This is a genomic window from Photobacterium sp. WH77 (assembly GCF_022014395.1).
In the GTDB taxonomy this organism is placed as follows: domain Bacteria; phylum Pseudomonadota; class Gammaproteobacteria; order Enterobacterales; family Vibrionaceae; genus Photobacterium; species Photobacterium arenosum.
Map to the genome: position 1 here is coordinate 115344 of NZ_JAKLTE010000009.1, position 55743 is coordinate 171086.

A 55743-nucleotide genomic window follows, 5' to 3' on the forward strand; every position below is an offset into this window, starting at 1 on the left:
AAATCAGCTCTTGCCCCGTCATTGATGACAATAACTCGTAAGGAGAAATCTCAATGACCTTGTGCGAAAGCTTCAAATTTTCTTTCGCTTCAACCTGCTTGTCATGATGACTGCTGCTAACCCAAATCACATATTCACCTTAAACTGCTAGTGTCATATTCCCATGCCCTTATGATCAAGTGCATGGATGGCGGTTGACACTCCTTGTCGATGAATAAAAATGTACTGATAAGAATTCGTATGAATATCAGGGCAAAAATGTATTTACTTATAATAATTAACGATCAATAAACTAAATAAATCCAGCCATCCATATTTGTTTCAAATATAAGCAACAATGAATAAAAACTCTGCTACCTATAAGACTTCAATAAGTTGAACAAGTTCCAATGGCGATTTTGTGTGGTTTATTATTACTTAGGATTATATAGGTGCATTTTTTATCACAAAGAAATCTAACTTTTTGACATTCCATCTTTGTCGCAAAAAAAGTCTCTATGACAAAAATGTCTGACATAAAGGTGTATAAACATGGCCTTTTGACATCTAAAATACTGTTATTTCAGCCGTAAGTTCTTCACTTTTATAGTATGAGCGACATCAATTACTTCACGGTACCCGATAACTGTTTATAGAGCTCAAAGCTACTATCTTCCAGCCAGCACTCAACGATCAAGCCATCTTCTAGCCGGAACTGGATCATACCTGTCATTTGAATCGTCTGTTTTTTACCCGGTAAATTGAACCACCCGCCATGATATTGAGCCTGGCAGCGATATCTGACAACTGTCAGAGGCGGCTGGCTAATGACATCTGAGATCGAGAAAGCGACAGACTTAAATTTTTGCCGCCATAACAACAGATATGAAAGGTAGCTTTCATGAGACAGTGGGTGCCGTCGACCGCCCGGCAAGTGAAAAACAAAAGGATCAGAGACATACTCAGCGAGTCTGGAGCTACTCGCTCTGGAGCTACTCGCATTGGCCCAGATATCCAGAAACCAGGCATCAATCCAATCCTCCCTTGCCATGACAGATCTCACCTCACTACTTAAGACACATACAACCCCTGATACAAGAAAACATGCCCATCTTCATTGCAAAGATGCAGCAACATTAACTTAACGCCAATTTATCCCAGGCCCTCATCAAATCCTATACCGGAATGTGAAACAAACAAATAACTTCGCTCAATGTCAAATTTATCAATTGCCTTGTATCTTATGAGCAATCATGGATATCTGTTCTGCCATTTCTTGCGTTCTACATGGTATTAATCAGGCTAGTGTTTGTTGTCGTGGTATCGGCCGCATCGGATACAAATGGTTCGGCCTGCTTGAGATAGAAGCGAGCTTGCTCGTTGTTCCCAACCAGATAATAGTTATGCGCGATTGCGCCCAGTAACTCAATCAGGGCTGTTTTATCATGATATTTACTGGCCTGCCGCAACATAGACTGGAAAATCACTATGCTTGTTTCTGGCGTATTCGACGCCATGATGAGGGATAAATCAGGCCTTATCGTTTGTAGGGGCGTTGCGCAGAACGTATTGCTGCTGGCTGCAAGCACAGTGCCGGAACCACATACCATAGACACAGTAAACACAAACTGACGGATGAAAGACATCATAACCACTTGGCTCCCTATGCTGAGTCAAAGCCATCATTACCATGTGTTATCACGCCATACGAAGACTTACCTCCCGGCATGGTAATAAACTCTCATCATTGCGTAATATCTTCACCTCGTTACCTGACATTTTGTCTGCCTGGTAACATTCTTCAGTCATCAATTGATGTCGAACTTGGGAAGCACTGCCTGATAAAACGATAAACTGGGAATATAAGTATGGTGACTTAATTTTTTGCCAACAGCGACAAATTCATAACCCAGTTCCTGAGAAGCTCTTTGATTCCACTCACCTTCCGCAAACACTATCCGTCGTTTAAATGTCATTCCCGTATCCTGCTTCGCTCTGAATGCAGCAAGCGCCATAATTTCCGTTCTGCTGGCAGCGTCTGACGACGAGGCAAAGGTCATTCTACTTGCATCTATTCCCGCCGCTTTCAATTTCAGACGGCTTACCGCCGCCCATCCGCCACTGGTGATCGCAACATGCGTATCGTCCCGGACAGCCATTTGCTCAAGAAACTCTCTGGCGCCTTTACTGAGCACAAACTCTTGAGGGACCGCATGCAGCCTGGCAGTAAGATTTTCCAGATACTTTTGCTCCACCTGACGGTGAACAATTGAGCGACTTGAAAGCACAGGATACTGATAAAGGATCTCATCTAACATTGCCGAATCCGTCACCACTCGCTCTTGATAGCGCGATTTATCCAAAGTGATGTGGAGAACGGCTTCGACGGCTTGCTGAAAACACATCATATCCATTTCCCTTGCATTCACCAAAGCACCATCCACATCCACTAACAACAGATTCATCCCTATACCTTCATTAATTTTTATCATCAGTGATAATGCCGTACAGAATGGGGATGTAAACAAAATGTTTCAATAAATGATTTGTTAAAAATGATCATTTTTTGCGTAATCTCAAACTCTTACCGCTCATTCCTTTGCATCAAAATCTTTTGTTGTTCAGAAATTGATAACAAAACGCAACTTACCTCAAAAACTTAACACTGTGATTTCTTAGCGAATTTGCCGATTCTTTCCCACAATTACTCAGTTCGCTGAGTAAATCCGGTGAACAGCATGTGAGCATAAATGACTATAAAAGGAAAATGTGATGAAAACCTCAACTGACCGTCGGCGCTTTCTGCGCCTGACTATGGCAGGCATCATAGGCATCACACTGGGTGATCAGATCCTGCAGCGTAAAGCGCTGGCCAGTGAAGAACTGCCACATCTGGCAGAAGATGATGCTCAGGCAACTGCCTTGCAATACACACATAAGTCGCCTCATGAAGAGAATCATTGCGGTAACTGTATGCTGATACAAGGTAATGAAGGTGATGAATGGAGACCCTGCTCAATCTTCCCCGGTAAAGCGGTGAACGTAAATGGCTGGTGCTCTGCCTGGACGGCCAAACCTGCTTAATGGATGACATAGCCCGTAGTCACTGCGGGCTTTTTACCCTCAGAAAAACACGGAAATACTGCTGCAGGTGATGAAGTTCGATAAGAATGGAGGCGCGTCCCGGAGTCGAACCGAGGTCCACGGATTTGCAATCCGCTGCATAGCCACTCTGCCAACGCGCCTTAATGAAGCTTGTCTCAGAAGACGAAGCGCATTATCCAAATCCTGATGAGAAGTACAAGCCTTTTCTGACTGAAATCACTTAACTGATTACTTTTCCGGCCAACTGTCATTTTCAGCTAGAAGTCAGCTAAAAAACAGCCCAATTCTTCCATTATGATTCACACGCTCAACCTGAGTGGCAAACGTCTGCTCAAGCCGTTCATTCGACATCACCTCTTCAGGTTTTCCCTTGGCAACACAACTTCCCCCTTTCAGCAGGATGACACTGTCTGCAAATTGCAGCGTCCGGTTCAGGTCATGGTTCGCCATAACGACAGCAATACCTTGTCCGGCCATAAAATGCAGCAGTCGGTATAAAGAGACTTCCTGCCCGATATCGAGCGCTGTTGCCGGTTCATCAAGCAATAGCAGACAACCATCCGGGTTCAGTCCCGGCCAGACCTGCAAACACGCAGCCGCTAATCTGACCCGCTGCCATTCGCCTCCGGACAGTTGCTGAATATGGCGATCCAGTTTGTCATCGATTGAAAGCCACTGACTGACAGCCTGAATAGCCTGGTTAACCTTCTCGACGTTTGCTTCCGGAATCGCGGATACCGCTAACTGCAAAAAATGATAAACACCAACGGCAAAACCCGGTTTATCCTGTTGCGACAAATAACTGCGGTAACGGGCCATGTCGCGAAGATCCATCTCCGACAGGCACTGCCCTGCCAGTGTTACCTTGCCTGCACCTTGAAACAGCCCGGACAGGCATTGAATAGCTGTACTTTTCCCGCTACCGTTAGGGCCAATCAGATGCACCACTTCACCTCGCTTTACCGAGAAACTGACCGGCAGTAATCGCCGGGCTAGCGCTATATTTTCAACCTGTAATACACAAGCCAGATCTGAACGGACCACCATCAGCTTACTCCACTTGCGAACGCAACAGCATCCAAATAAACACAGGGGCGCCCAATGTCGTGGTCACAACGCCCACAGGCAATTCTGCAGCAGGCAAGAGTACCCGCGCCAATACATCCGCAACCGCCAGCAGTAACGCCCCGAAACAGGCAGAAAGCGGTAGCAGGTATCTATTCTCCGCCCCCAACGCCAAACGCAATAAGTGGGGAATCACCAGGCCGATAAAGCCAATCACACCTGCCATAGCGACTGATGTTCCCACTAACAGGGCGATAATCAATATCAATCGCCAACGCAGTGCAGCAACATCCAGCCCCAACTGTCGTGCATGGGTTTCACCCAGCATCAGGATATCCAGTTGCCGACCACGGGAGCATAGCCAGATTAATGCGGGAAGCAGAATGATCAGCACGCTAAGCTGCGCCCAGGAAACACCGGCAACACTTCCCATCAGCCAGTACATCAGCTGTCTGAGATTCAGATCGTCACTGAAATAAAACGCCCAGGTCACAACCGCCCCGGACAAAATACCCAGTGCAACGCCTATGAGCAGCAAACGCGCGGTTGACACCCTTCGGATACGGGCAAGACCAACGAGCAGTAAAGTAAAGAGCAGTGCGCCCGCCATGGCAACCAACATCGTCAGCCAGGGACTCGGCACCGAGGGAAGAAAAAACAGTAAAAGAACAAGTGCCAGGCTAGCCCCACCCGAAATACCCAGCACACCGGGCTCCGCCAGCGGATTGCCCAATAACACCTGCAACACAGCACCAGAGGCTGCCAGCGCAGCCCCAATTGCCATGGCGGCCACTAACCTTGGCATTCTGAGCTGCCATAACAATTGCTTCTCAAGCTCGCCAAATGGCTGCCAGGGTTTCAGCCAGATTTCGCCCACCGACAATGAAAACAGACCGCAGCTGATGAGCAAAATCGCAACAAGCCAAAAGCTCACTTTCCATTTATGGCGACGCTGTTGAAGGATACGGTCTAAGTGCATGATGTCGTGTGTTTTCGTCAGTGGGAACCAAAGGGGAAACATACAGGGTCTTTGAAAAAATGAAAAGCAAGCCAGATAAATTGGCTTGCTTTCAAAAGTATTTACACTGTAGCTGCTGATTATCTGACTGTTTTCAGTCCGTCTGAGCTTTAGCGCTTAGAACTTAGCAACGACCTGATCAGTCAGATCAATGTCTGATTGCTTGACCAGCAAACAAGCCCGTTGTCCCAGCGCCACATTGGGGTTAGGGAAAACGACAGACTCTCCCCCTTTGGCAGCCACGTATTCTTCACCGTTATCGCTCCCCAGCACCGCACCTTCTTCAAAGTAGGTAAAGTTAGCCTGATTTGCCGGAAAGGTGAAAGCGAACTGATCTGTATGCTTAGTAAGAGTACGGGTTACCCGATACACACACACTTGTTTGTCGCCCTGATAGTCTGGCAGTGATTGTTGTGAAACGAGTGCGAGCATCGCCTGATTAAAGGTATCTAGCCGCTCTAAGTCGTTCTCACCCAGCCGTGCTACCTTGCCCAGCTCCATCGTCAGTGCCTGCGCGCCATAGTTCTGAGCACTGTACCAGCTGAATGTTGGTGCCGCGGAACCAGAGAGCATCATTGCCTCGATCTCACCGTGATGCAGAAAATTAAACAGCGCTAAACCACGGGTTTTATGTTCACTAAAAGGGCTGACCGCAAAGGTGTAGTGCTGTGAGTCACGGATGGCACTATGCAGATCCAAATGCCAGCGTTCGGCATTCTTTAAAGGCGAGTTCTGGAAGAATGCATCAACTGAGCACTGAAGTAAGTTGGCGCGACTACAATCAACATTCTTTTCATCATTGATACCGCCAAATAGCCGATTCATATTCTCATCAATAAAGCGGGTATGTGCATTAATGGCTTCTGGGTGACCGATGATCAGCAGTAAACGATGTTCAGGCATTAGATCGCCAAGCAGGATTTTTTTCACTAACTGCTGTAGCAGTTCAATCGGGCCGGTTTCATCACCGTGTACCCCAGATGAAATGACGATGTCTTTACTGGCAGCGGATAATCCAGGCGGAATAACGGTTAAAACACCGCGCGCCGTTAACTGACACAATACACCATTTTCTAACTGCCATTCCCCCGCCTCAAACGGCAAAGATAAATCCAGAGTCGCAGAAAGAAACTCCCCGTTTTGCACTGCCTTTAACAAAGCCATTATACCTCCTCGTCCTTGTAACAGGCATGTTCTTACAGGCGAATTCATGATTGCACAAATAACAACCAATAAAGAACACTAAAAGATGAAAGAAAATCAGTGAAATAAACTGCTTTTACTATACATCCTGGCTACATAGTTTCAACACTATATTGATGACTGCAGGCAAGAATGAGACCAGGGTATGCACTTTTTAATGCTGATAATGAAAAACCCAAGTAAACAATTCGCTTACTTGGGTTTCTTGTAGGCTCAAACCACTTATTTTTCGATTTTGATATTCTCAACGCGTGCTTTAAGCTTCTGACCAGGGCGAAAGGTCACCACTCGCCGTGCCGAGATTGGAATATCTTCACCGGTTTTAGGATTTCGTCCAGGTCGCTCGTTTTTGTCGCGCAGATCAAAATTACCAAAACCGGATAATTTAACCTGTTCACCACACTCAAGTGCCTTTCTGATCTCCTCGAAGAAGACTTCCACCGTATCCTTGGCGTCCCGTTTGCTTAGTCCGACATTCTCAAACAGGTTCTCAGCCAACTCGGCTTTTGTGAGCGCCATAGATAACTCCCTCAAGACTATGTTGAACGAATAGTAAACATATCAGTTATGCTTACTGCGAATACTTCATGCGTAGCCAGGCTGCCCACCCATGCACTAAAGTGCATTAGTGCCTTCACATCAGCGGCTGACCTTAACTAGAGACAAGTTTATGCCAACTAGCTGATTTCCGCCAACTTTTTTAGGTAAACTTACCGTAAAATGATTGATTCTTATATTCCAGACAAGCATGCACACATGCACCTGGTTGTGCTTACGCTTGTCGAGCAGCAACAATAAAAACCAAAATTAAAGTCAGTTGCAGTCAATAAAACCACAAAACTGAATTGCACAGAGAATTTTTACTATTTATCAAAATCTTAGCCCTAACTGAAAAAAAATCAAAAAAAAGCAGCCCTATCGGCTGCTTTTTCATCAATTATCAAATGATAACAGTAAGTTAATCGCGAAGCGCTGCACCAAACTGATCGCCCAGAACCGCAACAATCGACTCTACAGCACCATTAATATCCGTTTCTTCCAGTGTTCGGTCAGCAGATTGAAGGTATAAAGCAATCGCCAGACTCTTCTGGCCATCCTCAACACCTTTACCTCGGTAAACATCGAACAGGTTCACATCAGTAAGTAGCTCGCCACCATGCGCCTGGCAAACCTGCAACACATCACCAGCAGCAACCTCTTCTGAAACCACTACCGCGATGTCACGACGGTTCGCCGGAAACTTAGACACGGCTTTAGCCTGAGGAATCGCACGACTTGCGATAGCATTCCACTCAACTTCAAACACAACGGTACGTCCGTTCAGGTCGAACTTGCGTTCCAGCTCAGGATGAACCGTACCGATAAAGCCAACTTCCTTACCATCTGCGACGATAACCGCTGACTGTCCCGGATGAAGAGCCGGGTGTTTAGCTGGGGTAAATGTCAACTCAGTCTCTTTGGCCGTCAGTTCCAGAACCGCTTCCAAATCACCTTTCAGATCGAAGAAATCAACGGTGTTTGTCGCGATATCCCAATGCTCTTCACTGCGTGCACCGGCAATCACACCAGCCAGCATGGTTTCCTGACGAATACCATTTTCAGCAGCTGCATCAGGAACAAAACGCATACCTGATTCGAACAGACGCACACGAGGCTGCTGACGCTTCTGGTTGAAGGCAACTGTGTTCAGCAGACCCGGCCACAGGCTCAGGCGCATTGCCGACATTTCAGCAGAAATCGGATGCGGCAGAATGATCGCGTCCGCATCCGGCACGATCAGCTTCTGCTGTTCTGGCTCAACAAAGCTATAAGTAATCGCTTCATGATAACCACGGTCAACCAGCAGATCGCGAACACGTTTCAGTGGCAGGTTCGCTTCCTGGTGCAGGTTCATGCTCAACGCAGCAACCGGCGACTGTGCAGGAATATTGTTATAACCGTAAATACGGCCAACTTCTTCTACCAGATCTTCTTCAATGGCCAGGTCAAAACGCCAGCTTGGTGCAACTGCACGCCAGCCGGTATCGGTGGGTTCGACCATGCAGCCAAGGCGGCTCAGAATCTCAACGACGTCTTCATCAGAGACGAAGTGACCCAGCAGGTTGTCTAACTTACTGCGGCGCAGTACGATGCTGTTTTGCTGAGGCAGGTGCTGTTCAGATTCAGCTTCTACGACTGGCGCAACGTCACCACCGCAAATATCAACCAGCAAGGCAGTAGCACGTTCCATTGCTTTGGTTTGCAGGCCAGCATCCACGCCACGCTCAAAGCGATGAGACGAATCGGTATGCAGGCCGTAGCTGCGAGCACGACCACGAATGGCATCCGGCATGAAAAACGCACACTCCAGAAGCACATCTTTGGTGTTTTCGCTGACACCTGAGTGCTCACCACCGAAGATTCCCGCCATAGCCAGTGCTTTTGACTGATCGGCAATCACCAGTGTGTCACTGTTCAGTTCCGCTTCAGTGCCGTCCAGCAGGGTCAGTTTCTCACCCTGCTCTGCCATACGAACAATAATGCCGCCGTCGATCTGGCTCAGATCGAACGCATGCATTGGCTGCCCCAGTTCCAGCATCACATAGTTGGTAATATCAACGATTGGGTCGATAGAGCGAACACCGCAACGACGCAGTTTTTCCTGCAGCCACAACGGAGATTCCGCTTTCACGTTCACATTGCGGACGATACGTCCCTGATAGCGCGGACACGCTTCCGGCGCTTTCACTTCGATAGAGATTTTATCGTCAATGGCCGGAGCAACAGCCTCAAAGGATGGCGGAGTCACTTCAGCACGATTTAATACGCCAACTTCGCGCGCCAGGCCCGCAATACTCAGGCAATCAGCACGGTTTGGTGTCAGATCGACATCAATGATGACATCGTTCAGGCTCAGGAATTCGCGGAAATCTGTACCAATCACAGCACTTTCCGGCAGTTCCATAATGCCATCTGAATCCACATCAATGCCTAACTCAGTGAAAGAACACAGCATGCCATGGGAAGGCTGACCACGTAGTTTGGCTTTTTTGATTTTAAAATCGCCAGGCAAAACAGCGCCCACAGTTGCCACAGCAACTTTCAGACCCTGACGACAATTTGGCGCACCGCAGACGATGTCCAGCAGCTCTTCTTCACCCACATCAACTTTGGTCACACGCAGTTTGTCTGCATCCGGGTGCTGACCGCATTCAACAACCTGACCGACTTTAACACCGCTAAAGCTGCCTGCGACAGGTTCAATACCGTCAACTTCCAGGCCCGCCATAGTGATCTGGTGAGCTAGTTCTTCGCTGTTGTTAGCAGGATTGACCCACTCGCGTAGCCAAGATTCAGAAAATTTCATAATTTGCTAGCCCCTAATGCTTACTTGAACTGTTTCAGGAAACGAAGATCGTTTTCGAAGAATGCACGCAGGTCATTCACGCCGTAACGCAGCATGGTCAGACGCTCGACACCCATACCAAATGCGAAACCTGAATATTTCTCAGGATCGATATTAACGGCACGCAGTACATTAGGGTGAACCATTCCGCAACCCAACACTTCCAGCCATTTCCCGCCTTTACGGCGTACATCCACTTCAGCTGAAGGCTCAGTAAACGGGAAGTATGAAGGACGGAAACGAATCTCCAGATCTTCTTCAAAGAAGTTATGCAAGAATTCGTGCAGGATGCCTTTCAGCTGTGCGAAGTTGACGTTTTCATCAACCAGCATACCTTCAACCTGATGGAACATTGGGGTATGAGTCTGATCGTAGTCGTTACGGTACACACGGCCTGGCGCAATAAAACGCAGCGGCGGCTGGCTGGCTTCCATGGTACGAATCTGTACACCAGAAGTGTGCGTACGCAGCATCAGCTCAGGATTAAAGAAGAAAGTATCGTGATCGGTACGAGCCGGGTGATCTTTGGCAATGTTCAAAGCATCAAAGTTATGGAAACCGTCTTCGATCTCTGGGCCGGACTCAACGGTAAAGCCAAGTTCACCAAAGAAGCTTTCGATACGCTCAATAGTACGGGTTACCGGGTGCAGACCACCATTTTCAATACGACGGCCAGGCAAGGTCACGTCGATGGTTTCTGCGGCCAGCTTGGCTTCAAGCTCGGCACGCTGCAGTGCGTCTTTACGAGCGGCAATTGCCTGCTGAACAGCTTGCTTTGCCAGGTTGATCTGCTGACCGGCTTCGCGACGCTCTTCAGGTGGCAACTTACCCAGGCTTTGCAGTTGAAGGGTCAGTTCACCCTTCTTACCCATATAATGGACACGGACTTCGTCCAGAGCAGCGACTGAGTCAGCCTGCTCAATTGCTGCCGTTGCGTTGGCAATAATCTCTTCTAGATGTTGCATCGTTTCCTCATCCACACACTGGTGGCGTCCTTCAGGGAGATAAATTCGCGTAACGATACATAATAAAGAAAGCTGGTGCTAAATCCAAACTCAATCGCCACTTAGCTGTGTATTTACTAAAAAAATTACCGGTGTGATGCAGGTCAGGCTTGAATTGACTGCTTACTGTAAAAGCAAATACAGCTCTGTCCAGAAATCTGTTGTTGAAGTAACGCCCTGTCAGATACACGAAATGAAAAGTGGTCATTCTGAATGAAACAAACCTCAACAGATACTTGCCACATGTACACCAAACGCATCCGCCAGAACGATGCGTAGTCACGTTGCAAAAATCTGGACTGGGTATCCAAAACAGCGATAGTTAAGATCTCAGCCAAAGGTAAGGGATCAATATGGCGGTCTTTTACTCTTGTTAACGGCCTCGCCCGCAACAAACACCACAACGTCGAATCATTCACAGATAGCGATTTGTTACACTGTCATGAATCTTGATACAGAGAAACAAAATTTCATAACGGCGACAAAATCAGAACACAACGCAATAACTTTACAAGTACCACCATTTCCTGTAAGCACTGGACATAGCGACAACGATGATGAGATCCTAAAGACAATACCACCATCTAATAAGCAGTGTTAAAGATCTAAGTCCGTATTTAATATTTTTTTCAGTTTATACAATCAAACTTTCCGCACTAAACAAGACAATAAACTTCGTATGAGTAAGAGCATACAAAAATAATTGCTGCCAACTTTTATGACGACTTTAAAAACAATAAAACTTGCTACAGACAACACGCGTACCTGCAGTCTTTACATCTGTTTTAATCAAAAATTGAAATCATAATGAATCACCTTCTCCATGTTCCCCCTCAGATCCCACAACACAATCTGCTTATCGAACCCAGCCCCCCCTAAAAAACAGTAATCACCAGTCAATTCACACAAGAAAATATGCAACAAATTGAACATTTAATGGGTTTACATCTCATGATAATGAAATTAATAACTTTAACTTTCAAACAATCATGGAACAAGCCAAATAATTAATGACTAAATGATAAAGGTAACATTTTCATAACTACTTGAAGTGAGTCGCACATAAAATCAAATGAAAATTAAACGATTGCAAATTGATCAATATCAAATAGCATCAATTATTGTTAAGTCTGACTAACTGAAATTATAACGAAAAGGTGAATGTATGCTGGAAACAATTAGGGCTTTTATTTACTCAAAAAACCTCGACAACTCTGAATTTGACAATGAATATAATCTTTTCATTCAACAGCTGGAGAGTTTACTGCAGTCGGCATTTCAAGATGTTGATGAGAAGAGCATCTTAACCGTACATCAAGTACTTTATGAAATTAATATAGCACATCTTTCTGTAGCTTGGTTTAATAAAGCACATAACATACATCATCCAAAAATTGTTTTAATAAAATATAAAATTGATCAAGCTTGGAACAAAAGTATTCAATACAATTACAAGGATCAAATTCAAGATCTACCGAGTGTTGATGATTTTCCGGATTGGATAAGAACAACAGTCGCCAATCACAAATCAAATGAACTTCACCCGGTATTTACATTTTTACGTGATGAAGCCAATCTGGAGCAATCCAAAGAGTTCTTCTTCCAGGAAACACCGCTTGAAATGCTATTTGGTGACATCATCGCTTATCTCCTGCCTGGTATCTATGGTGGTATCAAAGTCGAGTTCGTGAAGAATTACTGGGACGAAGTTGGACGTGGAATTGATGAAAAAGTCCATCGTAAACTGCGGGCAAGAATGATGAAAGCCCTGAACATTGATGAAAGTTGCTATCTTGAAAATACAGAGCTTTTCATCTGTGAAGAGTTAGAGCTCATTAATATGTACCTAAGTTTGGCACTTGATCGTACAAAGCATACAGAGCTCGTGGGTGCATTGTTAGCCACAGAATTGATGATCCCAGGGCGTTTCCAGTATCTTATCGATGGATTTAGGCGTTTAGGCTTCAATGACTATGATCTCCACTATCACATTGAGCATACTTCAGTGGATGAAGTCCATGCAGATGATTTGCTCGATCATGTTGCCATGCCAATTTTGAAACACGATACAAAACAAATGCAAGCCCTTGTACTAGGCGGTTTACGCAGATTAGATACCATTCATAAAGTTCTAGATCGTCTATATGAACGAGTTTTAAGTAATGAATCTTCGTATCATTTAGTAAAAGCTGCATAACCGTCATAGAAAATACCAGGTAAGAGCATGAATATCATTAACCTTTCATCAACTAACACGTGAATGAGATTGTCATATTTGTGCTCTTACTTCAGTTCAAGGAAATTATGATGCCTATCGTAAACATACAGTATATTGATTCAATAACAGATCACCAAAAACGACAAGTTATCGAACAAGTTACAGAAGTTATGGTCAAGGTTTTAAATAAAAAACCAGAAAGTACCTATATTGTACTTCAGAAAATTGAAACAGAAAACTGGGGCGTTAATGGACAAACCGTGTCTGACAGACGAAATAACAACTAATAGACAATAAGATATCTAGAACATGAATATTATAAATTCAACTTTTGACCAAAGTGTTAGTAAAAAGATATCCTTGCGAAACGAGTTGCCATCAGATGTCAAAAGACAAATTTTAGATTTATATAAACCTAACGGCATTCGTAGTGCATTCTTGTATTTACTTATATTTTCTTTAATTGTTACTTACATCTATGTTGCAGTTCATGCTGATTCTGTCTGGATCACTTTATTCGCTATCATCCTTATTGCGTCTCAACAGCATGCACTTTACATATTGAATCATGATGCCAGCCATTTTTCATTATTTAAAGATAAGTCAAAAAACATATATACTGCGACTATTCTTTCGAATTACGTCATGTTTCATCATCCGGAAGCTTGGTCATTTACTCAATGGCGCCGTATTCATATGCTGCATCACAAGCACCTTTTCACTCAGGATGACCCCAATTATGTAGGAAGAGAAATGCGTGGAGATACAGCATCCTCCCCTAGTTTAGTTAAGATTATATTGAAAACACTGGAAGGTGTAAAAGACTGCTTCTTGGATTTATTTTTTAACAAAGTATCTTACATTAATAGTAAAGGGAAAATTTACAAGAATCATCGTAAACACTTTGGTCATTTGTTTTATTCGTTTGAAGATGATCAGGAAATGGAAAACGAAAGAAAACTAAGTCTTATGTTTTATATCCTTTCATTTTCTATAATTACATATCTCTCACTATGGGAAGTGTTTTTGGTTTACTGGATTTTACCAATGTACACTATTTATCCTCTGATCCTGAGATTCCATGACATTACAGAACATTACTGGGAAGAGAAATCTACCCAGGTTGAAATAAACACCAGAAGTCGAAAAGATGGATTATTAACTAAATTATTAATTTCCCCACTTCCACGTGGATACCATTGTGAACATCATATCTTCCCAAGCATTCCAGTAACAAAACTGCCGTTAGTGAATCGATATATGAAAGAACATACTTCGCTTCATACGGAAGAGCAAGGTATCTGGGGACTCATGAAAGAAATTAACACAAGGAAGAAAAATGATATTACCATGTAGCATTAAAACTTTCGACTATCATGCAGAAAATTTTTCAGTACACATGGTAACTTCATCTGAAAAAACTTTCTTCACGAATGCTTTCATCGTTGAAACAGAAAACTCAGTTATTCTTATTGACTCAATGATGACAATCAGCGAAGCTGAATTTGTAAAGCAGTCAATTATAAGCATAGGTAAAGAACTCTCTGCCGTTATCATCACACACCCTCATCCGGACCACTATAATGGGCTAAGTACTATCATTGGTGAAGATCATCACATTTCAATTTATGGAACAGAAAAGTCATCCGAAGTTATTATCAATTCATTTGACGACAAAGAGAAGAAATGGCGCCCCTATTTTGGTGACGAGTGGCCAAAAGTGAAAATACCACCTAACCGATTCATTCAAGGAAGTGAAGTATTATATTTCGACAATATAAGATTCTCATTTGAAGAAATTGGTAAAGGTGAATCCAACAGTGACTTATTGATTAAAGTTGGGAATCACGATTCAATTATCTTTGTTGGAGATCTTGTTTTCAACAATATGCACAGTTTTATGAATGATGGACACAGTTCATTATGGATCTCTAAGCTCCAAAAAATTAAAGAAAAAGTACACAAAAGTTGTATTATATTCACTGGCCATGGTGAACCAGACCAAGCTTACTTTTTGATTGAAAAACAAATTAGTTACATAAAATTCTATCAAAATGAAATCCAATCAATTTCGCAAGGGCGAAGTCAGTTAACTGATGATGAAAAATCTATTTTTGTTGAAATCATCTCAAGAAGATATCCGCATTATAAACTCTTAGACTTCATTTCAGCAGGTGCAAACTCAGTAGCAACTGAAATGGCTTTTAGTAAGAGTATTTCAATTTAGAAATTCAATGAGGCTAACATGAACAAAAATAAGTATCATCTTGCACAATTCAGTATTTCACTGGCTCGCTATTCTTTTTCTGATGAAAAAATGCAAGGATTTGTTTCACGGCTCACAGAAATAAATGAACTTGCAGATAAAAGCCAAGGGTTCATCTGGCGATTAAAATCAGATGATGGTAACTCTACATCTTTCCGTGGCTACTCAGACCCGAATATTTACCTTAATTTATCTGTCTGGGATTCTATAGAAAATCTGAGAGAGTTTGTATTTAAAAGTAATCATGTTGAGTTATTTCGTAAAGGTAAGACTTGGTTTCATAATCTAAACGGTCCTATTACTGCGCTGTGGTGGATTAAAGAAGGTGAAATACCAACCATTGAAGATGGCATCAGCCGTCTTGAATCGATAAAAAATTTAGGTCCAACAAGTTGGGCATTTAACTTTAAAACGAATTATTCACCCGAAGCTATAGAGAGCAATAATATCCTTACTAAATGTAAGAAAGAAGTGGATGACCTGCATGACTTTCTTCAGCAATGGTTCCAAGGGGAAATTAGCAACACATCGGAAAACAGAGAATTATTATCGAGTCGTTTTGATCAGTTCGGTGAACTTTTATCACCTGATGGCCTTATTGAGCCGTTTCACTGCCTTGAAAACAGGTTTAATAGCGCACATGGGAAATTTCTTAATGCCAAAATTTGGATTACTGGTTTCACGCCAGTGTTATTGAATAATAAAGACATACTCGTTAAATATACTGAATGGCGTCAAGTTGATGGCGAAACCAATGTGAGATTCACGACAGCTTTGCTTTCTGAGAAAAACAAAGCACCCAATGGAATAGTATGGAAGCATATTCATGAAACCTGGTCTGATGTGAATAATCTTAAATCTCCAGCTCCCTACGCAACACCAGAATCTCCATCACTTGAGGAGGCTTAAGAGTATTTTTTATGAAACAAGAAAATCAGCTTCACGGTTCATCTTTGAATTTGGCACCGGAGCAAATTAAGAAAATTTGCGCCGAAATTGTTGATTACCTGTCTAATAAAGAAAACCCACGCTACACACAAAAGGTCCGTCCAAAATTAACCGATCGACAGTACAGTGATCTGTCCGCTTTGGAACGCATGCCCTATCATGGAAGCGAAGCTGTCAGCACCTTTGAAAAATATATTCAATTATTAACCACACAGGCTGTATCCACCTCACATCCCGGTTTCTTAGCGTATATCATGGGTGCAGCTAGTGATGTTTCTGTTTTGGCTGATTTCCTTGCTGCTGCAATCAGCGCACCGCAAACAAGTGCTTCTACGTCTCACCTGACAACCATGATTGAAGCTCAAACAATCAAGTGGATGTGCCAATTACTCGGTTATCCCGAGACAGGGAGCGGACTTTTTGTCAGTGGCGGCTCCGTAGCTAATTTAATCGCGCTGCAAGCTGCAATAAAAAAGAAAAGAACTCAAAATATTGTAGATTTAAATCAATATCGCGTCTACGTCAGCAAGTATTCACATAGCAGTATTTCTTCTGCTGTCAGTATTTCAGGGTTATTACCAGATCAATGTATTCAGTATATCGAAACAACTCAGGAACATACTCTCTCCATCAGTGATTTAAAAACAAAAATTAAACATGACCAAGAGCATGGATACATACCACTTATGGTTATTGGTATTGCTGGATGTACTTCACTTGGCGTCATTGACCCATTGCTTGTTTTATCTGATATCTGCATAAAAGAAGATATTTGGTTTCATATTGATGCAGCTTACGGTGGGTTTGCTGTACTATCTCAAGAATATAGTGAGGCACTCAAAGGTATGCAGTTTAGTGATTCACTCACGATTGATCCGCATAAATGGATGTATGCAGCCGCAGATGTTGGATGCATTTTAGTCAAAGACCCAAACATTTTGTTCAACACATTTAATCAATCAGGTGCCTATTATTCATCCGATGATTTGACCTTCTCCAACCATCTCCAGTTTCGTGATTTAGGAATACAGACAACTCGCAGTTTTAGAGCACTCAAAGTTAAATTGAGTTTGGAGATCGCTGGCCGAATTGGTTATCAACAGATGATTGAAAAAGATATCCACCTTGCGAAGTATGCCTATAAACTTGCACTTGATCATCCGAATCTAGAAGCATATAGCTGTCATTTAAGTATTGTAACACTACGATTTAACCCTAACCTTGCGACAGATGAAAGCTTTATATCAGAAACTAATCTGAATAAAATCAATCAGGAAATAATCGATGACTTACATCAGCTCGGGGATTTTTTTCCCTCCCACACATGGGTGAATAATAAATATTTAATTCGTCTCTGTATTGTTAACCTCAATACAACTGAAGAAACAATTCATGGTTTGCTAGAAGCAATAGATGAAGTTGGAAAATCGAAAACTTGCAATTATTTAACCCACATGAGTACCCAATAATGACCGTTCAATTCGTTTCATTACTTAATGTTCGTTTTAATGACAAGGAAAAGTTTGAAATACATGTCGGCTGGTTAAGTCGAAAAATTGCATCTGGTTTAGGCTGGGAGCTAGCCATTTGTGGATGGCAATCCCCATCACCATTTCCAAATGACAGCCAAGTCGTGCATGTATGGAAAACAAATTCATCATCTGAACAAGAGGCACGAACATCATTAAACAACTTAATCGCAAGTCTTGACCAGGAAAAAGTCAACTTAGCACTCAGCGTAATGCATGATCCTAAATTCATATTCACTAAAGAAAAAACTTATTAAAATTCAATTGAATAAATAATTAACCAATTAACTTATAGAAACATAGAAAGGTTCATTCATGAAAAGAATTCTTATTATCGTCGGTTCTGTTTATGGCAGTACGATGCAAATGGCGAATTATATTTCCAGAAAGTTAGACAAGTATGGTTATGTGTCAGAAGTCACTGAAAGTTCTTCTTTGGAAAATATTAAAAAATCAAATCTATTACTCATTATGACTGCAACAACCGGTCAGGGAGATATTCCTCAAAATATAACTCCTTTTGTTGATGAGATAAAAGAAAGTCAAGAAGATCTAAATGACATCAACTATGCCATCATCTCATTTGGTGACAGTGGCTATGGACCGACATTCTGCAATTCAGGCAGAACTATCCAGAGCATATTGGAAAATCGCAATGGTAATTGTGTCATTCCACCATTTGAAATTGATACTGTTGAGTATTTAGACCCAGAAGAGCCTATCAACATCTGGTGCGAAAACTATATTGATAAATTATAAGCGCCAATTCGCCAGGCTGACTCCGTTCAGTCTGGTATTTACACAATTAAACCCCTCTTACACCCTCGGCTATCATCACAATCGTTCTCTCAACAATGGCTGATACAACTCCCTCTGTAATTTTAACTCTGTCACTCATGCTAATGAAAAAGTAAAAATTATCATCACTAGATGCAATAAACATTCAGATTTCATAATAATTCACTCTCATATCATGATAAATACCGACTTACTCTGTCATGCTATTGATTCATATTAAATATTTACTCTTAGGAATCGCCATGAAAAAGGACGTACGCTTTCTCTTCCCTTTACCTTTTTTAATCGCAAGTTCATTCGCTTGGTCCAACATCACGTCATATCCGCCACAACAAGCCAGTCCAATTGAAGCAAAGAACACGCCTATGTTCATCTCGTTGGGCTTCGACGACAATATAGAAGCAGATGGTTTACGCTGGATTTCGAAAGCACTGAGCAGTCATACGAATCCTCAGGGTCTCGACTCATTTGCAGGTTCACCATTAATGTCGAGCTTCTTCTTGCACTGCCAGCCTGCCCGACAGCAACCTGAGATCATCGATCTATGGCGGAAACTGAACACTGACGGTCATGACATCGCAAGCCACACAGAAACCCACCCTGACGATAAGATAAACTACAACCCTTTTGAATCCTGGATGACGGCTGAGCAGTGGCAGCAGGAAGTGGCGCTTTGTAATGAGTTTCTGACGCAACCTGTCGAACAAGGCGGTGTCGGTGCCCCGGCGGTTGCCGGATTTCGGGCGCCCTTTTTAACATTCAACGACAACACGCTGGATGCCCTTACCACAAATGCCATCCAGTATGATGTCAGCTTCCCGGCGGGTATTACCACAGAGGAAAATGGCACCAACAACTACTGGCCACATACGCTCGATCAAGGTAGTCCGTCGCAATCAGTTGCACAGCAAGGCGGTTGGAAGCCGGCCGTGAAAAATATGCCAGGGCTCTGGGAAGTTCCGTTGCAAGCGCTGATAGTTCCAACAGATGAAGAGGCCGCAGAGTACGGACTCACCTATTCGCTCAACGACAAAATTGCCAGCCGTGTCCCTTACTATGACCCGTCAGCACGCAAGGCCGACAACTTCGACTGGAACCTCTATACCACGCCGGCCTGGGGCGGTTACGGACTGAACGCTGCCGATGTACTCACCTTGTACAAATACAATCTCGACCTGCATTTATCCGGCAATCGTGCGCCACTGGTATTGGGTCTACACTCTGCTTTTTACGGCAAAATAAATGGTGAAGAACATTTCGGGATGCCTGAAACCAGCGTCGCCGACCGGCAGGCGGTGCTGAAGCAATTCATTGAATACGCGTTGTCGAAACAGCAGGTGCGTTTTGTTTCGCATCGTCAGCTTGTCGAGTGGATGCAAAACCCTTCACCAGTTCTGACTTGTGAGCAGGCTATCTGGTCAGCACACACAACATACCGGTCAGGTGATATCGTTCAATTCAATGGGAAGTACTGGAAAGCAAAATGGTGGACCGTTCAAGAGATTCCCGGCAACACAGCCGACGGTCCGTGGCAAGCACAAACTGGCTGTAACGGTTAACTGACTCAAGTGATCCTGGGAAGGCTTGTTAATATTGAAACGAAAAAAAGGAGAGCCTAGGCTCTCCTTATTTCATCAAACTGAACTGAAATTACAGTGCAGCTTTCGCTTTTTCAACCAGAACGGTGAAAGTCGCTTTGTCGAAAACAGCGATATCAGCCAGGATCTTACGATCGATTTCGATAGATGCTTTCTTCAGACCATTGATGAAGGTGCTGTAGGTCATGTCGTTTTGACGTGCCGCAGCATTGATACGTGCAATCCACAGTTGACGGAAAGTACGTTTCTTGTTGCGACGGTCACGGTAAGCGTATTGACCGGCTTTAGTAACTGCTTGGAAAGCTACACGATATACACGTGAACGTGCACCGTAGTAACCTTTAGCTTGTTTAAGAACTTTTTTGTGACGTGCACGCGCTTGTACACCACGTTTTACGCGAGGCATAGGAAACTCCTAACTAAATAAATACGATAACTAAAAACGATTAAGCGAACGGAAGCATACGTGCTACTGCTGCTACTTCACATGCAGGAAGCAGAGAGTTTGGACGTAGCTGACGCTTGTTCTTAGTAGTACGCTTAGTCAGAATGTGACGCTTGGTCGCACGCTTGTACTTAAAACCACCAGCAGTTTTCTTGAAACGCTTAGCAGCACCTTTGTTGGATTTCATCTTAGGCATGATGAGACTCCGCATTGTTGATAGTTAATAACATAGTAATCAGGCGAACAAAAAGCGCTGCACTGAGCAGCGCTTTTGCTACTTGAAGGCCTGAATTACTTCTTCTTAGGGGCAAGCATCATGGTCATTTGGCGACCTTCGACACGACTAGGGAAGCTCTCGACGACAGCGATGTCGACCAGTTCATCCTTAATACGGTTCAGAAGATCGATACCCAGACCTTGGTGGGCCATTTCACGACCGCGGAAACGCAGTGTGACTTTACCCTTGTTGCCCTCTTCTAAAAAGCGAATCAGGTTGCGCAGTTTTACCTGATAGTCGCCTTCATCTGTACCAGGACGGAATTTAACTTCCTTAACCTGGATTTGTTTTTGCTTTTTCTTTTGCTCTTTAGCAGCCTTGCTCTTTTCGAACAGGTACTTGCCATAGTCCATCACTCGACAGACTGGTGGCTCGGCATTAGGGCTGATTTCAACCAGATCGACACCAGCTTCATTCGCTGCACTAATTGCTTCTTCAATAGAAACAACACCGATAGACTCACCATCGATACCAGTTAAACGAACTTCGCGTACGCCACGGATTTCGCCATTGATACGGTGTGCGTTTTGCTTAACTGGTGCTTGAGTTCTTTTTCCGCCTTTAATACCTTATTCCTCCAAAACATTGAGCTTGCGACTGCTAATCTCTTGTTGCATGTACGCAACAAAGTCATCAATCTTAAATTTACCCAAATCGTTACCCTTGCGAGTACGGACCGCAACCTCACCTGCTTCGACTTCTTTGTCACCGCAGACAAGCATATACGGAACTCGCTTTAAAGTATGTTCGCGGATTTTAAAGCCAATTTTCTCATTTCTCAAGTCCGCGTTGACTCGGATTCCACTTTTTTGCAGTTTTTCTACAACTTCGCGAACATATTCTGACTGGCTGTCAGTAATATTCATGACAACTGCTTGTTGTGGCGCCAACCAGGTCGGGAAATAACCCGCGTATTCTTCGATGAGGATACCGATGAAACGTTCGAGGGAGCCAAGAATGGCGCGGTGAATCATAACTGGCGTGTGACGCTCATTATCTTCACCGACATAAGTCGCACCCAGACGCTCAGGCAGAGCAAAGTCTAGCTGAACTGTACCGCACTGCCAAGCACGATCTAAACAATCATGCAAAGTAAATTCAATTTTAGGGCCGTAGAACGCTCCCTCACCTTCCTGAATATCATAAGAAATGTTCATTGATTCCAGTGCGATTTTCAGGTCAGACTCGGCTTTATCCCACATTTCATCGGAACCCACACGCTTCTCAGGGCGTGTCGACAACTTCACCACAATATTGTTGAAGCCGAAGGTTTCATAGGTGTCGTAAACCATCTTAATACAAGAAGTGACTTCTTCCTGCACTTGGTTTTCCGTACAGAAAATGTGCGCATCATCCTGAGTAAAACCACGAACACGCATCAGACCATGCAGTGCGCCTGACGGTTCGTTTCGGTGACAACTGCCGAACTCGGCCATACGTAATGGCAAATCACGGTATGATTTCAGACCCTGATTAAAGATCTGAACGTGCCCCGGACAGTTCATAGGCTTAATCGCATACTCACGCTTTTCAGATTCAGTCGTGAACATGTTTTCTGCGTACTTGTCCCAGTGACCAGAGCGTTCCCACAGAACGCGGTCCATCATCAGCGGACCTTTCACTTCCTGGTAATCATACTCAGTCAGCTTGTCACGGACGAACACTTCCAGCTCACGGAACACAGTCCAGCCGTTGTGATGCCAGAACACCATACCCGGCGCTTCTTGCTGCATATGATACAGATCAAGCTGCTTACCCAGTTTACGGTGGTCACGCTTCGCCGCTTCTTCCAGACGCGTCAGGTGCGCTTTCAGTGCTTTCTTATCATGGAAGGCTGTGCCGTAAATACGCTGCAACATCTTGTTATCGCTGTTACCACGCCAGTAAGCGCCAGCCACATTCAGCAGTTTGAAATGCTGGCAGAAGCCCATGTTCGGCACGTGCGGGCCACGGCACATGTCGATGTATTCTTCGTGATGGTACAAACCCGGACGATCATCGCGAGAGACATTCTCATCCAGGATTTCCATTTTGTACGGTTCGCCACGAGACTCAAAGGTATCACGTGCTTCCTGCCAGCTGACTTTCTTCTTGATAACGTCGTACTTGGTTTTCGCCAGCTCGACCATGCGCTTTTCGATCTTTTCCAGATCGTCAGCCGTCAATGGTTGCTCCAGATCGACGTCATAATAGAAACCGGAATCAATCGTCGGACCGATCGCCATTTTCACATCCGGGTACAATTGCTTGATCGCATGACCCAAAAGGTGAGCACAAGAGTGACGAACGATCTCCAGACCGTCTTCATCTTTTGCGGTGATGATTTCGAGTTTTGCGTCGTTTTCAATCACATCACAGGCATCAACGCGAACACCGTCAACACGACCGGCAATACAGGCTTTCGCCAGGCCAGGGCCGATAGACAGCGCCACATCGAGAGTTGAAACCGGGTTATCAAATTGACGCTGACTGCCGTCAGGAAGAGTAATTACAGGCATTCATTGATCCTTTGTTCAGTGGTGCCACATACCAAGTAGCACATGCAATTTCGTATTTTACCGCCTGCCAAGGAGCAGTACGGTGATGAGATAGTGTCTGTTTCGGTGTGAATTTTGGTACAAATCAAAATTGCTGACCCCAGACAGAAGGCGAATTGTAATGGATTGACTCACAAAACTAAAGATAGAAAAGCCAGTTACCTGTGAGCCACTTGCAAAATAAGGGAAAAGTTGCTTTCATTTGTATAGGCAATTTATAGTCATTAATGACGCAGAGACAACACCATGGCAAGCGCACCGCGTTATCAGCAAATCAAAGAGTATCTCGACCAGAAAATCCAGAGCCGTGAATGGCCACCCGGATATAAGATCCCCACCGAAATTGAGCTGTCAGAGCAGTTTGAAGTCAGTCGGATGACGGCCAATAAAGCTATCAAAGAACTGGTTAACGAAGGATTTCTGGAACGCACACCCCGTTTAGGCACTTTTGTCTGCAATAAAAAAGCCGAATCTCCTTTGATGGAAATTCGGAACATTGCAACGGAAGTCACGAGCCGGGGCCATCAATACTCCAGTAAAGTGATTACACAGCAACAGGTCAAAGCCCGTGATGAAATTGCATTACGCTTAGGCGTACGGCATGACACAACTGTGTATTTCACTCAAATCGTCCATTACGAAAATAAAGTGCCGATTCAACTGGAAGAACGCTGGGTGAATCCTCACTTTGCCCCCGATTATATCCAGCAGGATTTCACGACTCAGACACCCAATGAGTATCTGATGCAGACATGCCCGCTCAGTGATATTGAGCATACTGTCGAAGCCATTCTGCCTCCTTCACATATCAGCGAGTTACTTGAAATGGAGATCGAGTCGCCATGCTTATTGCTCAATCGCCGTACCTGGAGTAACACCAATCTCATCAGTACAGCTTTGCTGTACCACCCCGGCGATAAATACAAACTCAGCTCCAGAACCCGCGTCATTTAACCCTGGTTCGTCTTCAGGCACTTTAAGCCTCGTTGTTTTTTTAGCTATCATATTGATTAGCAAGCCTGATCACTCAGTGGTCAGGCTTTTGTATACTGCATCGTCCGCGCTTGGTACTTCCCTCTCCCGCTGCTAAATACGCTACTGTTAATAGAATCCTTCAACATTGATCACATTTTAATTACATCGCATCTTGAGTTTTATCCGAATTCGGACTTTAATTTGTATATACATATTAGGCAACCAGAGAGAAACTGCTCGCTATGGAACGTATTCTGACCAATCTCAAACTCGTCACCATGGAACCGGAACACGGTTATCAGATCATCGATAACGCCATGGTGATTATCCGTCAGGGTAAGATTAGCTACGCCGGTCCGCAGCAGGCAAACTGGCAGGACACAGTCGACAGCCAGGCAGACATTGTGGATTGCAAGCAGGCTATGGTCACGCCGGGTCTGATCGACTGCCATACTCATCTGGTGTTTGCGGGCAATCGTGCTAACGAATTTGAACAGCGTCTGAACGGTGTGCCTTACGAAGATATCGCCAAGGCCGGTGGTGGCATTTTGTCGACAGTCAGAGCCACGCGCGCAGCCACCGAAGATGAATTGTTTGCATTAGCTTCAGAGCGTCTGGCAGGCCTAAAACGTGACGGCGTCACGACTATCGAAATAAAATCCGGCTATGGCCTGACTACCGAAGATGAGCTGAAAATGCTGCGGGTTGCCCGCCGTATTGGCGAGCAGGCCGATATCAAAGTTTCTACCACACTGCTGGCCGCACACGCATTGCCTCCTGAATATGCCGGACGCAGCGACGATTACATCACCCTGGTATGTGACGAAATTATCCCGGCAGCTGCAAAAGAGAACCTTGCAGATTCAGTAGACGTTTTCTGTGAAGGCATCGGTTTTTCAACCGCACAAAGTGCACGGGTTTTTGCCGCGGCCAAAGCCCATGGCCTGATGATTAAAGGCCATACAGAGCAGCTTTCAAATTTAGGTGGTAGTGCACTGGCAGCCCGTATGGGTGCAACATCTGTCGACCATATTGAATACCTGGACGAAGCCGGTGTTGAAGCACTGGCCGCCCACAACACAGTCGCGACCCTGTTGCCAGGCGCTTTCTATTTCCTGCGTGAAACCCAGCAGCCACCGATCACTCAGCTTCGTGAAAAAGGTGTGCCGATGGCAATTTCCACCGACTTTAACCCCGGCACCTCGCCGATTGCCTCACTGCGTACCATGATGAACATGGCTTGCACCTTCTTCCGCCTGACACCGGAAGAATGCCTGAGAGGTGTTACCGCGCATGCCGCACAAGCGCTGGGCCTGAGTGAGCAATGTGGTCAGATTCGCACAGGTATGGCCGCGGATCTGGCACTGTGGAATCTCGACTCACCAGCAGAGCTGTCCTATCGCATGGGTGTACCGGATTTAATCGCCCGGGTTGTGGATGGCAACCTCTTTTATCAACCTAATAATCAGTAAACAGGAGGCTGTATGCCTATTGATATGAGTGTCTGGCAAGGACGCAGTGATCCTGAAGACGGTAACAAAGGCCTGCGCTGGCACCAGAAAGTGCAACCAGCCGACAATGCCAATGAAAGCGGCATCATGCTGCTCGGCTTCGCCTGTGATGAAGGTGTCTCTCGTAACAAAGGCCGTACCGGCGCTTATGATGCTCCGATCGCGATACGCCGCGCATTGGCCAATCTGGCCTGGCACCACGAAGAGCCCGTTTATGACGGCGGCAACATCAGCTGCGACGACAGCAATCTGGAACTGGCGCAATACCGGCTGGCAGAAGATGTAAGCCGCGCCCTGCGTCAGCGCCACAAAGTGATCGTATTTGGCGGCGGGCATGAAGTGGCCTGGGGATCGTTTCAGGGCATAGGCAATTATCTGGTGCAAAAGCAGCATGTTGCCGGCAACGAGAATGAAGAACAGCAACCGCCGCGTGTCGGCATCATCAACTTTGATGCTCACTTCGACCTGCGTAATCCGCCGGGTGGCAAGCAGTCGGAGAAAGGCAGCTCAGGCACCCCGTTCCATCAGGCTGCCCGTTTCTGCGAAATGCATAACTGGCCATTCAAATATGCCTGCCTGGGACTGGCGCGTACCAGTAACACCCAGGCGCTGTATGAAAAAGCCGACCGTTTAGGGGTGCTTTACAAAGATGACCATGAACTGGTTCATCACAAGATGGAACCGACACTGACAGAGCTTCAGCGATTTATTGATCAGTGTGATTACCTCTATCTGACCATTGATCTGGACGTTTTCCCGGCCTCCGTGGCACCGGGGGTCAGTGCCCCGGCTGCGCGCGGTGTGCCATTAGACATCGTTGAAATGCTGCTGGAACCGATTTTAAAAGCCAGAACGCCGAAAGGAGAATCGAAGATCCTGGTCGCGGATCTGGCTGAGTACAACCCACGTTTTGACATTGATAATCAAACTGCACGGTTAGCTGCACGGCTTGCCTGGACAATCGCCCGCGCTATTCGTTAACCAGAGAGCGGCAAGGAGAGCAAAATGACGCAACAACAGAATCCACGTCTGGACACGACACGCACCATAGAAGCACCGACTGGCACCAAACTGAATGCCAAGTCATGGCTGACAGAAGCACCGCTGCGTATGCTGATGAATAACCTGCACCCTGATGTGGCTGAACACCCTCACTCTCTGGTGGTCTATGGTGGTATTGGCCGTGCAGCCCGTAACTGGGAATGTTATGACAAGATTGTTGAAGTTCTGAAGCGTCTGGAAGATGACGAAACCCTGCTGGTGCAGTCCGGTAAACCTGTCGGGGTGTTCAAAACGCACAGCAACGCGCCTCGCGTACTGATTGCCAACTCCAATATCGTGCCACACTGGGCGAACTGGGAGCACTTCAACGAGCTGGATAAAAAAGGCCTGATGATGTACGGCCAGATGACCGCGGGCAGCTGGATCTATATCGGCTCGCAAGGCATCGTTCAGGGCACCTACGAAACCTTTGTTGCTATGGCGCGCAAGCATTTCAATGGCGATGCCTCCGGTCGCTGGGTATTGACCGGCGGCTTGGGCGGCATGGGCGGTGCTCAGCCTCTGGCGGCCACCATGGCTGGTTTCTCTATGATCGCCGTTGAGTGTGATGAATCACGTATCGATTACCGTCTGCGTACCGGTTATGTGGACTGTAAAGCCACCACGCTGGACGAAGCACTGGCTATCATTGAAAAGTCCAAACAAACCGGCAAGCCGGTTTCTGTTGGCCTGCTGGGTAACGCGGCTGATGTCTTCCCTGAGCTGGTGAAGCGCGGCATCGTACCAGACTGCACCACTGACCAGACATCAGCCCACGATCCGCTGAATGGCTACCTGCCTCAGGGCTGGAGCATGGAACATGCGGCAGAAATGCGTCTGCAAGACGAAGCCGCGGTGGTCAAAGCAGCAAAAGCATCAATGGCAATTCAGGTACAGGCAATGCTGGATCTGCAAAAAGCGGGTTCTGCAACCGTCGACTACGGCAACAACATTCGCCAGATGGCGCTGGAAGAAGGCGTTGAAAACGCATTCGACTTCCCGGGATTCGTGCCGGCTTATATTCGCCCGCTGTTCTGTGAAGGCGTGGGTCCGTTCCGCTGGGCTGCCCTGTCCGGCGATCCGGAAGACATCTACAAAACCGATCAGAAGGTCAAAGAGCTGATCCCGGATAACCCGCATCTGCACAACTGGCTGGACATGGCACGCGAGCGTATTCAGTTCCAGGGGCTGCCGGCACGTATCTGCTGGGTGGGCCTGAAAGACCGTGCGCGACTGGGTCTTGCATTCAACCAAATGGTGCGTAACGGCGAACTGAAAGCGCCTGTCGTGATTGGCCGTGACCACCTGGATTCAGGCTCTGTCTCCAGCCCTAACCGCGAAACGGAAGGCATGATGGACGGTTCAGACACTGTGTCCGACTGGCCACTGCTCAATGCCCTGCTGAACACGGCATCCGGTGCGACCTGGGTTTCTCTGCACCACGGTGGTGGCGTAGGTATGGGCTTCTCTCAGCACTCAGGCATGGTGATCGTGTGTGACGGTACCGATGAAGCCGAAGAGCGCATCCGCCGCGTACTGCGTAACGACCCGGGCACTGGTGTGATGCGTCACGCTGATGCCGGCTACGACATTGCGATCAACTGTGCCAAAGAACAGGGCCTTGATCTGCCGATGATCACTGACAAATAATTCGAGCCGGAACAATGACTATGTTTCAACTAGAAATCCTACCGGACAAAATGCGTTTGCCGCTGCTGCTTGAAGCAAGCTATAACGATCTGAAGCCAGAATCTTTACTGCCAAGTCTCTGATTCAAAGCCATCAAATTCAGCGAAACAACCAAGCCGGGTTCTCTCCCGGCTTTTTTTATCTGATTCTGTTATTAAAAACTGCTTTGATATGAATTTTGCTGCCCTGCACTTTTCAATTGACTGTTTTTGTTATTTAAGTCAGCTAATCGGCAAACATATAGTCTATGCTGTGATGAGGTAAAGCGCGGGGCGACTGACAAAAAATCACTATAATCACGTCAGTCAGGGATAGCGGTGAGCATGGCTCGTTCAGGTTCGCAGAACCAGAATCTACTTGCATCCATAGAATTGCCCCAACAGATTTGGCGTCACTGTCTTTATATAATCCAGCCCAAGCGCTGTATTATTGTTTATTATGATTTGTACCCAAACTGGTTTGTGCCCGGAGGATGCTATGTGGCAAGCGATTTCCCATCAGCTATCAGACGTACTTGATCAACCCTTTACCATCCGGGAGCGAAATACACTCCCTGGGGGGGACGTCAACGAATGCTATTGCATCAGCGATGGCGATCAAAGGTACTTCATCAAGCTTAATGAGAAAGAGCAGCTTCCCGTTTTTGAAGCAGAAGCGGAAAATCTGCGCGTCCTGCAGGAAACAAACTCAGTATCAGTGCCTACAAGCCGGCATATGGGCATAAGCCGGGATAAAGCCTTCCTCGTCCTCGATTTCATGCCCATGAAAAGTCTGGACACCGAATCGGCCCACACACTTGGCCAGCAACTGGCGCACCTTCATAAATGGGGCGAACAGCCTGAATACGGCTTCGACATAGACAATTTCATTGGCCTGACTCCTCAGCCCAATCAGTGGCGACGAAAATGGTGTCGCTTTTTCGCAGAACAGCGGATTGCCTGGCAATTGCAAATCTGTGAGGAGAAAGGCATCGATTTTGGCAGTATTGATGTCATCACAGGCAATGTGATTGACATCTTGTCGGCACATCAGCCAAAACCTTCCTTGCTGCATGGCGATTTATGGCATGGAAATACAGCACTCAGTGTAGATGGCCCGGTCATTTATGACCCCGCCTGCTACTGGGGTGACAGGGAATGCGACATTGCTATGACAGAGCTGTTCGGCGGATTTCCCGACAGTTTCTACAATGGCTATCAGTCTGTATTTCCGCTGGATGACGGCTACAAACAACGTCGCGACCTGTACAACCTTTACCACCTGCTGAACCACTGCAATCTCTTTGGTGGCGAATATCTGGATCAGGCTGAACGCTGTATTCGCAGGCTTAATCTGAGTAGCAATTAAAGGATAATCCAGGCTACCGTCTGCAGAGTTGAAGTGATAAAGTTCACATTCTTTATCCTTTCAGCTCAAGACAGGAACAGTATGTTAAAAGCCGCAATCTTTGATATGGATGGCCTTCTGGTCGACTCAGAACCTTTCTGGCAACGTGCTCAGGTTGAGGTATTCTCTTCACTGGGTGTCACGATTTCACAGCAGGAAACGCTGGAAACCATGGGGTTGCGAATCGATCACATTGTTGATCTCTGGTTCGAACGCCAGCCATGGCAAGGCCCGACTTGCCAGGACGTCAACACCCTGATTACCAAACGTGTGGAAGAACTGGTTCAAGAGCACAAACCTATGCTGCCTGGTGTGCGCGAAGCCATACAGACGTGCCAGGATATGGGCATAACCATTGCTCTGGCCTCGTCTTCTCCTATGAGCCTGATTCATGCCACCTTAGATGCCCTGTCACTGACAGATCATTTCAGTGCCTTGTTCTCTGCCGAGCACCTTCGTTTTGGTAAGCCTCACCCGGAAGTGTACCTGAATGCCGCCGATGAACTGGGTGTTGAACCTCACCACTGTGTGGCCTTTGAAGATTCACTTAACGGCTTGCTGGCTGTCAAAGCTGCCCGCATGAAAAGTATCGTAGTGCCAGAGCAGCAACACCGTTCCGATCTGCGTTGGTCGATCGCAGACAGAAAACTTAACTCGCTGCTCGAAGTAAACAAAGAATTAATAGCCAGCCTTTAATCAGCTTGAAGAATGATTGGTCTGTTTGTCGCGAATCACAAATAGGCTGATCATTCTATTTCACAAAACATTCATCCATTCTGACATCAAAAGCGTCACTATAGACCCATTTTCTGTCAATCAGCTTCACATTACCCTTAGCTTGTCTACTTTGTTCTTATCAACTTTCTAAGCGACAAAGCCCCCTCAGTTAAAACTTCTCAGCAATTCAAAGTTTGCAGTTAATTCACGGCAAAAACTAATCCGTATCGCTAGGATTAACTTAACGGTTAGCAAACCTATACCCATCGTTTTTGGTGCGATTGTCCGGTAAGAAACAACGTCTGATTTCCAACCCGTCAATGGCTTCAAAGGCGAAAGAGTCAAGACTCTCCAGTATGGACACTGGCAGCGGTATGAATGTGCCAATTAGTATCAGGTACATAATGTAAGGAGCAGAAAATGAAGAACTATAGTGAACAGAGTGTGACTTGTCCGCATTGTGGCCACCATATCCGAATTACCCTGGACAGCAGTGCCGGCAGTCAGGAATTTTACGATGATTGCCCCGCGTGTTGCCATGCGATCCACTTGAACATGCAGGTGGATGAATTACACAAAACCATTCACCTGTTTGTAGACGCTGACGACGAGCAGATTTTTTAACGTTCGAATCCACACGCCCCTCTGATGAGAGGGCGTGTGGATTGATGCAAATGATTTCCTTTAGCCTCTCGCTACCATCACCCTTTCCACCGTATCCACCACAGCCTGCGTCTGAGGATCAATCTCTATATTGATCACATCGCCTTTTTGGCGCGCTGACAGGTTTGTCTTGTTACACCGCTGTTCAGACCCGCTTCTTTGGCTTTCTGATTATTGGTGAGATGAAAATGAAAAGGAATTTAGCTGTAGTTATTGCGACCGATGACAGCTCACTCTATCAATTACATTACAACTGGTTCAAAATACTGATTACTACGCTGCCACATTGGTACAACAGGAGAGCCAACAATGTTCACGGGTATAATTCAGTCTGTCGCGCTTATTTCATCCATAAGTGACCACAAGGGTATCAGAACGTTTAACATTGAGTTTGAATCTGGTTTCTGCGAAAACCTAGAAATTGGTGCTAGCGTTGCGGTTGATGGTGTTTGCTTAACAGTCACTGAGATCGTAACTTCGACACAAGTTAAGTTTGACGTGATGCTGAAGAGCCTTGAGATAACCACTCTTAGTGAATACAAACAAAACCAAAGAGTTAATGTAGAGCGTGCAGCGAAAGATGGCGCAGAAATCGGTGGACATCCGCTATCAGGACACATTGATTTCAAAACGTCAGTTCTTGACGTGCAACAAATCGATGATAACTATCGAGTACGTATTTCAACACCACAAAACTGGGCCAAATACATCTTCCCTAAAGGCTATATTGCTTTGAATGGAGCCAGTTTGACTGTTTCTGACGTGAATAAAAGCGAGGGCTGGTTCGATGTTTGGCTAATCCCTGAAACTCGCAGAATGACGACATTTGAAGGAAAGCAGAGCGGTTCAAATATCAATGTCGAAATTGAACGTGGTACTCAAGTGGTTGTTGATACTGTGCGCGATGCCATTGACGAAAAAATGGGGGCTTTAATGCCGCTCTTTGAGAAGTTTTTAACCTCAAACAACGCGGATATCGATTCTATCGGCCAAGCAGCACAAAAAGCACTCTCAAAGTCTGAAAACAACTGAAGTTTTGTCTTATGTTGTTGATTTACAATTATCCACTTCCCCTTTAGTGAGAGAATGCAAAACTTCAGTTTAAGCTGACTCAGCATAGGGGAAGTGGACATAGCCAGTCCTGCAGTCCCGCTGCATTGTGATAACCTCAAACAGTGCGGCAACACAAAAAAAAGCAGAGAAGTGCTGAATTGTGATACAGATTGAATAAATCATTGTCAGTATCAGTGAAGCCGATATAATCCACTGTGAAGATTATTCCAATAATAGATTACCTGCCCTCTGGAGCATTTCGTGCATCTTTATCGTCTAGAAACTAAGCGACTGTTAAAACTCGCTATTCCTGTTTTGATCGCCTCTGTCGCACAGACGGCAATGAGTTTTATTGATACTGTGATGGCTGGCGGTGTCAGTGCCACCGATATGGCCGCTGTCTCGGTCGCCTCCAGCGTCTGGATGCCTGCCATTCTGTTTGGCATTGGTGTGCTATTTGCGATGGTGCCCATTGTGGCCCAGCTCAACGGTTCTGGCCAGAAAGACAAAATTCCGTTTCAGGTTCAACAAAGCTTTGTATTGTCTTTACTCTTGTCAGTCCCAATCATACTGGTGCTCTATAATGCGGGCATCTTAATTGATTACATGGCCGTCGAACCTGTACTGGCAGAGAAAACCATTGGTTACTTACACGCCGTTCTTTATGCTGTTCCGGCCCTGCTGCTGTTTCAGGCATTGCGCAGCTTTTCTGAAGGCCTGTCGCTGACCGTTCCCGGTATGGTGATTGGTTTCATCGGGTTGTTAGCCAACATTCCGCTTAACTGGATCTTTGTTTACGGTAAATTCGGCGCTCCGGCGCTTGGCGGAATCGGCTGCGGTGTTGCCACTGCCATTGTGTACTGGCTGATGTACTTCTCGATGCTGGTTTATGTACTGATGAACCGAAAACTCAACCGCGTTGGGCTATTCCACACCTGGTATCGCCCAGAGTTGAAAGCTATTGTGCGTCAGTTCAAGCTTGGGTTTCCGATTGCAGCCGCATTATTTTTTGAAGTTTCAATCTTTGCGGCAATTGCACTGCTGATCGCGCCTCTGGGTTCGATTGTTGTCGCCGCCCACCAGATTGCCATCAACTTCTCTTCGCTGGTCTTCATGTTACCTATGAGTTTAGGTGCTGCAGTCAGCATCCGTGTCGGACACCAATTAGGTGAGCAAAACTTTGATGGTGCGAAAATTTCCAGCCACTGCGGTATCTGGGTTGGCGTGGCTATTTCGGTTGCGACGGCTGTTTTGACGATCATTTTCCGCGAACAGATTGGCTTGCTATATACCGACAACACAGAGGTGATTATGCTGGCGACTCAGCTCTTGTTCCTTGCGGCGGTTTATCAGTGCAGTGATGCCGTTCAAGTGGTTGCTGCCGGTGCACTACGTGGTTACAAAGACATGCGGGCCATTTTTATCCGCACCTTTATTGCCTATTGGGTTTTTGGTCTGCCGATCGGGTATGCACTTGGCATGACGCACCTGTTCGCCGCACCAATGGGACCACACGGCTTCTGGATTGGTACGATTGTTGGCTTAACCGCTGCAGCATTAATGCTGACAGTGCGCCTGCTTTGGTTGCAACGTCAAGACCATGATTTCCAGCTGGCAATGTCGGTACAATAACCGGACTCCCCCTTCCCTAAGGCAGCAAACGCTGCCTTTTCTTTATCTGAAAACTCAATCTGTTAGCTTATACTGTTATAAAAATCCCAGAATAACGATCATGCGCCGACGCTTTCTTTCATATCCGCTTAACAAAAACAAGCTGCTGATTCAGCTCGCATTGCTCAGCCTGCTCATTATACTGGCCGGTTGTGGCCGTCAGTCCTCAGATAACCAGTTTGCGGACTATGCTGATCGTCTGGCCTCTGTGCTGGATGTGAGTTCCCCGAAAGAGCCGGATACCCGGATACCGCCTCTTCCCGAGGTCGGCGATATGCTACAGCGCACCGAAGATGTCAGAATGGGACTGTTTGACGCCTATGAACTCAGAAAATGCGGCTTGTTTCATCTCATCGCAGAGCGCAACTCTGTACTGGGAAAAGTGCAGGACAGAACCCGCCAGTTACGCTACGAGTTGCTGTTATTAGACGGTATCGGCCACTGTATCGCGACATTGCCCGAGGACGATAATGTCAGAGCACAGCTGATAGAAGTTCAGACCACGAAACAAGATGACCTGCCTAAATACCTGTGGAACATGCTGCTCACTGGTGAAGAGTGGCAAAAACAATTTAAGCCGACACACTCCGCCTTTGCGCTGGGCACGATTCCAGATGCCACTGCCACCCTGCAGGCGATGAGCGGATTAGCGCACATTGCCAGCCAGATTTCGGCGCGGCACAGCGTCTCCGCTCAGTCCGCTGAGCGCCTGCTCAGCTATGAAGAAAACATCCACACCTCGCGTTATCTTGGTCAGCTTTTTTACTCAATGGCCCGTGCCACTGACTGGCTGAACACCACAACCGCACTACTGAGCCAAAACGACGCCACAGTCGTGTGCGAGCCCAACCGAAACCAGCAGAAAGCCAACTTTCTAGAGAACGTATTCTATAAATTTTTCGTTACGGATATTCAGCCATACCTTGCCAACCTTGATGCCCGCTACCAGGACATTCAGCCGGATCTGCACACCCTGTTTGCTATCCCTAACCGCCCTGCTGCGCTCGCCGATTATCACAGCTTCTATATAGACGGTGACATACACCGCCAATTTCGTGACGCTACTCTCAACCACGTCTCATACTGGCAGACCTTGTTCAAGCGTTGTGGGATAAACGTCGGACAGCCATAGGGTAGCTGGTCTTTGCCGTTCATTTTCATCGCCTTGCCGAAACACCTTTAACTGCCTTACAGATGAATGACCATGGGCTCAAAAAATCAACGCCCCTACTATGCTTTACATACAGGCCACAATCAGGGAACGAGATAGAATGAAAAAAATCAAAAACGAACAAAAACTGATTAAGAAAGCCATGGAAATAGGCATCGCCTTTGCCAAAAAACAGGGTTACGAAGACTTCGACAAAGGCATTTCAGATAAAGAAAAAGTGGAATGTATCTACCGGTTACTGGTTGATGTTAAGCAGATCACCCCGCTTTCTCCCGATCAGGAAGACGGCCCCAATATGAAACATAAACTGGCTATCTGGATCTCCCGCTTACTGCCGCCGGATCATGAGCTTTTGCAATAATTTTTACCCTGAAAACAACCACTCAGTGCCTGATTCAGCGTCAGGCAGTACAAGTAACAATCAAACAGTCACGAAAAATAAAAAAAGCCAACTCAAACACTTGCGCCAGTGGGTCTGAGTCGCTAATATTCACCCCGTTCTCAAGCAGGACGATTCAATGATACGACCGTAGCTCAGCTGGTTAGAGCACCACCTTGACATGGTGGGGGTCGGTGGTTCGAGTCCACTCGGTCGTACCAAATCCTGCATTAGAATAACTTAAAATATGCGTCTGTAGCTCAGCTGGTTAGAGTATCGCCTTGACATGGCGGGGGTCGGTGGTTCGAGTCCACTCAGACGCACCAAATTTTTTCAATATGCCAAAGCGTGTTGAAGCAAAACTGAATAAAGCGTCTGTAGCTCAGCTGGTTAGAGTATCGCCTTGACATGGCGGGGGTCGGTGGTTCGAGTCCACTCAGACGCACCATACAGAGAAGCCCGTTCGAAAGAACGGGCTTTTTGTTTGTCTGCTATCTTTTGTCCCCCACATGTTTTCGTTTCCCCAAAGATTATATTCACCAGTAGCTCATAACAGTTAATTGAAACAATTTCCTGATACTGGCCGTTCTGCCCTTGTTCGTTGCTGACGTCATTGGGATGAATTTCGGCGCTCATATAATTATCCACTTCTGGTTCAGCTGATAGTCCAATTTGAGCAGCTCCCGCCAGCTCTTAAGGAACAACTCTGGGCCGAGGTGATACGTGATGTTTTTTCCAATGCGGCAGAAGCAGCAAGCTGTCGAAGGCTTTCTTCAGTTCGGAGGCACTCAGGGAAAGTTCTAATTGGGTGCAGTTATCCAGGTATTCGCCTCCGCCTGTGGAGACGCGCGTTTTCCTATGCCGAGCCCCCTCCACCCCTTGGTCGGTGATGGTGTGGTGATGAAGAACAGGTGAGATATTGAGAAATAAGCTGCGCATTACCTGATTCTTTCTGAAAACTAAAGCCAGTCATCATCAGGGCTTGGACACCGCAGTAAGATTGTGAGTTGCGCACTCTACCCTTATGCGCAATTGGGTCTGATAAAAAGTTCTAAGACTTTAGGGGATGAGATATAGCTCCGAGTTTAAATTGAAACATTCCTAGAATGACAAAAAAGTGATACACGCACATGCATTCTTTTTGCACTAAAACTAATCTAAAGCTACCAATACGTTAATGAAACCAATTGATCATGACAGCTGAAATTGCAATCTATAACAAATCTGCAGTTGCTCTTGCCGCTGACTCTGCTGTGACAATAGCAGGAGACGGTGTACATAAAATTTACAATGGAGCAGAGAAACTTTTTGCTCTGTCAAAACAACATCCTGTTGGGATTATGGTGTATGACTCAGGCTCATTATGTGATGTGCCATGGGAAATCATAATCAAACAATATCGCAAACACCTAGGCGGTAATAGTTTCCATTACGTCCAGGATTATGCTGATGATTTTTGGCAGTTCCTTGAAAATCATCAGTTAATTATTCCAGATAAGTTCAAAAAACAGAGTTTACGCCGCCTTTATAACACCATTTTTCATAACGAAATCATTGATGGCGCAGAAAAGCTCGTCAAACAAAAAATAGACGAAAAGAAAGCCCCTCTAACCCATTCAGAGACTTATGAGTTACTCGAAGAACAATGCAAAAGGTTAACTAGAGCAGCTGTTGAAGAGCCATTTCTAAATAATTTTGACGAAAATGACGTCAAAAATGCAAGAACATATGCATCTACTGTGGCAACTGAGCTTTGCCATACTCTTTTGCCACACTCAATAGAAGCGGTTCCAAACAGTCTTATCGATGCAATCGAAGTCTTATTTAGTGAAATTGTTTGCAGAAAAATAGACATAGGAAACTTGACAGGAGTTGTGTTCGCCGGCTTCGGAGAGAATGAGTATTTTCCTGCGGTGCATGCTTTTGACGTGCATGGTTTTTTAGACAAAAAGCTAAGATTGTTTAAAAATGACAATAAATCATGTACTAGCGGTGACGTTGGGCTTACAGCATACGCACAGGATGAAGAAGTAACTGTATTTATGTCAGGAATCAGCGACAAACTCCATAATAAAATCAAGTATGAGAATTCAAATGTATTCCGAAAGATTTTATCTGAGGTTGGAGCTATTCTTGATGGTAATATAAAAGATGAAATACTCAAAAAACAACTTAAAGATCAAGTGGTTAACAAGGCAGCTGACCTTTGGGGTAACGCTAATGATAAAATTAGCGCTCTTATAAAAGAAAATTATATAGATAAAGTACTTGGTATGATAGAGTTCCTGCCCAAGCAGGATTTAGCTGAAATGGCTGAGTCACTAGTCAATCTAACTGCTTTCAAGCGTAAAGTATCAGATGACAGTGAAACAGTTGGTGGTCCGATAGATGTTGCTATCATATCTAAAGGGGATGGTTTCATTTGGGTCAAGCGAAAGCATTATTTTGAGAAAGCTTTGAACCAACATTACTTCAATAACATGGCTAATGGAGCGTAATCTCATGACTAAGAAGCTGCAATTTGAAAGTGTAGAGTTGCAAGAGTGGCGCAAAGTGTTTAACCCTAAGAAGTTGAACCAAGAGTCGAAAGATTCAAAGATAAAAACACAGAGAAAGCCTCAGCAGGAAAGAGAAGCAGCCTTCTCCATTTGATTTCAAAAAGCCGCTTAAACGCGGCTTTTTAATTTAACTTAATTACACCAAACACATATCGAAACGGATAAGATTTAACCGTTTATTTCCTACTCTGACTTCAAAGGCTCCATAAGGGTTAAATCGAATGAGATCTCCACATTCAACCCCTTTAGCCAACGGCCCAATTGCCTTCACTCTCCCTTGATTAGAAGGTGGACTTGGTATGACAAACCCCTTGTCTTCAAATCGAAAAGGCTCTGGTTCAACCAACCCCCAATCATGCAACGGTCGTAACTTCATACTTTTCTCCCCTTCTGCATCTCACGCAGCAACTTTGACACTGGCGTATTGATTTTGCCCAGTGCTTTGCCCTTATCGAGTACTGTTGTCATCTTGCGCATGGCAATGTGTGTGTAAATAGCTGAAGTCTTTGGATCTGAATGTCCCATCAGAGATTGTATTTGTAGTGTCGATGCATCTGATTCTGCCAGTTCAGTACCGAACAGATGACGCAAGGCATGCGTGTGTGCCTAGCCTTCAGGAACACCAGCACCTATGACTTAGCGTTTAATCATTCTGTCGACGGTCCGGGATGATAACCGCCGGAGTTCGCCACGGTGTTCCCATTCTGGAATATAACGATTTCGCATGTTCACGAACAGCACCTGATCTTACAGAGAAGCCCGTTCGAAAGAACGGGCTTTTTGTTTGCCTGCAGATTAGTTTTACGCGTTGTTCCAGTTCACTGTAAAAGTGAAATCCCACAGATCATTTGAAGGTAATATGCCGGGATAGGCTGCATAAAACGTATTGTTTAATGCTGCTAAGGCAGGGCCGCACTGAGATCCCGCTCCATTGGCTTCTGTAAAATCAATCTGATTGGTACTCCAGGATGTGCCATTAAAAGCACAACCATATAGCTGTGCGGTGTGGGCACCGTGGTAGAGCGCGAATAAAGTATCACTGGTTGCCGCCAGCGACACACCGTCATAGCCTTCTGCCCCGTTTGCATCTTCCAGGTTGGTTTGCGGCCCCCACTCTAGCCCGTCAGAAGAAGAGCACACGTAAATGGCCGAACCATTAATTGCCGTTCCGCCCGCCCCTTCCCAGCCTAAAAACAGTTTCCCGTTGAAAGGCGCTAACGATGGGCCGGCTGTTGTTGTGGTTGCCGCGCCATTCTGGTCGCTGACATTCACCTGTGAATCCCAGTCGGTACCGTTTGCCGATGAACAAACATAAAGGCTATTCGATAAATCCTCTCCCCGGTATGCCAAATAAAGCCGACCGTTAAATGCGGCAAGTGCTGGCTGGGAATCGGTTTCAGCATCATTCTGTGAGGTGATTTTTGTTTGATCACCAAAATTGACGCCATCTGCACTTGAGCAGATATAAATGCTATCGGAACCTGAGCCCTGATAGGCCAGATACAGTCTGCCATTGAATGCCGCCAGCGCAGGGCTATTCTGGGTTTTCGCGCCATTATCATCGGTAATATCCGTTTGCTGAGACCAGCTAACCCCGTCGGCAGTGGAGCATATATACAGGCTTTTAGAGCTCCCCCAGCCACGATAAGCCATGTATACCCTGCCGTTGAATGCCGCCAGAGCGACTTGACTGCTGGACTCAGCATCATTCTTAAGCGTGATTTCTGTTTGATTCGATGTGTTTACACTAATGGTAGCCATGCGTATTTTTCTCCTGAACTGAGATAATTGTGGCAGAGCGATGCCACTGCCTGCCCTTGTTCCATAACGCTTATTCCGTAGCCCTTGATCCATACATTGTCAAACAGCTTTAACCACTAAGCAGACACCCTGAGCCTGGAAAAACTCTTTCCAGCTTAGACCAGAAAAACACACCAGCAGGACAAGAAATGCAGACATGTGGTTAATGTCATCCTTCATTGATAAATTTCACATTGATTTCAATCTCAGTTGCCATTCCCAACTTGGTTTGCAGAATGCGAATGTCACCCGATTCGCAGTCTGCCCCAGACACTAACAGGCGCCTCCAGCCGCATTATTACTGGTATAACTCTTGCTTCATCCTATACAGGCAGGTGTTGTAAGGCGGTCGCTATGAATGCTGTTATTCAGGTTGTAAAGCACTTAACACCGGGAATGGTGGGCATTACTGCAGTGAACATTCAGCAATTCTCTGCCTTGCGGCAAAGACGCTTTATCGTCTGTCTGGAAGGGACGATGAGTGAATCACTTGAAAGGTGGCCTTACCTGAAAAATGTCATCGATAAACTGATCTTCCTTGATGCAGAATCTGAAACGGCTGCAAACGTTATCCGCACTCTGGTAAAACTGTTTCGTGCATACAACGCAGGTGTTGTGCATACCCATCAAAGCACTGCTTTATATCAAGCAGGTATTGCAGCCAGGCTGGCCGGCGTCAAAACCTTAATACACAGCGAGCACGACAACTGGCTGGAAGAAGAACCTAAACACCCGCGCTTGCTGAAAATGGCTCTGAGTTGTATGCAACCTGTGGTGGTTACCAGCGGCGGCAGAATGAATGACAGGTTACAAACATCTCTTAGCGGCCGGGATATCACCACGATTCCGCACGGTGTTGATACTCAGCGATTCCAGCCTGGCAATCAGGGCCTAGCCCGGCTCAGGCTGGGCTTACCCACAGGGGCGAAAATCATAGGCACAGCAGGCAGACTGATCCCGGAAAAGCGGCATCATTTATTGATACATGCCCTGAGTCATTTACCGGAGAATGTGCATCTGACCCTGGCAGGGGAAGGTGGTCTGGCGCGATCGCTGCATATGCTGGCAATAAAGCTATCGCTGAGCCACCGTGTTCATTTCATGGGCCATGTCGAAAACATGTCGGAATTTTATCAGGCGCTGGATCTGTTCTGTATTACCTCTGAAGAGGAGGACTATTCTGTTTCTCCCCTTGAAGCACAATCCTGTGGAATACCTGCGGCACTGACCGATATGGGAGCCTGCAGCGATGTCCTTTGTCCGTTAAATGGTATCCCGCTCAATACTGACGATGAACGGACGCTTATTTACCAAATCCATACTGCGCTGCTTAAGAAACCAGGCATCAGCCCTCGCCGCTATATTTTGCAACACCACGATGTTCGCACCATGGCCGAGGCTTACGATGCGCTGTGTTATCAGGAAAACCCACCTTATATTGATAACCATCAGCATGCTACCAACCCTGCCCGTCAACCAAAATATCGCTATACTTTGCCGAATAAACCCTGATAAAAGCAGAGGATAACAATGATTCTGATCACAGGAGCCAGCAGTGGACTGGGTGCAGCTCTGGCTGCCTCTTATGCTGCCGATGGCCACACGCTGACACTGACAGGCCGAAACGACGAGCGCTTACATAACATCGCCCGTCAATGTCAGCCTGCCAATATCTGCACCCTTACTGCCGATCTTTCAGATGCCAGCTCGGTGTCATCTCTGTTCGATAAACTGCCATCAGCACCTGAGACCATTATTTTCTGTGCGGGCAGTGGCTATTTCGGCTCGCTGGAGAAACAAGAGCCCGACGCCATAGCGCAGTTGATCAGCAATAACCTGCTGTCTGCAACCTATTTCCTGCGGGAAGCGATTAAACGCTACCGTAATACTCCCCTGACCTGCGCTATTGTTATGTCGACAGCGGCTGAGGTGGCGAAAGCCGGCGAGTCAACCTATTGCGCTGCCAAATGGGGAGTAAAGGGATTGGTGGAATCAGCCCGGCTGGAACTGGCAGGCAAACCAATGAAACTGGTTGGGGTGTACCCTGGCGGCATGGCAACCGAATTCTGGGCCAGCAGTGGTAAAGAGATGGATATCAGCAGTTTCATGACACCTGAAGAAACCGCCGCCATGTTAAAAAAAGCGCTGCAACATGCTGAACACGGTTATGTTTCTGATATTACTATCAATCGTTATTGATCCAACCAGCACTCTTTATCCGCACTCTCTTTCGCAGGCTGACCAGACTGGCGGCTTGCGATAGATTCCGGCCGCTTTTTCCGGCATGTAAGTAAACGGTTATACCCGCGTTGTTTAAAAGGCTGAAATATTGAATAAGGTCTCAACCGCCCGCTGCACTGAAGCGACCAGTTCCGAGTTGACATAATCCACCAGCAACAGCCAAACACAGCCGGCGGGAATCGCCTTTGAATCAACGCTGTTTGACAGCTCGACTATAATAAGCTCGTAATCGGCACTATGGATCGGCATTGGTTTTCCGGACGTCATGTTCTAAGAATTAACAATACGACTCATATACCACCCAATTCACGGACGAATCACACACCCTTTTTGTGCGGAGGCCGCGATGTCGTCCACCAAATTCAATGACATCATAGATAAACCTACCTTTTTCGGTTCCCTCTTCCTGCTATTTGCTGTGACCTTGCCTTTAGTCTTCTTTCCCGAAGCGGGAGCAGCCTGGGTGCTGAGCGCCAAAGATTTTGTGACCGATCAGCTTGGCGTGCTCTACCTGATTCTCGGCCTTGGTGCGTTTCTTTTTATGGTGTACATCACCTTCAGTGATATCGGCCAGATCAAACTGGGCACCCCTGAGGAAAACCCGGAATTTTCCACTTTTTCCTGGGCTGCGATGCTGTTTTGCTCTGGTATTGGCGCGTCGATTCTTTACTGGTCAATGATTGAATGGGCTTACTATTATCAGACCCCGCCTTTCGACATTCCCGGCGGTACGCACGAAGCCGCCAAATGGGCAGTCACCTACGGCATTTTCCACTGGGGGCCGCTGGCCTGGTCTATTTATCTGATTCCTGCGCTGCCGATTGCCTATTTCTACTATGTTCGTAACCACAGCGTCCTGAAAATCAGTGAAGCCTTAATGCCGGTACTGGGTGAAGAGCGGGCACGCGGATGGCTGGGTAAGCTCATCGATGTGTTCTTCATCTTCGGTATGCTGGGAGGCGGGGCAACCACTCTCGGCCTTGCCGCTCCTTTGATTAACCAGGGCGCCCATGAACTTCTCGGTGTGCCCAATAACCTCTATACCCGCATTGGCGTGTTAATTGTCTGTACTGCCATTTTCGGTTACAGCGCTTATGCCGGTCTGAAAAAAGGCATACAGTTACTGTCTAATATCAACATGTGGCTGGCCGTCGGCATCTTACTGTTCATTTTTATTACCGGGCCGACCCTCTTCATGCTGAACACCGGGCTGGATTCACTGGGCCGAATGATCAACAACCTGTTCGAAATGGCAACCTGGACAGAGCCATTTGCCCAGTTCCGACAATTTCCCGACACCCATTTCCCTCAGGACTGGACCATATTCTATTGGGCATGGTGGCTGGTTTTCGCGCCCAGCGTGGGACTGTTTATCGCCCGTATTTCCAAGGGACGAACCATAAAAGCCATGGTTGTCGGCTCGATTTTTTTCGGCACCCTGGGCTGTTTCCTGTTTTTCATGATCATGGGTAATTATGGCATTTATCTGCAACTTTCCGGGCAGTTAGATGTTATTTCCATACTGAACAATCAGGGGGCCACTGCCGCTATTTTTGCCATGCTGCACACTCTGGCCCTCAGTAAACTGGTGATTCTCGCCTTTACAATCCTGGCGGTGATCTTCACCGCCACCACCTTTGATTCTATTTCCTATATTCTGGCCGCTGTCGTGCAGAAAGAGATAGATGAAGAGCCGGCACGTTGGAATCGTCTGTTCTGGGCATTTGCACTGTCTGTCATGCCCATTACCCTGATGTTCATCGGGGGATTGGATACCCTGCAAACAGCCAGTGTGATCGGGGGCGTCCCTTTGCTTCTCGTCGCATTGCTGCTGTGTATTTCCATTATTCGTGCGGCGCACTTTGATCTTCGCTATCAACCTGATTATGAGGACAAAGAGATTTATATCGAAGAATTGCCAGATGACGACCCATGGACTGAAGAGGGTTCCTGGGATCAGGAAGGGCCGGAAGAGCACGGTGTATCACATGATGATAAGCCTCATATCGAGGGGGATCCGGACAGCCACCCGTCAAGGCTGTAAACCTTGTCTCTGGGCCGGAAAGGCCACAGACCCTTGCTGACTTTTCTCCCATGACAGGAGAGCGGATATGAGATTGCTTATTGGCCTGATAGGCGTAGCTGTTGCGTTTTTAGGCTTGGTTATTGCCGCTGAGCCCAGACTTATTCTGGACTTTATCGACAGGCACAAAAAACAGCTCTGGCTGCATTTTGTGGCGGTTGCCGTGCGATTACTGATTGGCTACCTGTTAATTGAATATGCAGATAATACCGATATTCCCTTTGTGGTTGCCGCCATCGGCTGGATATCCATTATTGCGGCGATTTTTCTGTTAATTCTTGGCAGGGGAAACTTTAAAAAGCTCATCAGCTGGGCCGTTGATCTGAACGACATCCAGGGACGGTTCGCAGGTATATTTGCAGCGCTGTTCGGCGCTTTTATGGTGTACATCATTTTGTAAGCGTTAGTCCTATCTTGTGGCTTCATGCTATATCAGACTATTGTTGCAGCTTGCACTGTAGCTCTGGCGCACCGTATCCCCAGGTGACTATTGCTTCGCCCTGATGCTCCCACAGGCTTTCATTGCGGCCGGCATATTTGGTGCCACTGGCGCTTTCCTGCTGATACATCAGCGAGACACTGTCACCGCGTTCGGCAATCAGCGTTGGCGGGTCAGTAGGAAAGTAAGTCACAATCACTTCACTTCCCGGCTGATCCGTACACAGGTAAGTGACGGTTGCTGTTGCCTGAATCAAGCCATACCTGGCCTGCAACTCAGCAATACGCCGCTGATATTCAGACTCAACACATGACTTTTTATCATCGGCTTTCCAGCACTCGTTGCGACCTTTCACCCAGCCTCTTTGCTCTGCTTTCAAGGTGGGGGGATGCTCATTTGTGGCTTTGGCAACCGCCCGTTTGTAGACTTCAGACAGCTGGTTATCTAACGCAGCTAATTCTTCGTCCTGACAAATCATCGCCTCAATGCTGCCATCTGCCACTCCGGTGCAATCAAACGATGGTTCCGCTGCTTTTACCTGGTGATACACCAGCACAGCAGCAGCACCAAGGCTGAAAACTACCCAGCCAACTCTGAATTTTCTGATTTTCATCCGGACTCCTGAACGGATCAGCCTTCTCCCCATCAACTATAGGCAATCAGAGGCTGTCCGTCAGGTATAACGGGAAGAAGCAAGAAAGCCGGGGCATACACAGATCCCGGCTTTGTCTCTACCTTACAGGTAAGGTTGTCCTGCCGGCTTACCCTCTCCGGCAAGACAGGTTCAGTGCTTCTGTGTACGGGTTTGATGCTACTGGTTTTGGTGTTATAGCTTAGAATGTATTGACCTGACAGATTCTGCAACTCTGCACATCAGGTTACTGCGGTGAGCTTTTTGAATGCCGCCTGATCCCAGTGATCGTTCGCCATAATATCGACCAGCGCATCCACACAATCCCAGAGATCGACGTAACGAACGTACAGCGGTGTGAAGCCGAAGCGAAGAATATCCGGTGCACGGAAATCGCCTATGATGTTACGTGCAATCAAAGCCTGCATGATGGCAAAGCCCTGCTCATGGGTCAGAGAAACCTGACTGCCCCGCACCGCCGGATCTTTTGACGATGCCAGCCCGAAGCCGTACTGACTGCAGCGCTGTTCAATCAGCTCAATAAACAACTGCCCCATGCGAAGGGATTTTTCTCGGATCTGGTGCATGTCAGCCGAGGCCATGATATCCACCCCCACTTCCAGCAGGCTGGCACCGACGACTGACGTTGTGCCACACAAAGTGCGCGCAATACCCGGTGCCGCTTCATAGTCATCCCGCATCGCAAAAGGATTCGCATGACCAAACCAGCCGCTCAGTGGTTGCTGCAACTGTGCCTGATGGCGCTTGGCAACAAACAGAAAACCCGGTGCGCCCGGACCACCATTGAGATATTTGTACCCGCAACCAATGGCAAAGTCGGCGCCCACCTGATTTAACTGCACAGGCACTGCACCTGTGCTGTGGCTGAGATCCCAGATCACCAAGGCGCCTTTTTCGTGAGCACGGGCTGTAATGGCCGCCATATCAAACATGGCACCACTCTTGTAATGCACATGGGTCAGCACCACGACAGCCGTGTATTCATCGATGGCATCCAGAATGTTATCGCGATGCTCAGTCACCAGACGCACTTTGCCGTCCAGAAACTGTTCCAGTCCTTGCAAGATATAAAGATCCGTCGGGAAGTTACCCGGTTCAGACAATATATTTTGACGTCCTGCGTTCAGTTTTACCGCTGCCGCTGCCATCTTGAACAGGTTGACAGAGGTTGAATCTGCCACAATCACTTCGCCGTCGTCAGCCCCGATCAGACCGGCTATTTTATCTCCCACCCGGTGCGGTATGCGGATCCAATCGTGGGTGTTCCAGCTGCGGATCAACCCCTGGCCCCACTGCTCTTCCACCACTTGCCGTGCTTTTTCTTTTGCCGCCTTCGGCAACACGCCCAGGGAATTGCCGTTGAGATAGATATGCCCGGCGGGTAAATCAAACTGATCTCGATACGCTGCCAGGGGATCATCGCGATCCAGTGTTTCAAAATAGGCTCTGTTCAGTGTTTGCATGTTCAATTACTCCTGACTTATCCAATGGCTAGGCAACACTGCGCAACAGTGCCCGAACGGGGGAAGCATCCAGTGAGTCGAGTTTTAACGGCGGGGCGATCAGCTCATACGCTCCGGCAGGCACGTCATCCAATACCAGGCCTTCTAAAATCGCCATGCGATGACGCTTAATAGCTTGATGCGCACTCATGGTTTTCGAGCTCTGGGGATCCAGTGACGGGCTGTCGATGCCAATCAGACAGGCGCCACGCTCTGCAAGTAAGTCGATGGTCTCTGAGGCTACCGCCGTAAAATCAGACTGCCACTCATGGTGCGGAAACTGCAGATAGGTTTTGAAAATCACCCGCTCAACCTGATCCGGCAGCTGATCAATAATGTCCTGCGGTTTTACCCAGCCAACTGCCTGGGTAGCATCAATCACCACACACGGACCAATGTAATATTCCAGGCTGACCGCTTCCATGCTTTTACCCTGTGCATCGTAATGCACAGGCGCATCGGCATGAGTACCTGAGTGGCACGACAGGGAAAACTGACCAACGTTGACCGGGCATTGCTCGCTCATTTCCCAGTGGAAATACGAAGAGAATGCCGTGTCTCCCGGCCAGACCGGTAACCCCTGTCGCAGCGTTTGCGAAATATCCCAGATTTTAGTCATGCTTCGGCCCTTCAATAGAGGTACGCACCGACCACAATTCCGGGAAAAATTGCAGCTCCAGTGCTTTGTTGAGGTATTTCACCCCCGAAGTGCCACCCGTGCCGCGACGATAGCCAATGATGCGCTCAACCGTTTTCATGTGGCTGAAACGCCATTTCTGGAAATTGAATTCCATGTCGACCAGCTTTTCGGCCAGCTCATAGAGATCCCAGTATTCGTTGCTGTTGTTGTAGATTTCCGCCCAGATGCGTTCAATGTCTTCGCTGGCCTGATACGGCTGGGAGAAGTCCCGGTTGAGGTGAGACTCAGGCACATCAAATCCGCGGGCTTTCAGCAACTGCAGCGTGATGTCATAAATGCTTGGCGCATGGAGAACGGACTTCAGGTGATCGTAATATTTCGGGTGTGCGCGGTGCGCCTGAATCATGGCCTCATTTTTATTACCCAGCAGAAATTCCAGTTCGCGGTACTGATAAGACTGAAAACCAGAACTCTGGCCCAGTTCATCGCGGAAGCTGGCATAATCGGCTGGCGTCATGGTTGCCAGCACTTCCCAGGCGTTCAGCATCTGAGACTGAATGCGTGCCATGCGGCTCATCATTTTAAATGCCGGGCGCAGTTTGTCCTTGCGAATATTCTCCACCGCTCCATAGGCTTCATGCAGACAAAGCTTCATCCATAGTTCAGACACCTGATGAATGACCACAAATAGCATTTCGTCGTGCTGCTGGGTAACCGGGTGCTGGCAGGAGAGTAATGGTCCCAGGGCGAGATACTGCCCGTAGCTCATGTCCTGATCCCAATGCACTTTTTCATTGTCCAGGTCCACTTTCAGCGTGGGTGCAGTCTGATTTTTATCCATTTTATTCATCCACTATTTCCTTGCCTGTCAGAGGCTATTGACCATTCATTTATTAGTTTACGAGACGGCTTTTTAACTGTAAATTTCATAAAATATTCAAAAACCATTAACTTTATTCATACATTATGGCCACAAAAATCAGTACAAGACACTTGCAAATGATAATGGCTGTGGCAAAGGCAGGTAGTGTGTCTGAAGCAGCCAGTCAGATTGGGCTGACGCAATCTGCGCTCAGTCATCGCATTCGCGAAGCAGAACGATTGTTAAATACCGAGCTGTTTTACCGCCAGCATAAAAAGCTCATACCGACCAGCGCAGGGAAACGGCTGCTGTTATCTGCCACTGTGGTACTCAGTGAGCTGGAAAGGGCTGAAAACGACATCGACAAACTGTCGGTGGGGATAGAGCACGTCATTCGGGTAGGTAATGAAGCCTACGGCGGTTACCATTGGCTGCCGCCCTTTATTAAGCTGTTTAATGAGGACTTCCCCAGCTATTCGGTCGAAATCATTCCCGATGTCTCTCTCGACCCGTTTACGGCGTTACGCAACGGTACGATAGACATTTCTATTGTCTCTGGCACGGTGACTCAGACTGGCTTCCGGGTGCTGAAACTGTTTCGGGATGAAATGATCGCTGTGATGCATAAAGACCACCCGAATGCCGGTAAAGCCTGGCTGACACCGCAGGAAATCGCCGCTGACACTTACATTACTTACCACACCACACCCGGTCCCGGACGTGAATACGAACAACTGTTCAGTCCGAATCACCTGTTGCCGCCGAAAGTCATCCGGGCTGGTGTGACCGAAGCGGTCGTGGAATTTGTCAGAGCAGGTATGGGGATTACGATTATGCCAGGCTGGGTGATAAAGCCGTACCTGAAAAGCGGCGAGCTGCGGACAGCCCGAGTGACAGAGCAAGGACTCTACCTGAACTGGCAAGCCCTGATTCGGAAGGATGAACGCTCAGATTCGCCCATAGTGACTTTTGCTAAAGCACTGAAGCGGACGGATCTGCCGGCGCTGTAACTGTGCTGGTCATTGTCAGTGACATGGGCTGGTATCGCAGGCCAGCAAGCTCTGCCGCCGCCCCCGTTTTCTGAAATCCCTGCGCCTGATAAAAAGAGACTGAATTCAGTGAAGCACGCACGGTGAGCTCAGCATGACGAACCTGTTGAAGTAAAACCTGCAGCAACTGAGTCGCAATGCCTTTTCCCTGCCAATCCGGCAGCACAAATAACATCGCCAGATGTGCCCCTTGTTTGAGTTCTGCCATACCAATAATTTTGCCCTGCTGCTCATACACCAGTATCAGGTTGTCTTCCTGCAGGCGAAGCAAGAGCGCTTCTTTTGAGGCCACTTTAAAGAAAGTATGGATACCGGCCGGCGCGAGTTGCTTTGCCGCACTTGCCAGAAACGCACTTTTCACTAATGCCTCGACCTCTTCAGCATCGTCTGCCGTCATCACTCTGATTGCCATGCGCTTCCCCTTGCTGCCAAAATCCAATCAATGTGTTTACTGTCGCTCTTTCTGCACCGTTCTATCAGCGCCGTTCTTTCAACAAAGGTAAAATCACACGTCTGTACTCCGCCAGCGCAATGTTATCCGCCTCGACGGTAGCAGCGTTCGGTTCATGGAGAGATGTCCAGATCACCGCTTCCGCTTCCTGTGCCGACAGCTCACCCGTCCAGTCTGTCACTACATAATAATGCAGCCGTTGTAACTCTGTGGTGGGATGATACAAGGTACACAGCGGAAAATAGGCAATCGGCGTCACCGTCAGCTCTTCGGCAACCTCACGGATCAGCGCCTGCTCAAGGCTTTCTCCTGCTTCGACATGCCCACCGGGAATGGCCATCAGGCCAGGATCAACCACTTTGCTCAGCTTGCGCTGTTCAAGCAATACCTCTTCACCGCGTATCAGCAAAAATGACACGCAATCATGTACTTCTCTTTGCATTATTCTGCTCTTCCTCTTCTCGCCATGGGATGCTCCGGGTGCAATTGCAGCAAATCCCACAAGTTGCCGTACAAGTCTTCAAACACAGCGACTGTGCCGTAGTCCTGCTCCTGAGGCGGACGCACAAACCGGATGCCGTCGGACACCATACGCTCATAATCTCGCCAGAAATCATCTGTGCTCAGAAACAGAAATACCCTGCCTCCGGCCTGATTGCCAATGAAATTACGCTGCTCAGGGGTGGACGCTCGTGCCAGCAACACAGTGACGCCGTTGGAACCCGGTGGCGAAACCACCACCCAGCGCTTATCCTGTTCGGGTTGATAGCTGTCTTCGATTAAGTCAAATTTAAGCTTATTGACGTAAAAGTCGATCGCTTCATCGTAGTCACCGACAACCAGGGCAATATGCACTATAGCCTGTTTCATATGGAGGTATCCTGCTTATACTGCTGAATAATAAAGCCTTCGCTGCTTTGCGGCGGCTCAAAAAAACGGGTAATCGCATCAAACGCTTCATCCGTGGTAAACGGGCTGCCTGCAGGCAAATCCTGACTGCGAATTTTCAGCTGCGCTTTGCATACCTCGTCTGGTTTGTCGACATAATGCAGGCAGTGCTCAACACCTGTCGCGGCAATCAGGCCGGTAAACCACTGACGCTGCGACACCGTATTGGCCGGGAAATCCAGCACAACCGACATCCCTTTGGCGAGCAAATCCTGAACATGCGGCTGTATGGTTTTCTTTAACCGCTCTGAATACTGGATGTAATCAGCCAGACTGCGAACCTCTTGCGGGTATAAGGTGCTGAGCCACTCATCTTCTACCAGCAACACGGCCTGATGGGTTTTGGCAATCTGTGCCGCTAATGTGGATTTTCCCGCCGCCATTTTACCGCACATAAAATGCAGTGTAGGAATCGCAGTCATTCGCATCTCCTTGTGGTTAGCCTGCTCTTCAGGCATTCAGACCGCTCCGCTCGGTTCATACCGATATACCTTACCGCCAACCCATAGTTGCCCTTCGGTTGCCTCCAGGTGGATCAGATTAGGGTATTCCGGATAGCCCATGTGAACGAAAGCCGGTTGTTCCAAAGGCAAAGGCAGCGCCGCACAGCACACCGCGCAAGCCGGATCCTCCGGAATGTTATACAAGGGGTTAGATGCTCTGGCATGCCAGCCGTCGCCCGTGGACACATACAACACATAGCCACTGAAATTTTTCCCCTGATTCCATGCAGCCAGTGCATCCAGATCAAAACGGACGGCGTTCAGGGCGGAGATGTCTTTCAGTTCGATACACCATTTGGGTTTACCGGCACTGAAAATTCCTGCACTCAGGATTTGACTGGCATCCAGGCCAAACCAGCCAGGTTCAGGCTGACCGGTAAAATCGGGAGTGACTGCCGTCGACAAGGCCATACTAACGCTGACCACATCTCCGGATTTTCGTACGTCGCTGATACCCGCCCCGGTTTCGACACGAAACGCAGCCTGGGCAATATGGCTTGCCGCACCCAGTAGTGCGTGACCGCAAATCGGCGCTTCTTTTGAGTCCGGGTAAAAGAAACGAAACCGGACATCAGCTTGCTCGCTGGGCGAAATCACAACAGTGACAGGAATACCAGAATCCATCGGATTTTCCGGTACTTCAGATATCGCCATCAGATTACCGCCCACATCCTTGCGCTTACCAAATACGTTATAAATATGCATCTTTCAGTCCAGATAGGGTTCAACAACAGACAAACAACGATTTACCGTGTCTTCTTTCTCTCCGACCGGAGCCACATAGTGGATTGCGTTTTTAGCAGCCTCCACACTCGCTAATTTCGCGATGAGCCAGGTTGCAAGATACTGAGATGCCAGACAGCCTCCGGCTGTTGCGACCGACTGGGATGCATGAAAAGGCTGCTCAAGCACCACTAATCCGGCGTCCATCGCCCAGGGCTGAGTCGTCAGGTCGGTACAGACAGATGCGTTATCCAAAATGCCCAGTGCCGGCAACAGCAGCACACCAGAACACTGAGTAGCAATCAGCTGTTTTTGCGGGCTCAGCGTTAAAGTGCTCATTAGTGATTGGTCGGCAACGATCTGTCGGGTCAGCGACCCGCTGCCGATGATGACTGCATCGGCCTGATTGGCGTAGGCCAGAGGTTGGTGGGCGGAGATGGTCAGTCCGTTCATTGAGGTTACTGTCGGCGTGGGACTGGTGATCTGCACCTGCCAGTTCTCGCTTTTGACCCGATTCAGTATTGAGTAAGCAACCAGCGAATCCAGTTCATTGAATCCTTCGAAAGTCAGTATGGCTATTTTCATTGCAGCATCCTTTGCAAAGCGGAGTGATACGCTAGATTAACGAAAGACAGATTACCCTGATTTAACAGCCAGTTGCCAGCCCGAATTCACCCGGTTCATTGTCCTGGACGCGGCACATTTTCATCGCTGACATTCTGCTCCTGAATAATCTCTTCCGCCCACTCCTCATCTTCCGTCTCAGCTTGCAGGCCGTTCTCCTTTTGTGCGGCAGACGGTTCAAGATACAGCTCAGTAAATAAAGCGAAATGATCCGATCCAATAGACGGCAGACGCTGAATCTGGCGAAGTCTGAAATGGTGGCTGTGGAATATATGATCCAAAGGCCAGCGCAGAAACGGATAGTCGGCATGGAAGGTATTAAACATGCCCCGCCCCACGCGCGGGTCCAGTAAGCCGCTGATCTTTCGAAATAACCGTGTGGTCGACGACCAGGCAACATCGTTTAAATCACCGGTCACAATAATCGGCTGTGCGCTGTCAGATACACTGCGTGCCACCAGTATCAACTCGGCATCCCGTTCGGCCGAGGCCGGATTTTCAGTCGGGCTTGGCGGGGCTGGATGCAGAAAATGCATTCTGATTTTTTCGCCACAAGGAAGCACCAGCAACGCATGCATGGAAGGCACATCGTCTTCGATCAAAAACTCAACACTGGTATCCTCTAAAGGAAACCGGGCATAAACATGCATGCCGTAGAGATTATCCAGCGGGCACTTCATGGTATAAGGTAGCTGAGTTTCAAGTGTATCCAACTGAGACTGCCACCAGTCATCCGATTCCAGCGTCACCAGCACATCAGCCTGATACTGATGCACCAATGTGATTAACTTATCCGCCTGATGGTTCGGTGTCAGCACATTGGCTGTGATGATTCGCAGCCGCCTATGGCTGTTTTCACCGTTCGTCGTCTTCACCTCCTGACGCCAGAGCCGCGTATAAGGCAAAATCCACCACAACTGCCAGCCCAGACACACAAAGCACACCACAATAACCAGCCAGTGTACGTGAGCAAAAGCATTAGCAATCAGCAGAAACAAAGCAAACACCGCCAGTTGCAGACGAGGAAAATCCCAGCCACGTACCAGCCAGTGCGGATGCCGCCAAAAGGGAAGCAGCGTGGCAATAACAAGTAACAACGTGAGAAACGTTAGCGCATCAACCATAACATTTGCTCTGAAACCCAACATTCACCATTCGGCCCATGCAGGAAGGTAGTGCTTCCTGCCCTAAGTATTGAGTTTAGAAGGTGTTTTCACACTGGGGATATTTCAGCTAGATCTGCTTCACAATGACTCATCATTCATCCGCTTTTTTACTCACAATCTCTGGCTGGCTCATAGGTTGCGCATGGCGATCAAAAAAGGGATTCGGGCGTCCTTTTCCGGTCAGTTTCCAGCTCAGAATTTTCAGCAATACGCGAATCATCATTGGCCAGACGCGATTATTGCGCAGTATGTCTTCAGGCAATGGCGGGTTAGCATATTGCGGATAGGCATGAGCACGGACCGGGCCAAGGTGCTCTTCGGTTCTGTCTTGTGCTGATATCACTTTTTCGATTAAGCCAACAAAAGGAAAACCAGGCTTGAGGGTGTTTGCTATCGGCGTTTTGCAGCATCCGGCATACCAGCGAAATAAGCCTTCCGGTGTCAACCGTAAACAGCGAATCTGCTCACTGCCATTTGTCCATTGCACACTGGCCGGACTGAGCTGAAAAATCGCCGTGCCCTGATGTGCCGTGAGTATCCGTTCAGGCGAGAGCTGCTCGGCAAATGCCTGACAATCTTTGCAATAGCACACTACGCGGTTGCCGGACGACGGCGCGGGCACCTCTGCTGCCCCATGTAACTCACCGCATTCACACTTTAGCTGAATTGTCGCCATGCACTCTCTCCCTGCTCAATGAGATTTACTGTGTTGTCGCTGACGGGTTTGTCTGCTGGTTAATATAAAGCCAGCGTATTCAATCATACGCACATCTCTATCTTTTAACCTGATTAGTGTGCATTCCACCACATTTCCTCAACTCGACGATTTCAACGTTATCCCGGTCAGACACATTTTGGCTGAGCTCAGTTATAGTGTTACAACCTGTCAGTGAAAGAGACACGTCAATGCCGGATAAGCTAAACGATTTCAGTACCAAACTGTTAATCAATCAGGCGTTAATTGATCATCAAATAGCCTGCAGAGAATCGCTGTACGACTTTAATCACTCGCGCCCCAGTGAGCAGCAAAAACGGTAAGACATCCTGAACAAGATCCTCAAACAATGTCAGGGCACACATATCGAACCGCCCTTTCGCTGCGATATGGGCAGCAATCTCTCGATTGGTAAAAACGGGTTTATTAATTACGGTCTGATTGTGCTGGATATTGCACCCGTCACGATTGGCGACCATGTGCTGATAGGCCCAAACGTTCAGCTTTGTGCGGCCGGCCATCCGGTGCTGTTATCAGAACGGGTACAACCCTATGCCTGTGGCGATCCCATCACGATTGGCAATCATGTGTGGATTGGTGCTGGATCCATTGTGCTGGGAGGGGTTTCGATTGGCGATAACACAGTGATTGGCGCAGGCAGTATCGTAGTGAAAGACATCCCTTCAAATGTGATCGCTGCCGGTAACCCGTGCAAAGTTCTCAGAAGCATCGATCATGGTCAATTACCCACAGAAGAAGACATTCAGGCGTTGTATCATCAATTAGGGTTAAAAGCGTAATTGCCCACCCTTGAACATCATTGCTGACAACGGTTATCGTTTTCTCTATTACAAATCATCATAAAAATCATCGTCGTCGTCTTCAAAGGCAGATCCGATCGACCAGCTATCGACACGGCGAAAGCCTAAACCACTGAGGTCAGCGGCACTGAGAGCTGCAACGACAGATTCATGAAACAAAAAAACAGGTTTTTCTTCCAAGGTGAAAACAAGCCTTTTTTCTAAAGGTACTTGATCAAGGACTTTTTCATCTAAAGACAACTTCAGTAGGGTAAATCGGTCATCAACATAAGTCCCTAATATTTCACTCCGTTTTTTATGAATCGCTTGATGATGATTCCAGATATGCATGTAAT

60 protein-coding genes, 4 tRNA genes and 2 pseudogenes (1 of these 66 cut by a window edge) are annotated in these 55743 nt (G+C 47.1%); 32 read left to right on the forward strand and 34 right to left on the reverse strand.

Translation table 11 applies throughout. From position 1 onward, the window contains the following. The 4 genes from L6J37_RS11320 to L6J37_RS11335 all read right to left on the reverse strand — a co-directional run. Window positions 1-130, reverse strand: partial view of a helix-turn-helix transcriptional regulator gene (locus L6J37_RS11320; RefSeq protein ID WP_192016701.1) — the 5' end (the start) only. Its footprint begins 581 nt before the window's first position; the window shows 130 of its 711 coding nt (coding positions 1-130); it begins with the start codon at window positions 128-130; the stop codon falls past the left edge of the window. Between the two features lie 474 nt (window positions 131-604). Beyond that, window positions 605-1030: an ester cyclase gene (locus L6J37_RS11325; protein ID WP_237795154.1), complete on the reverse strand. Its 426-nt coding sequence runs from the start codon at window positions 1028-1030 to the stop codon at window positions 605-607. A 232-nt stretch (window positions 1031-1262) separates the two neighbouring features. After that, complete coding sequence (locus L6J37_RS11330; RefSeq protein WP_237795155.1) at window positions 1263-1628, reverse strand: hypothetical protein; 366 nt, start codon at window positions 1626-1628, stop codon at window positions 1263-1265. Between the two features lie 159 nt (window positions 1629-1787). After that, window positions 1788-2444: a haloacid dehalogenase-like hydrolase gene (locus L6J37_RS11335; protein WP_192016704.1), complete on the reverse strand. Its 657-nt coding sequence runs from the start codon at window positions 2442-2444 to the stop codon at window positions 1788-1790. A gap of 307 nt (window positions 2445-2751) precedes the next feature. Between L6J37_RS11335 and L6J37_RS11340 the strand changes: the two genes are divergently transcribed. Next, complete coding sequence (locus L6J37_RS11340) at window positions 2752-3063, forward strand: high-potential iron-sulfur protein (RefSeq protein WP_027252121.1); 312 nt, start codon at window positions 2752-2754, stop codon at window positions 3061-3063. An 87-nt stretch (window positions 3064-3150) separates the two neighbouring features. Here the strand turns inward: L6J37_RS11340 and L6J37_RS11345 are convergent. The 7 genes from L6J37_RS11345 to pheS form a co-directional block, all read right to left on the reverse strand. Continuing rightward, window positions 3151-3224, reverse strand: a tRNA-Cys gene (locus L6J37_RS11345). Between the two features lie 124 nt (window positions 3225-3348). Beyond that, window positions 3349-4131 (reverse strand): vitamin B12 ABC transporter ATP-binding protein BtuD, encoded by a 783-nt coding sequence (gene btuD / locus L6J37_RS11350; RefSeq protein WP_237795156.1) that lies wholly within the window; start codon window positions 4129-4131, stop codon window positions 3349-3351. Between the two features lie 4 nt (window positions 4132-4135). After that, entirely contained in the window at window positions 4136-5128 is a 993-nt protein-coding gene (gene btuC, locus L6J37_RS11355) for a vitamin B12 ABC transporter permease BtuC (RefSeq protein ID WP_192016800.1), read from the reverse strand. Between the two features lie 156 nt (window positions 5129-5284). After that, window positions 5285-6331: a succinylglutamate desuccinylase gene (locus L6J37_RS11360; protein WP_237795157.1), complete on the reverse strand. Its 1047-nt coding sequence runs from the start codon at window positions 6329-6331 to the stop codon at window positions 5285-5287. A gap of 261 nt (window positions 6332-6592) precedes the next feature. Further along, window positions 6593-6889 (reverse strand): integration host factor subunit alpha, encoded by a 297-nt coding sequence (ihfA, locus tag L6J37_RS11365; RefSeq protein ID WP_027252117.1) that lies wholly within the window; start codon window positions 6887-6889, stop codon window positions 6593-6595. Window positions 6890-7328: 439 nt separating this feature from the next. Continuing rightward, entirely contained in the window at window positions 7329-9716 is a 2388-nt protein-coding gene (gene pheT / locus L6J37_RS11370) for a phenylalanine--tRNA ligase subunit beta (RefSeq protein WP_237795158.1), read from the reverse strand. A 20-nt stretch (window positions 9717-9736) separates the two neighbouring features. Further along, on the reverse strand, window positions 9737-10720 hold the full coding sequence (gene pheS, locus L6J37_RS11375; RefSeq protein ID WP_120510918.1) for a phenylalanine--tRNA ligase subunit alpha: 984 nt from the start codon (window positions 10718-10720) through the stop codon (window positions 9737-9739). Between the two features lie 1204 nt (window positions 10721-11924). Here pheS and L6J37_RS11380 point away from each other — a divergent pair. The 9 genes from L6J37_RS11380 (at window position 11925) to L6J37_RS11420 (ending at window position 20077) form a co-directional block, all read left to right on the forward strand. Next, on the forward strand, window positions 11925-12956 hold the full coding sequence (locus tag L6J37_RS11380; RefSeq protein WP_237795159.1) for an iron-containing redox enzyme family protein: 1032 nt from the start codon (window positions 11925-11927) through the stop codon (window positions 12954-12956). A gap of 107 nt (window positions 12957-13063) precedes the next feature. Beyond that, on the forward strand, window positions 13064-13264 hold the full coding sequence (locus L6J37_RS11385; RefSeq protein WP_237795161.1) for a tautomerase family protein: 201 nt from the start codon (window positions 13064-13066) through the stop codon (window positions 13262-13264). A 22-nt stretch (window positions 13265-13286) separates the two neighbouring features. Beyond that, window positions 13287-14333, forward strand: coding sequence for a fatty acid desaturase (locus L6J37_RS11390; protein WP_237795163.1), 1047 nt, complete (start codon window positions 13287-13289; stop codon window positions 14331-14333). After that, window positions 14317-15204, forward strand: a complete 888-nt coding sequence (locus L6J37_RS11395; RefSeq protein ID WP_237795165.1) for an MBL fold metallo-hydrolase — start codon at window positions 14317-14319, stop codon at window positions 15202-15204. The genes L6J37_RS11390 and L6J37_RS11395 overlap by 17 nt, the downstream gene beginning before the upstream one ends. A gap of 18 nt (window positions 15205-15222) precedes the next feature. Beyond that, window positions 15223-16152 carry a DUF3291 domain-containing protein gene (locus L6J37_RS11400; protein WP_237795167.1) on the forward strand — a complete coding sequence of 310 codons (930 nt, stop codon included), beginning with the start codon at window positions 15223-15225 and terminating at the stop codon, window positions 16150-16152. A gap of 11 nt (window positions 16153-16163) precedes the next feature. Next, window positions 16164-17660: a pyridoxal phosphate-dependent decarboxylase family protein gene (locus L6J37_RS11405; protein WP_237795168.1), complete on the forward strand. Its 1497-nt coding sequence runs from the start codon at window positions 16164-16166 to the stop codon at window positions 17658-17660. After that, a complete protein-coding gene (locus L6J37_RS11410; RefSeq protein ID WP_192016713.1) occupies window positions 17660-17977 on the forward strand; it encodes a hypothetical protein in 318 nt (105 codons plus the stop codon). Before L6J37_RS11405 ends, L6J37_RS11410 begins: the two co-directional genes overlap by 1 nt. 58 nt (window positions 17978-18035) lie before the next feature. Beyond that, on the forward strand, window positions 18036-18479 hold the full coding sequence (locus tag L6J37_RS11415; RefSeq protein WP_218385986.1) for a flavodoxin domain-containing protein: 444 nt from the start codon (window positions 18036-18038) through the stop codon (window positions 18477-18479). Between the two features lie 281 nt (window positions 18480-18760). Next, window positions 18761-20077, forward strand: coding sequence for a carbohydrate-binding protein (locus L6J37_RS11420; RefSeq protein WP_237795169.1), 1317 nt, complete (start codon window positions 18761-18763; stop codon window positions 20075-20077). A 91-nt stretch (window positions 20078-20168) separates the two neighbouring features. Here L6J37_RS11420 and rplT read toward each other — a convergent pair whose 3' ends face one another. The 4 genes from rplT to thrS form a co-directional block, all read right to left on the reverse strand. Further along, a complete protein-coding gene (gene rplT, locus L6J37_RS11425; RefSeq protein WP_027252114.1) occupies window positions 20169-20522 on the reverse strand; it encodes a 50S ribosomal protein L20 in 354 nt (117 codons plus the stop codon). Window positions 20523-20562: 40 nt separating this feature from the next. Next, window positions 20563-20757: a 50S ribosomal protein L35 gene (gene rpmI, locus L6J37_RS11430; RefSeq protein WP_027252113.1), complete on the reverse strand. Its 195-nt coding sequence runs from the start codon at window positions 20755-20757 to the stop codon at window positions 20563-20565. 95 nt (window positions 20758-20852) lie between these two features. After that, window positions 20853-21404 carry a translation initiation factor IF-3 gene (gene infC / locus L6J37_RS11435; protein ID WP_192016802.1) on the reverse strand — a complete coding sequence of 184 codons (552 nt, stop codon included), beginning with the start codon at window positions 21402-21404 and terminating at the stop codon, window positions 20853-20855. A gap of 3 nt (window positions 21405-21407) precedes the next feature. Then, on the reverse strand, window positions 21408-23336 hold the full coding sequence (gene thrS / locus L6J37_RS11440) for a threonine--tRNA ligase (protein WP_237795170.1): 1929 nt from the start codon (window positions 23334-23336) through the stop codon (window positions 21408-21410). Between the two features lie 285 nt (window positions 23337-23621). On the opposite strand from thrS, the gene hutC reads away from it, so the two are divergent. From hutC to L6J37_RS11475, 7 genes are all read left to right on the forward strand, one after another. Continuing rightward, entirely contained in the window at window positions 23622-24329 is a 708-nt protein-coding gene (gene hutC, locus L6J37_RS11445; RefSeq protein WP_192016717.1) for a histidine utilization repressor, read from the forward strand. Window positions 24330-24592: 263 nt separating this feature from the next. After that, window positions 24593-25822: an imidazolonepropionase gene (gene hutI, locus L6J37_RS11450; RefSeq protein ID WP_237795171.1), complete on the forward strand. Its 1230-nt coding sequence runs from the start codon at window positions 24593-24595 to the stop codon at window positions 25820-25822. Window positions 25823-25834: 12 nt separating this feature from the next. After that, window positions 25835-26842 carry a formimidoylglutamase gene (hutG, locus tag L6J37_RS11455; protein ID WP_237795172.1) on the forward strand — a complete coding sequence of 336 codons (1008 nt, stop codon included), beginning with the start codon at window positions 25835-25837 and terminating at the stop codon, window positions 26840-26842. 24 nt (window positions 26843-26866) lie between these two features. Beyond that, window positions 26867-28552 carry a urocanate hydratase gene (gene hutU / locus L6J37_RS11460; protein ID WP_218385998.1) on the forward strand — a complete coding sequence of 562 codons (1686 nt, stop codon included), beginning with the start codon at window positions 26867-26869 and terminating at the stop codon, window positions 28550-28552. 516 nt (window positions 28553-29068) lie between these two features. Further along, window positions 29069-29938: a fructosamine kinase family protein gene (locus L6J37_RS11465; RefSeq protein ID WP_192016721.1), complete on the forward strand. Its 870-nt coding sequence runs from the start codon at window positions 29069-29071 to the stop codon at window positions 29936-29938. Between the two features lie 81 nt (window positions 29939-30019). Further along, on the forward strand, window positions 30020-30673 hold the full coding sequence (gene hxpB, locus L6J37_RS11470) for a hexitol phosphatase HxpB (RefSeq protein WP_192016722.1): 654 nt from the start codon (window positions 30020-30022) through the stop codon (window positions 30671-30673). Between the two features lie 441 nt (window positions 30674-31114). Next, window positions 31115-31318 (forward strand): CPXCG motif-containing cysteine-rich protein, encoded by a 204-nt coding sequence (locus L6J37_RS11475; protein WP_027252104.1) that lies wholly within the window; start codon window positions 31115-31117, stop codon window positions 31316-31318. A 60-nt stretch (window positions 31319-31378) separates the two neighbouring features. Here the strand turns inward: L6J37_RS11475 and L6J37_RS11480 are convergent. Next, window positions 31379-31489: pseudogene (locus tag L6J37_RS11480) on the reverse strand (riboflavin synthase); the annotation flags it as partial. A gap of 177 nt (window positions 31490-31666) precedes the next feature. On the opposite strand from L6J37_RS11480, the gene L6J37_RS11485 reads away from it, so the two are divergent. From L6J37_RS11485 to L6J37_RS11515, 7 genes are all read left to right on the forward strand, one after another. Then, window positions 31667-32389, forward strand: coding sequence for a riboflavin synthase subunit alpha (locus L6J37_RS11485; RefSeq protein ID WP_192016723.1), 723 nt, complete (start codon window positions 31667-31669; stop codon window positions 32387-32389). Window positions 32390-32671: 282 nt separating this feature from the next. Then, a complete protein-coding gene (locus tag L6J37_RS11490) occupies window positions 32672-34042 on the forward strand; it encodes an MATE family efflux transporter (RefSeq protein ID WP_237795173.1) in 1371 nt (456 codons plus the stop codon). A gap of 100 nt (window positions 34043-34142) precedes the next feature. Continuing rightward, window positions 34143-35213 carry a DUF3080 domain-containing protein gene (locus tag L6J37_RS11495; RefSeq protein WP_237795175.1) on the forward strand — a complete coding sequence of 357 codons (1071 nt, stop codon included), beginning with the start codon at window positions 34143-34145 and terminating at the stop codon, window positions 35211-35213. A gap of 139 nt (window positions 35214-35352) precedes the next feature. Continuing rightward, complete coding sequence (locus L6J37_RS11500) at window positions 35353-35613, forward strand: DUF5062 family protein (protein ID WP_027252100.1); 261 nt, start codon at window positions 35353-35355, stop codon at window positions 35611-35613. A 162-nt stretch (window positions 35614-35775) separates the two neighbouring features. Further along, a tRNA-Val gene (locus L6J37_RS11505) sits at window positions 35776-35852 on the forward strand. Window positions 35853-35880: 28 nt separating this feature from the next. Then, window positions 35881-35957 (forward strand) — tRNA-Val (locus L6J37_RS11510). A 45-nt stretch (window positions 35958-36002) separates the two neighbouring features. Beyond that, window positions 36003-36079 (forward strand) — tRNA-Val (locus L6J37_RS11515). Between the two features lie 245 nt (window positions 36080-36324). Here L6J37_RS11515 and L6J37_RS11520 read toward each other — a convergent pair. Continuing rightward, window positions 36325-36570, reverse strand: coding sequence for a hypothetical protein (locus L6J37_RS11520; RefSeq protein WP_237795177.1), 246 nt, complete (start codon window positions 36568-36570; stop codon window positions 36325-36327). 254 nt (window positions 36571-36824) lie between these two features. Between L6J37_RS11520 and L6J37_RS11525 the strand changes: the two genes are divergently transcribed. After that, window positions 36825-38129 carry a hypothetical protein gene (locus tag L6J37_RS11525; RefSeq protein ID WP_237795178.1) on the forward strand — a complete coding sequence of 435 codons (1305 nt, stop codon included), beginning with the start codon at window positions 36825-36827 and terminating at the stop codon, window positions 38127-38129. 4 nt (window positions 38130-38133) lie between these two features. Continuing rightward, entirely contained in the window at window positions 38134-38283 is a 150-nt protein-coding gene (locus L6J37_RS11530) for a hypothetical protein (RefSeq protein WP_237795179.1), read from the forward strand. Between the two features lie 42 nt (window positions 38284-38325). Here L6J37_RS11530 and L6J37_RS11535 read toward each other — a convergent pair whose 3' ends face one another. From L6J37_RS11535 to L6J37_RS11545, 3 genes are all read right to left on the reverse strand, one after another. Continuing rightward, complete coding sequence (locus L6J37_RS11535; RefSeq protein WP_237795180.1) at window positions 38326-38565, reverse strand: co-chaperone GroES; 240 nt, start codon at window positions 38563-38565, stop codon at window positions 38326-38328. Continuing rightward, window positions 38562-38780: a tyrosine-type recombinase/integrase gene (locus L6J37_RS11540; RefSeq protein ID WP_237795181.1), complete on the reverse strand. Its 219-nt coding sequence runs from the start codon at window positions 38778-38780 to the stop codon at window positions 38562-38564. Before L6J37_RS11540 ends, L6J37_RS11535 begins: the two co-directional genes overlap by 4 nt. Before the next feature lie 210 nt (window positions 38781-38990). Further along, the gene (locus L6J37_RS11545; protein WP_218387329.1) at window positions 38991-39950 is read right to left on the reverse strand and encodes a hypothetical protein; all 960 of its coding nucleotides are present in this window, start codon (window positions 39948-39950) and stop codon (window positions 38991-38993) included. Between the two features lie 393 nt (window positions 39951-40343). Here L6J37_RS11545 and L6J37_RS11550 point away from each other — a divergent pair, with 393 nt between their 5' ends. Further along, the gene (locus tag L6J37_RS11550; protein ID WP_237795182.1) at window positions 40344-41501 is read left to right on the forward strand and encodes a glycosyltransferase; all 1158 of its coding nucleotides are present in this window, start codon (window positions 40344-40346) and stop codon (window positions 41499-41501) included. An 18-nt stretch (window positions 41502-41519) separates the two neighbouring features. Then, window positions 41520-42188, forward strand: a complete 669-nt coding sequence (locus L6J37_RS11555; RefSeq protein ID WP_237795184.1) for an SDR family NAD(P)-dependent oxidoreductase — start codon at window positions 41520-41522, stop codon at window positions 42186-42188. Between the two features lie 114 nt (window positions 42189-42302). Here L6J37_RS11555 and L6J37_RS11560 read toward each other — a convergent pair whose 3' ends face one another. Then, the gene (locus L6J37_RS11560) at window positions 42303-42479 is read right to left on the reverse strand and encodes a hypothetical protein (protein WP_192016728.1); all 177 of its coding nucleotides are present in this window, start codon (window positions 42477-42479) and stop codon (window positions 42303-42305) included. Window positions 42480-42576: 97 nt separating this feature from the next. On the opposite strand from L6J37_RS11560, the gene L6J37_RS11565 reads away from it, so the two are divergent. Together L6J37_RS11565 and L6J37_RS11570 are read left to right on the forward strand one after the other, a co-directional pair. Then, window positions 42577-44274: a BCCT family transporter gene (locus L6J37_RS11565; RefSeq protein WP_237795185.1), complete on the forward strand. Its 1698-nt coding sequence runs from the start codon at window positions 42577-42579 to the stop codon at window positions 44272-44274. A gap of 67 nt (window positions 44275-44341) precedes the next feature. Then, window positions 44342-44713, forward strand: a complete 372-nt coding sequence (locus L6J37_RS11570) for a hypothetical protein (protein ID WP_237795187.1) — start codon at window positions 44342-44344, stop codon at window positions 44711-44713. A gap of 37 nt (window positions 44714-44750) precedes the next feature. Here the strand turns inward: L6J37_RS11570 and L6J37_RS11575 are convergent, their stop codons facing one another. The 4 genes from L6J37_RS11575 to kynA form a co-directional block, all read right to left on the reverse strand. After that, window positions 44751-45365: an MliC family protein gene (locus L6J37_RS11575; RefSeq protein WP_237795189.1), complete on the reverse strand. Its 615-nt coding sequence runs from the start codon at window positions 45363-45365 to the stop codon at window positions 44751-44753. Between the two features lie 260 nt (window positions 45366-45625). Beyond that, window positions 45626-46867 (reverse strand): kynureninase, encoded by a 1242-nt coding sequence (gene kynU, locus L6J37_RS11580; protein ID WP_237795190.1) that lies wholly within the window; start codon window positions 46865-46867, stop codon window positions 45626-45628. Window positions 46868-46895: 28 nt separating this feature from the next. Beyond that, the gene (gene kynB, locus L6J37_RS11585) at window positions 46896-47525 is read right to left on the reverse strand and encodes an arylformamidase (RefSeq protein WP_192016733.1); all 630 of its coding nucleotides are present in this window, start codon (window positions 47523-47525) and stop codon (window positions 46896-46898) included. After that, complete coding sequence (gene kynA / locus L6J37_RS11590; protein ID WP_192016734.1) at window positions 47518-48396, reverse strand: tryptophan 2,3-dioxygenase; 879 nt, start codon at window positions 48394-48396, stop codon at window positions 47518-47520. The genes kynB and kynA overlap by 8 nt, the downstream gene beginning before the upstream one ends. 149 nt (window positions 48397-48545) lie before the next feature. On the opposite strand from kynA, the gene L6J37_RS11595 reads away from it, so the two are divergent. Then, window positions 48546-49418: a LysR family transcriptional regulator gene (locus L6J37_RS11595; RefSeq protein WP_192016735.1), complete on the forward strand. Its 873-nt coding sequence runs from the start codon at window positions 48546-48548 to the stop codon at window positions 49416-49418. On the opposite strand, the gene L6J37_RS11600 is transcribed toward L6J37_RS11595, so the two are convergent. The 8 genes from L6J37_RS11600 to L6J37_RS11635 all read right to left on the reverse strand — a co-directional run bounded on the left by L6J37_RS11600 (window position 49381) and on the right by L6J37_RS11635 (window position 54548). Further along, window positions 49381-49869 carry a GNAT family N-acetyltransferase gene (locus L6J37_RS11600; protein WP_218387317.1) on the reverse strand — a complete coding sequence of 163 codons (489 nt, stop codon included), beginning with the start codon at window positions 49867-49869 and terminating at the stop codon, window positions 49381-49383. The two genes, L6J37_RS11595 and L6J37_RS11600, sit on opposite strands and share 38 nt — an antisense overlap. A gap of 64 nt (window positions 49870-49933) precedes the next feature. After that, entirely contained in the window at window positions 49934-50350 is a 417-nt protein-coding gene (locus L6J37_RS11605; protein ID WP_192016736.1) for an NUDIX hydrolase, read from the reverse strand. Further along, a complete protein-coding gene (locus L6J37_RS11610; protein WP_218387316.1) occupies window positions 50350-50778 on the reverse strand; it encodes a VOC family protein in 429 nt (142 codons plus the stop codon). The genes L6J37_RS11605 and L6J37_RS11610 overlap by 1 nt, the downstream gene beginning before the upstream one ends. After that, on the reverse strand, window positions 50775-51278 hold the full coding sequence (locus L6J37_RS11615; protein WP_192016738.1) for an AAA family ATPase: 504 nt from the start codon (window positions 51276-51278) through the stop codon (window positions 50775-50777). Before L6J37_RS11615 ends, L6J37_RS11610 begins: the two co-directional genes overlap by 4 nt. Before the next feature lie 36 nt (window positions 51279-51314). Beyond that, window positions 51315-52064 (reverse strand): PhzF family phenazine biosynthesis protein, encoded by a 750-nt coding sequence (locus L6J37_RS11620; RefSeq protein ID WP_237795192.1) that lies wholly within the window; start codon window positions 52062-52064, stop codon window positions 51315-51317. A gap of 3 nt (window positions 52065-52067) precedes the next feature. After that, complete coding sequence (locus L6J37_RS11625) at window positions 52068-52667, reverse strand: DJ-1/PfpI family protein (protein WP_237795194.1); 600 nt, start codon at window positions 52665-52667, stop codon at window positions 52068-52070. 95 nt (window positions 52668-52762) lie between these two features. Continuing rightward, window positions 52763-53830 (reverse strand): endonuclease/exonuclease/phosphatase family protein, encoded by a 1068-nt coding sequence (locus L6J37_RS11630; RefSeq protein WP_237795195.1) that lies wholly within the window; start codon window positions 53828-53830, stop codon window positions 52763-52765. A 133-nt stretch (window positions 53831-53963) separates the two neighbouring features. Continuing rightward, window positions 53964-54548: a DUF6151 family protein gene (locus L6J37_RS11635; RefSeq protein ID WP_237795196.1), complete on the reverse strand. Its 585-nt coding sequence runs from the start codon at window positions 54546-54548 to the stop codon at window positions 53964-53966. Window positions 54549-54976: 428 nt separating this feature from the next. Here L6J37_RS11635 and L6J37_RS21340 point away from each other — a divergent pair, with 428 nt between their 5' ends. Continuing rightward, a complete protein-coding gene (locus L6J37_RS21340) occupies window positions 54977-55387 on the forward strand; it encodes a sugar O-acetyltransferase (protein ID WP_330872793.1) in 411 nt (136 codons plus the stop codon). 48 nt (window positions 55388-55435) lie between these two features. On the opposite strand, the pseudogene L6J37_RS11645 reads toward L6J37_RS21340, so the two are convergent. Further along, window positions 55436-55743, reverse strand: a pseudogene (locus L6J37_RS11645) (imm11 family protein); the annotation flags it as partial.

Bases quoted from the DNA above. Each gene is read 5' to 3' on its own strand.
- L6J37_RS11405 (WP_237795168.1), top strand. From the start codon at position 16,164: ATGAAACAAGAAAATCAGCTTCACGGTTCATCTTTGAATTTGGCACCG.
- L6J37_RS11605 (WP_192016736.1), bottom strand. From the start codon at position 50,350: ATGCAAAGAGAAGTACATGATTGCGTGTCATTTTTGCTGATACGCGGT.
- L6J37_RS21340 (WP_330872793.1), top strand. From the start codon at position 54,977: ATGGGCAGCAATCTCTCGATTGGTAAAAACGGGTTTATTAATTACGGT.
- hutU (WP_218385998.1), top strand. From the start codon at position 26,867: ATGACGCAACAACAGAATCCACGTCTGGACACGACACGCACCATAGAA.
- L6J37_RS11520 (WP_237795177.1), bottom strand. From the start codon at position 36,570: ATGCGCAGCTTATTTCTCAATATCTCACCTGTTCTTCATCACCACACC.
- L6J37_RS11380 (WP_237795159.1), top strand. From the start codon at position 11,925: ATGCTGGAAACAATTAGGGCTTTTATTTACTCAAAAAACCTCGACAAC.
- L6J37_RS11495 (WP_237795175.1), top strand. From the start codon at position 34,143: ATGCGCCGACGCTTTCTTTCATATCCGCTTAACAAAAACAAGCTGCTG.
- L6J37_RS11570 (WP_237795187.1), top strand. From the start codon at position 44,342: ATGAGATTGCTTATTGGCCTGATAGGCGTAGCTGTTGCGTTTTTAGGC.
- L6J37_RS11340 (WP_027252121.1), top strand. From the start codon at position 2,752: ATGAAAACCTCAACTGACCGTCGGCGCTTTCTGCGCCTGACTATGGCA.
- hutI (WP_237795171.1), top strand. From the start codon at position 24,593: ATGGAACGTATTCTGACCAATCTCAAACTCGTCACCATGGAACCGGAA.
- L6J37_RS11610 (WP_218387316.1), bottom strand. From the start codon at position 50,778: ATGAAACAGGCTATAGTGCATATTGCCCTGGTTGTCGGTGACTACGAT.
- hutC (WP_192016717.1), top strand. From the start codon at position 23,622: ATGGCAAGCGCACCGCGTTATCAGCAAATCAAAGAGTATCTCGACCAG.
- pheS (WP_120510918.1), bottom strand. From the start codon at position 10,720: ATGCAACATCTAGAAGAGATTATTGCCAACGCAACGGCAGCAATTGAG.
- L6J37_RS11420 (WP_237795169.1), top strand. From the start codon at position 18,761: ATGAAAAAGGACGTACGCTTTCTCTTCCCTTTACCTTTTTTAATCGCA.
- L6J37_RS11565 (WP_237795185.1), top strand. From the start codon at position 42,577: ATGTCGTCCACCAAATTCAATGACATCATAGATAAACCTACCTTTTTC.
- L6J37_RS11635 (WP_237795196.1), bottom strand. From the start codon at position 54,548: ATGGCGACAATTCAGCTAAAGTGTGAATGCGGTGAGTTACATGGGGCA.
- btuD (WP_237795156.1), bottom strand. From the start codon at position 4,131: ATGGTGGTCCGTTCAGATCTGGCTTGTGTATTACAGGTTGAAAATATA.
- kynA (WP_192016734.1), bottom strand. From the start codon at position 48,396: ATGAATAAAATGGATAAAAATCAGACTGCACCCACGCTGAAAGTGGAC.
- L6J37_RS11415 (WP_218385986.1), top strand. From the start codon at position 18,036: ATGAAAAGAATTCTTATTATCGTCGGTTCTGTTTATGGCAGTACGATG.
- L6J37_RS11545 (WP_218387329.1), bottom strand. From the start codon at position 39,950: ATGGCTACCATTAGTGTAAACACATCGAATCAAACAGAAATCACGCTT.
- L6J37_RS11395 (WP_237795165.1), top strand. From the start codon at position 14,317: ATGATATTACCATGTAGCATTAAAACTTTCGACTATCATGCAGAAAAT.
- L6J37_RS11390 (WP_237795163.1), top strand. From the start codon at position 13,287: ATGAATATTATAAATTCAACTTTTGACCAAAGTGTTAGTAAAAAGATA.
- kynU (WP_237795190.1), bottom strand. From the start codon at position 46,867: ATGCAAACACTGAACAGAGCCTATTTTGAAACACTGGATCGCGATGAT.
- hutG (WP_237795172.1), top strand. From the start codon at position 25,835: ATGCCTATTGATATGAGTGTCTGGCAAGGACGCAGTGATCCTGAAGAC.
- L6J37_RS11325 (WP_237795154.1), bottom strand. From the start codon at position 1,030: ATGGCAAGGGAGGATTGGATTGATGCCTGGTTTCTGGATATCTGGGCC.
- rplT (WP_027252114.1), bottom strand. From the start codon at position 20,522: ATGCCTCGCGTAAAACGTGGTGTACAAGCGCGTGCACGTCACAAAAAA.
- L6J37_RS11335 (WP_192016704.1), bottom strand. From the start codon at position 2,444: ATGAATCTGTTGTTAGTGGATGTGGATGGTGCTTTGGTGAATGCAAGG.
- L6J37_RS11625 (WP_237795194.1), bottom strand. From the start codon at position 52,667: ATGAAAATAGCCATACTGACTTTCGAAGGATTCAATGAACTGGATTCG.
- L6J37_RS11550 (WP_237795182.1), top strand. From the start codon at position 40,344: ATGAATGCTGTTATTCAGGTTGTAAAGCACTTAACACCGGGAATGGTG.
- L6J37_RS11475 (WP_027252104.1), top strand. From the start codon at position 31,115: ATGAAGAACTATAGTGAACAGAGTGTGACTTGTCCGCATTGTGGCCAC.
- L6J37_RS11330 (WP_237795155.1), bottom strand. From the start codon at position 1,628: ATGATGTCTTTCATCCGTCAGTTTGTGTTTACTGTGTCTATGGTATGT.
- L6J37_RS11485 (WP_192016723.1), top strand. From the start codon at position 31,667: ATGTTCACGGGTATAATTCAGTCTGTCGCGCTTATTTCATCCATAAGT.
- L6J37_RS11575 (WP_237795189.1), bottom strand. From the start codon at position 45,365: ATGAAAATCAGAAAATTCAGAGTTGGCTGGGTAGTTTTCAGCCTTGGT.
- L6J37_RS11500 (WP_027252100.1), top strand. From the start codon at position 35,353: ATGAAAAAAATCAAAAACGAACAAAAACTGATTAAGAAAGCCATGGAA.
- L6J37_RS11600 (WP_218387317.1), bottom strand. From the start codon at position 49,869: ATGGCAATCAGAGTGATGACGGCAGACGATGCTGAAGAGGTCGAGGCA.
- L6J37_RS11615 (WP_192016738.1), bottom strand. From the start codon at position 51,278: ATGACTGCGATTCCTACACTGCATTTTATGTGCGGTAAAATGGCGGCG.
- L6J37_RS11555 (WP_237795184.1), top strand. From the start codon at position 41,520: ATGATTCTGATCACAGGAGCCAGCAGTGGACTGGGTGCAGCTCTGGCT.
- hxpB (WP_192016722.1), top strand. From the start codon at position 30,020: ATGTTAAAAGCCGCAATCTTTGATATGGATGGCCTTCTGGTCGACTCA.
- L6J37_RS11410 (WP_192016713.1), top strand. From the start codon at position 17,660: ATGACCGTTCAATTCGTTTCATTACTTAATGTTCGTTTTAATGACAAG.
- kynB (WP_192016733.1), bottom strand. From the start codon at position 47,525: ATGACTAAAATCTGGGATATTTCGCAAACGCTGCGACAGGGGTTACCG.
- ihfA (WP_027252117.1), bottom strand. From the start codon at position 6,889: ATGGCGCTCACAAAAGCCGAGTTGGCTGAGAACCTGTTTGAGAATGTC.
- L6J37_RS11385 (WP_237795161.1), top strand. From the start codon at position 13,064: ATGATGCCTATCGTAAACATACAGTATATTGATTCAATAACAGATCAC.
- L6J37_RS11620 (WP_237795192.1), bottom strand. From the start codon at position 52,064: ATGCATATTTATAACGTATTTGGTAAGCGCAAGGATGTGGGCGGTAAT.
- L6J37_RS11400 (WP_237795167.1), top strand. From the start codon at position 15,223: ATGAACAAAAATAAGTATCATCTTGCACAATTCAGTATTTCACTGGCT.
- L6J37_RS11595 (WP_192016735.1), top strand. From the start codon at position 48,546: ATGATAATGGCTGTGGCAAAGGCAGGTAGTGTGTCTGAAGCAGCCAGT.
- L6J37_RS11530 (WP_237795179.1), top strand. From the start codon at position 38,134: ATGACTAAGAAGCTGCAATTTGAAAGTGTAGAGTTGCAAGAGTGGCGC.
- thrS (WP_237795170.1), bottom strand. From the start codon at position 23,336: ATGCCTGTAATTACTCTTCCTGACGGCAGTCAGCGTCAATTTGATAAC.
- btuC (WP_192016800.1), bottom strand. From the start codon at position 5,128: ATGCACTTAGACCGTATCCTTCAACAGCGTCGCCATAAATGGAAAGTG.
- L6J37_RS11535 (WP_237795180.1), bottom strand. From the start codon at position 38,565: ATGAAGTTACGACCGTTGCATGATTGGGGGTTGGTTGAACCAGAGCCT.
- rpmI (WP_027252113.1), bottom strand. From the start codon at position 20,757: ATGCCTAAGATGAAATCCAACAAAGGTGCTGCTAAGCGTTTCAAGAAA.
- L6J37_RS11560 (WP_192016728.1), bottom strand. From the start codon at position 42,479: ATGCCGATCCATAGTGCCGATTACGAGCTTATTATAGTCGAGCTGTCA.
- pheT (WP_237795158.1), bottom strand. From the start codon at position 9,716: ATGAAATTTTCTGAATCTTGGCTACGCGAGTGGGTCAATCCTGCTAAC.
- L6J37_RS11630 (WP_237795195.1), bottom strand. From the start codon at position 53,830: ATGGTTGATGCGCTAACGTTTCTCACGTTGTTACTTGTTATTGCCACG.
- L6J37_RS11465 (WP_192016721.1), top strand. From the start codon at position 29,069: ATGTGGCAAGCGATTTCCCATCAGCTATCAGACGTACTTGATCAACCC.
- L6J37_RS11360 (WP_237795157.1), bottom strand. From the start codon at position 6,331: ATGGCTTTGTTAAAGGCAGTGCAAAACGGGGAGTTTCTTTCTGCGACT.
- L6J37_RS11525 (WP_237795178.1), top strand. From the start codon at position 36,825: ATGACAGCTGAAATTGCAATCTATAACAAATCTGCAGTTGCTCTTGCC.